Genomic DNA, 54,558 nt, shown 5'->3' with positions numbered 1-54,558 from the left:
CCGGTCGCCGGGACGCAGCTCGCCGGTCGCGGCCGACCACGAGGCGCCCGGCACGACGCCGAGCGGCAGGTCGAGCGCCGGCAGCATCTCGTGCGTGCCGTCCACGCGGATCAGCGCCGTGAGGCCGTGGCCGCCGTCCGCGTAGGCGAAGCGGCCGGTGGATCCGTCGACGCGGCAGTGCAGGAACGTCGCGAAGGTCTCGGTCGCGTCGAGGTCGGCTTGGAGCTGCGCCTGCACCGCGGTCACGGTGCGCGCGGCGTCCGGACCCCGGTGCGCCTGGAAGCCCGAGCGCACGGCCGACGCGAGGATCGCCGCGCCCGCCCCCTTGCCCATCACATCCGCGACGGTCACGTGCAGCCCGTCGGGGTCCTCGCCCCAGGAGTAGAAGTCGCCGCCCACGCCGCGGGCGGGGAGGCTGATGCCGGCGAGGTCGAAGTCGGGCCAGAGCGGCCGGTCGACGGGCAGGAGCCGCCGCTGGATGTCGCCCGCCAGCTCCTCGTCCCTGCTGTCGCGGAGCTCGCGCTCGACCCACGCGCCCATCTCGTCGAGCAGCTTCTCCTGCGCGGGCGCGAGGTCGCGCGGCTCGGTGTCGACGAGGCAGAGCGTGCCGACGGTCTGGCCGCCGGACAGCAGGGGTCGGCCGGCGTAGAAGCGGATGTGGCGGGGTCCGGTGACCGTGGTGCGCTCGGCGAAGCGCGCGTCCGCGGTGGCATCCGGCACCACGAGGATCTCCGGGCTCCGGATGGCGACGTCGCAGAACGACTGCGTCCGGTCCGAGAGCAGCGAGACGCCCGCGGGCTGCGGCGACTTCGTGAACTGCTCGGTGTCGCCCACCAGGTTGATCTCGGCCACGGGCACGTCGAAGAGCTCGCGCGCGATGCGGGTCACGCGGTCGAAGCGCTCCTCCGCGGTGGATCCGACGAGCCGCAGGTCGTGCACGGCCCGGAGGCGCACGGCCTCGGCGTCGCCGTGCAGCGGGATCGCGTCGCGGTTGGCGCGACCGGCGGGATCCGAGCCGCCCTGGCGCGCGACGGGTTCCTGCATGGCCATGTGCTCCCCCTGGTGGATCCGGCGACGCTCGCGCCGGGCGGGATGCCGCCCGCCGCACGATCCCCCCGGATCGCGGCGCCTCTGTCGAGTGTATGCGGTGGTCTTCGGAGCGGTCCGCGGATCGGGAGGGCCCCGCCCCCGGACGCGCTCACGCCTCGCGGCGCAGCACCACCACGGTCACGTCGTCGGGGTTCGCCTGCGCGGCGGCGAGCGCGGTGATCCGCCGGACCAGGTCGTCGGCCGACGCCGACCCCCGCGCGAGCTCCGCGACCCGGTCGACCGCGCGGAGCGTCCCGTCGAAGAGGTCGAGCACGCCGTCGCTGAAGGTGACGATGAGGTCGCCGGGGCCGAGCCGGACCTCGTGCGTCCGCCAGCCGGCGGCGCCGGGCACGCCGACGGGGAGGTCCGTGGACTCCAGCCGCTCGTGGGTGCCGTCCGCGCGCACCAGCGCCGAGAGCCCGTGGCCCGCGTCGGCGTAGAGGACGGTGTGGTCCTCGGCGCGCACGCGCGCGTGGAACACGGTGGCGAAGGAGGCGGCCGCGCTCATCTCCGCGGTGAAGCAGTCGGCGGTGCGCTCGATGGCGGCGACCGGATCCGGCACGTTCTTGGCGCTGCGCACGACCGCGCGGGCCGTGGCCGCGATGATCCCCGCGCCGACGCCCTTGCCCATCACGTCCCCGAGGGTGAACGCCAGCCCCTCGTTCACCGGGTACCAGTCGAAGAAGTCGCCGCCCACGGCCTTCGACGGCAGGCAGGCGCCCGCGACCTGGTACCCGGGGAGCGGCACGGTCGTCTTCGGCAGGAGCGCCTGCTGCACGACGGACGCGCGGGTCAGCTCCTCCTCGCTCAGCCGCTCCCGGTGGCGCGACTCCTCGAGGCTGAGGCGCGTGCGCCGGGACAGCTCGTTGACGACGAACGCCGCGACCGCGAAGGCCAGCGCGCTGAAGAACCCGCGCCACAGCTCGTTGGCGTTCTGCTGCCCGAGCCGCAGGAGGAGCGGCAGGCCGAGCGACACGTAGACGCCGACGAAGGCGACGAGCACGTTCCAGCGGCCCGGGTTGAGGCTGAACCAGACGACCGGGAGGATCACGAGCGACCCGTAGATGGAGGCGTTCTCGCCCGTCGCGATGCGCAGCATGCCGACGGCCAGGAAGTCGAGCGCGGGCACGAGGTCGGCGAAGCGGGCGAGCCGGGGGCGCGCGGTCACCAGGACGGCGAGGAGGGTGGCGACCGCGAGGATCCCGCAGGCGATGAGGAGCGACCGCGGCGCCGTCACGCCGAGCGTCGGCACCACGGAGCTGGTGACCACCGCGAGGATGAACAGCACCAGCATCGGCAGCTGCTTGAGCACCGGGGTGGGGCCCGACGTGCCGGCGGATCCGGTCCGGGCGGCGGACTCGGGGATCCAGGCCAGGCGGTCCGCCCATCCGGGCAGCGAGAGCGCGGCCAGACGTGGCGCGCGCGCGGGCGAGGCCATCAGGACGCCTCGGGCTCGATCCGGGTCCGGCGCACGCTCCACACGTTCTCGCCGCCGACCCGCTCGTAGGTCAGCTCGTCGCAGAGCATCTGCACCATCGCGAGGCCGCGGCCGGACTCCGCGTCGACGCCGGGCATCTCGCGGGGGGCGAGGCGGAAGTCGCCGGGCTCGGATCCGTCGCTCAGCCGCGCGCTCATCACGCCCTCGTCGACCGTGACGCTCACGACGCACGTGACGCCCTGGCCGTGGTCGGCGTGCTCGATCACGTTGGACGCGAGCTCGACGAGCGCGGTCTCGAAGGCCATGCGGTCGAGGTCGCCCACGTCGGGGCGGTCGTCCCAGAGGCCGGCGACGAGCTCGTGGACCGCGTCGACGTCGTCGGGCGGGGACTGGAGGGTGAGGCTGCGGGTGGTCTCAGTCACGGTAGGCCGCCTCGGCCGTGGGGGTGGAGATCAGCACCCGGTCGAGGTTGGAGAGCTGCAGCACCATGGCGACCTGCGGGCCGGGTGCCGAGATGCGGAGGTCGCCGCCGCCGTCGCGCGCCGCGCGGAGGCCGGCGATGAGGGCGCCGAGGCCGGAGGAGTCGATGAACTCGACGGCGGCGAGGTCGACGAGGATCCGCCGGGGCGCGGGATCCAGCGCGTCGTGGATCGCCTGCCGGAGCTCGGGCGCCGCCGCCATGTTGAGCAGTCCCGTGGCCGTGACGACGGTGACGTCGTCCTCGCGTCGTGCGGTGGCGGTCGTGAGCGCCATGCGTCCCCCTCGTGTGATCCCGGCGCCGGCGTCGTCATCCCCCGATGCGACAGGCGGGCGGTGCCGGTCCCGCGCGGATCCCCGCCCGGATCCCCTGCCTCCGCCGCGCTCATCCTCTCATCCATCGGTCGAGGAAATACGATCGTCCCGGCGTCCCGTCGCATGTCCGCGCGGCGCACCCGACTGGCGGGGCAGCCTCGGCCCCGTTACGGTGCGGCTGACCCCACGCACGACCACGGCCGCACCGGCCGCACGAGGAGACACCGTGTCGACCGCACCCGAGCACCTCCCGACCGAGCGCCGCATCACGCGGCTCGCGATCGAGACCTCCATCGGCCTGGCCTGGAACGCCGAGGGCGCGATCCGCGGGCTGCCGCCGCTCGCGTGGCAGCTCGGCGGACCGTGGGAGGGCGTGCACTTCTCGGGCGACGCCGACGCGTACGCGCCCGAGGTGCGGCGCGAGGTGATCGAGTCGTGGATCGCCGGGCTCGGCCTCGCCGACGCCATCGACCTCACCGACGGCCCGCTCACGCGCCGCGGCGACGACATGGTCTGGACGGGCGTGATCGACGAGGTCGTGTTCGAGCTCCGCTACCCGGCGGACTGCGCGGATCCCGCGGGCCCGGACGCCTAGCCGGCCGCTGCCGCGCCGCTCTCGCGCCACCCGGATCCGTCGCGCTCCAGCTCGATGAGCTGTCCGTTCGCCCACACCAGCGAGCGCGTGAGCGCGGGCGACCGGCCGAGAGCCGTGAGGTAGAGCACGCGCAGCAGGTAGCCGTGCGCGACCACGAGCGTGGTGCGCGGATCCGCCGCCACGTCGTCGAGGACCGCGCGCGCCCGCACGGCCGCCGCCGCCCACGTCTCGCCGCCGCCGGGCGCCGCCGGCTCGCCGTCCTCGCCCGTGAGCCAGGCCGCGAACGCCGCGCCGTGCACGGGTCCGCGCAGCTCGTCGCGCGTGATCCCCTCGAAGCCGCCGAAGTCGAGCTCCACCAGCTCGGGCCGCGGCTCGGGCGCGACGCCCGGCGCGACGCCCTGCTCCTGCAGGATCCGCACCGTGCTGCGAGCGCGCGCGAGCGTGCTCACGAGGATCCGCTCCACGCCCTCCCCGCGGAGCCGCGCCGCGAGGGGAGCGAGCTGCTCCGCGGCGTCGTCGCCGACGTCGACGTCGGTGCGCGAGTTGTAGCGGTACTCCCGGTTCCAGGGCGTCTGCGCGTGCCGGGTGAGGAGCAGGCGCGCGGGCGTCGCCGAGGGTGTCTGCATGGGTCCATCCAACCGGAGCGGGGGCGGGCCGGCGCGGGGCGGGCGGGGCGGGCGCGCTTGCGCTGTGCGGCGGGCCGGCATCCGCGGTGCGCGCCTCGTTCTGGGGGCGAGGACGGGCGTGGGCCGGGCCGTCGCGGCGGATCCGCGCCCGTAGGGTCGGAGCATGGCCAGCGGCGCGTGGGTGCGCATCCCGTCCCCGAGCACGCGGCAGCGCTGGCTCCTCACCGCGGCGTCGCTCGCCCTCGCCGGGATCCTGCTCTGGTCGCCCGTCGGCGCCGTGACCCGCCTCGTCGAGCGGGCCGTCGGCACGTCGCCGGTCATCGCGATGGGCCTGCCGATCCTCCTCGTCGTCGCCGTCGTCGGCATCGCGTACCTGATCGTCGCCGAGCGCACGCAGCCTCCCGCGATCGACGTCGCGCGCCAGGTCCTCCGCATCGGCCGCAAGGAGCGGGGCTTCGCCGAGGTGACCGGCGCGCGCATCGAGCTGACCGGCGGCCCGGGCGACGACACCCTGATCCTCCGCCTCACGACGACCGGCGGCGAGAGCTGCAGCGTCGTCGTCTCCACGCGCGAGGGGGTGCGGGTCGACGCCGCGCAGCGCGACGCGCTCCTGGCCCTCGTCGCCGGATCCCGCATCGCGCCGCCCCGCTCGAAGGACGACCCGCACGGCCGGTTCGCGCACGTCGAGTTCCCCGGGCACCTGACGCGCGAGGACGCCGCGGCGCTCGTCGACGGCAGCGGGACCGCCGAGCCGACCGCCGCCCGGGGCCAGCGCGGGCAGGGCTCGGGCGCGCGCAACGTGCGTCCCGCGGGCGCGCCGAGCCGGGATCCCGTCTCGATGCGCGGACAGTACGTCCTCGCCGGCATCGCGACGGCCGCAGGCGCCTTCTTCGCGGTGGTCGCGGCGCGGAACCCGGCGGCCGTGTTCGGGCGCACGGAGATCCCCGTGGTCGCGCTCGCCGTCGTCTTCCTCGCCGTCGGCATCGGCACGATCGTCGTCACCCGCCGCGACGCCGGCCGCGCGGCCGAGCAGCGCGCCGCCGCCGACGCGGCCCGCGCGGAGGCCGAGCGCGACGGATCCGCCGAGGCAGCCGAGCCCGCCCGCCCCGCCGACGGGAGCTGACGGGTGTCCGACGACGGATGGGTGCGGATCCCGGCGCCCACGTACCGGCAGCGGCTGCTGATCGGCGGCGTCTGGTTCTTCTTCGTCGTCTACGTGGGGTCGAATCCCCTCGGCACCCTCGGCGAGCGCATCGAGGAGCGCATCGGCGGCGGGTGGATCACGGTCGTCACCACGCTCCTGGTCGGCATCGCCGCCGCCGCGGCGCTCGTCCTCCTCGTCGTCACGCTGCTCACGCCCGCTCTCGACGTCGACGCGTCGCGCGGCCTGATCCGCGTGCGCGGGAAGGAGCGCCCGTCCACCGACCTGGTCGGAGCGCTCGCGGAGCTGGCGGTCGACACGCCTCCGTCACGCTACGACAAGCCGCGCAAGCGGCCCCGCCGCGACCCCGTGACCCTCCGCCTCGACCTCGCGGGCGGCGGGCGCTTCCGCGTCGTGCTCGCGATCGGCTCCACCACGACCATCACGCCCGAGCGCGCCGAGGCGCTGATCGCCGCCGTCCGCGGCTCGCGGATCACGACCCCCACCGCCTCCTACGACCCGGACGGCCGCTTCACGCACCTCAACTTCCCGGGGCGACTCGACATCCCGGACACGATCCGGCTCATCGAGGACCCGCAGCGCGCCCGCGCCCAGCTCCGCTGAGCGCGGGGATCCCGTCCCTCACACCCGCAGCGAGAACGCCGCCAGCCCCTCCTCGCCGTGCGGAGCGAAGCCGAGCGATCGGTAGAAGGGGTGCGAGCGGTCGCCGTCCTCGGTGCCGCCCGCGTCGGTCGTGAGCACGAGGAGGACGCCCGCGGGCTGGCTCGCGCGCACGTGCTCGAGGAGGGCGCGGCCGATCCCGGCGCGCTGCCGGTCGGGGCGCACGAGGAGGTCCTGGACGTAGCAGATGGAGGTCCCGTCGCCCACGGTGCGCACCAGGCCGACGAGCAGGCCTCCGGCGTCGCGCGCGGTGGCGACGAGGGCGGATCCGGCGAGCGCCCGCTCCAGCCGCTCGGGGTCGCGCGTGTAGACGGTCCAGCCGACGGATCCGTAGAGGTCGAGCAGCTCGTCGCGGCCGGGGATCTCGTCGGCGAGGAGGGTCACCCCCACACCGTAACCGCCTGTGCACTCGGCGCACGCGGCGTGACGGCCCGTCGATACGGTCGCGGTTCCACCCGCCATCCCCTCCGACGAGAGCTGCCCATGCACCAGTCGCGCCATGCCCGCACGTCCTCATCCCGTCGGACCCGGACAGGGGCCGTCGCCGTCGCCTCGCTGGCCGTCGCGGCCGTCGCCGCCTCCGGTCTCGGCGCCGCCCTCCTCGCCCCGGCGAGCGCCTTCGCGGCAACCGCCACCGTGGGCCTCGGCACCGCCGCGTCGTACTCGGTGCTCGCCGGCCAGGGCGTCACCAACACCGGTCCCACCACCCTCTCGGCGGATCTCGGCACCAGCCCCGCCGCGTCCGTCACGGGCTTCCCGCCCGGCGTCGTGGGCGGCGCGACGCACGCGGCCGACGCCGCGGCCGGCCAGGCGCAGTCCGACCTCACCACCGCGTACGACGACGCCGCCGGCCGCCCCAGCTCGGCCGCCGTGCCCGCGGACCTCGTCGGATCCACCCTCACCCCCGGCGTGTACACGGCCGCCGGCCCGCTCGGCCTCACCGGCACCGTCACGCTCGACGCGCAGGGCGACCCGTCGGCCGTCTTCGTCATCCAGGCCCCGTCGTCGCTCACCACCGGCTCGGGCAGCCGAGTGTCGCTCGTCGACGGCGCCCAGGCGTGCAACGTGTTCTGGCAGGTCTCGAGCTCGGCGTCGCTCGGCACGGGATCCGGCTTCGCGGGCACGGTGCTCGCGCTCACGAGCGTCTCGGTCGGCACCGGCGCCACGGTCGACGGCCACGTGCTCGCCCGCGACGGATCCGTCACCCTCGACGACGACGCGTTCATCTCCTCCACCTGCGGCACCACGACCTCGCCCGTCGGCTCCGGCACCACGCCCGTCGTCACCCCGACGCCGGCGCCCACGTCCACGCCGCAGCCGTCGCCCACCTCGCCCGCGGGATCCACGCCCGCCCCGTCGCCCACGCCGCCCGCCGGATCCACGCCCACGCCCACGCCCACCGGCGACGTCCCCGGGGGCAGCACCCCGCCCGCCGACGTGCCGCCCGCGCACCCCGGCCTCCCGCGCACGGGCGGCGACGGCGCGCGCCTCGTCATCGAGCTCGCCCTCGGCGCCGCGGCCCTCGCGGCCGGCGTCGTCGCGGTCATCGCCGTGCGCACCCGCCGCCGACGTCGCTGACGCCACCGCACGACCGCGCCACCGGACGCCCGCGCTCCCGAGCGCGGGCGTCCGCACGTCCGGGACCGGCGCGGGCGCCGGCCGACGCGGTCCCGGCGCCTCCCGGACAGCCGCCGGGACCCGCCCCGGACGCCGAGGAGGAGCGGGTCTAGGGTCGGCAGCAGGAGCGACGACGCTCCGATCCACCAGTCGACGAGGACCACCATGACGACGACGAGCCGCCCCGCGCGAAGATCCCCCGCCGACCGGCCGCCCCGTCCCCGCCGCTCCCGCATGGCCCGCCGCGAGGCGATCGCCGGCTACCTCTTCATCAGCCCGTGGATCGTCGGGTTCCTCGTCTTCACGCTCGGCGCGATGGTCTACAGCCTCGTGGTGTCGTTCAGCGACTACAACCTCGCGACCGACGTGGCCACCCCGGTCGGCACCGAGAACTACGAGCGCCTCTTCTCGGATCCGCGCGTGGCCCTGAGCCTCGGCAACACGCTCTTCTTTTGCGTCCTCGCCGTGCCGTTCGAGGTCTGCCTGGCGCTCCTGCTCGCGATCCTCCTCGCCCGCCTCGGCCGCGGGGCCGGCATCTTCCGCACCCTCTACTACCTGCCGAAGATGACCCCGACGGTCGCCACCGCGAGCGTCTTCCTGCTGCTGCTCAACGGCAACACGGGCGCCGTCAACGAGGGGCTCGAGGCCATCGGCATCGACGGCCCGCAGTGGCTCATCGACCCCGCGTGGGTGAAGCCGTCGATCGTGCTCATGACGCTGTGGGGCGTGAGCGGCACCATGGTGATCTTCCTGGCCGCCCTGAAGGACGTGCCGCGCGAGCTCTACGAGGTCTCGGCCCTCGACGGCGCCGGCCCCGTGCGGCAGTTCTTCGCGATCACCGTGCCGATGATCTCCGGCGCCATCTTCTTCAACGTCGTCGTCCTCACGATCGCCGCGCTGCAGGTCTTCGACCAGGCCTACCTGCTGTTCTGGCGGGACCAGACGAACGCGTCGCCGGACTCGTCGCTGTTCTACGGCGTCTACCTGTTCCAGCAGGCGTTCCGCTCGTTCGACTTCGGGTTCGCGGCCGCGATGGCGTGGCTGCTGTTCGTGATCGTGCTCGTCATCACGCTGATCCAGGTGAAGCTGAGCAACCGGTTCGTCTACTACGAGGGGGACCGCTGATGGCCGTCACCGACCGCACCCCGGGCGCCGCCGCGACGCCGGCCGCGGCGACCGGGGATCCGCGCCTCGCCGCCGCCCTCACGCCGCTGCCGTCACGGGATCCGTCGCCCGAGCGGCGCGACCCCGACCGCGTCCGCCGGGTCCGCTCCCGCATCGGCCGCGCCCTCGTCACAGCGCTGCTCGTCGCGTTCGCGCTCCTGTTCCTCTACCCCTTCGCGTGGCTGCTCGCCGCGAGCCTCAAGCCGCGCGGCGAGGTCTTCGACAACTCCCTCTGGCCGCGCACGTTCACGCCGCAGAACTACGTCGAGGTGTGGGAGCAGCTGCCGCTCCTCGGCTGGATGGGCAACAGCCTCGCGATCGCGCTGCTCTCCGCGGCGCTCGTGTCGATCTCGAGCGCGCTCGTGGCGTTCGGCTTCGCGTACTTCCGGTTCCCCGGGCGGCGGATCCTGTTCGGCCTGGTGCTCGCGACGATGATGCTGCCGGGCGCCGTGACGATGGTGCCGCAGTTCCTCATCTGGAAGAACCTCGGGCTCATCGGCACGTGGATCCCGCTGTTCGGCATGAACCTGTTCGGCTCGGCCTTCTACATCTTCCTGCAGCGCCAGTTCTTCCTCGGGCTGCCGCGGGAGCTCTTCGAGGCCGCGCGGCTCGACGGCGCCAGCTACTTCGGGATGTTCCGGCGCATCGCGCTGCCGCTGTCGATCCCGTCGTTCGTCATCATCTTCATCTTCGAGTTCCAGGCCAGCTGGAACAACCTGCAGGCGTCGCTCATCTACCTCAACGCCGGCAGCGTCGAGGGCTTCACCGTGCCGCTCGGGCTCTCCTACGCGATGACCGCGTTCAGCCCCACGAACGGCGGGCAGGGCGACTACCAGCTCGTGATGGTCGCGGCGCTCCTCGTCACCCTGCCGATGCTCGTGCTCTTCGCGTTCGGGCAGCGCTACTTCGTGGAGGGCATCGCGACGCAGGGCCGGAAGGGCTGACCCGCCCGGCCCGCGCCGCGCCAGCTCAGTGCCCGGTGTCGACGAGCTTGAGGCCGATGACGCAGCCGACGAGGCCGAGCAGCAGCAGGACCTTCACGACGCTCGCGGGCTCGGATCCCGTGACGATGGCGTAGGTCACGGTGAGCGAGGCGCCGATGCCGACCCACACGGCGTACGCGGTGCCGGTGCTGATCTCGCGCATCGCGTAGGCGAGGCCCAGCATGCTCGCGACGACCGCGACGCCGAAGACGATCGACGGCCCGAGCTTGGTGAACCCGGCGGACTTCCCGAGGGCGGTGGCCCAGACGGCCTCGAGCACCCCGGACACGATGAGGACGATCCACGACATGGCTTCTCCACCTGGCCAGTCTTGTCGCGTTCCGGGTACTGATCCGTCGTCCGGGAGCGCGGGAGGGCGCTCGGGTCCGACGGTACCCGGGCGCCCTGATCACGCCATGTGCAGGTCAGCCGCGGATCAGCGGGCCGCCTGCTCGTACGCCCGCATGGCCGCCGTCTGCGCGTCGGTCAGCGCCTGCTCGGGCGTCTTGTCGCCGAGGAGCGTCGAGGCGACCGCGTTCTGCAGCTCGCCCTGGATCTGCTGCCCCGCCGGCGACCCGCCGATCGAGCGGCCCTCCGCCACCACGTCGTAGAACGTCGCGATGGCCTGGTCGATCCCGTCGTCGCCGCTCGGGACGACGTGGGCGTCGCGGATCGCCTGGTCGGCGGCCGGGGATCCCGTGAACAGGCCCGTGTTGATGCCGCCGTTCTCCGTCACGGTCGCGGCGCGCACGTCGCCCGCGGCCTCCCACGACTCCTGGCTCGTGAGGTCGAGCATCCACGCGCACGCGGCGTCCTTGTTCGCGGCGCCCGCGGGGATCACGAACGCGGATCCGCCCGCCACGGCGAACGGCTGGCCCTCTGCGTCCCGGAAGGGCACCGCCGAGATGTCGATGTCGTCGCGGTAGGGCGCGACCACGTTGAGGTACCACTGGGCGTCGATCTGCGCGCCGACCTGGTCCTTCACGAACTGGTTGCCGTCGCCGAAGGTGTCGAAGGCGTCGCTGAAGCCCTTGCCCTTCGCGTAGCCGCCCTGGGCGTCGGACAGCCGCTTCAGGAACTCGAGGCCGGGCAGGTTGGACGCGTCGTCGAGCGTGGGCTTCCCGTCGGCGTCGACGAGCTGGCCGCCGAAGCCGAGCATCCAGAGCGCGGCCTGCGCGGTGGGCACGGCGTCGAGGCCCAGCACCGCGGGGTCGCCGCCCGACTCCCGGTAGACCTTCCCGACGGCGTCGAGCAGCTGGTCGGGCTTCGAGGTGTCGAACTGGTCGGCCGTGACGCCGGCCGCGGAGAGCACGCGCTCGTTGAGCATGATCGCCGGCGGCTGGAAGAACTGCGGCACGGCCCAGATCTCGTCGTCGTAGCGGATGTCGTTCGTGACCGACTCGTAGAAGCGCTCCGCCGGGTCGACGTCGTTCACGGAGTAGCACTCGTCGAGCGGGAGGATCAGGTCCTGCGCCGCGTAGGTCGCCACGAACTGGCGGTCCATCTGCACCACGTCGGGCGTCTGTCCGCTCGCGACGCGGGTCGTGAACTTCTGCGCGTCGAACGCCGTGGAGTCGAGGTCGATCGTCACGCCGGTGAGCGCGTCGGCCGCGTGCGCGAGGCGGGCCTCGCCGACGTCGTCGGCGCCGTCGAAGGCCCAGGCCTTCAGGGTGCCGGCGGCCTCCGTCGTGAACGAGGCGTCGGCCGCGCCGGTGCCGCCGGATCCGCATCCCGCGAGGAGGGTGGCGGTGGCGGCCGCCGCGACGACCGCGAGCGTCCTGCGAGTCCTGGTCATGTGGATACCTCCGAGAGCACGGCGGGCCCCGTCGCCCGCTCCTCGAACGTACGCCGCTTCCCCCGCCGCGATCCGGGCGGCGGCGGCAGGTGGCGGCGCCGGGCGCGCGCGGCGGCCTCAGGCGAGCAGCAGCTCCACCATCGCGTCACGCGCGCGGGCGCCCTCGGGGATCGGCATCAGCGCGTACACGTGCAGGAGGTTCGGCTCCACGTGGATCCGCACCGGGTGCCCGACCGCGGCCGCCTTCCGCTCGAGGGCGCGCGCGTCGGCGAAGAGGATGTCGTGCGTGCCGGAGAACACCGTCACGCGGCCGAGCCCCGCGAGCGATCCGTGCAGCGGGCTGACCCGCGGATCCTCCACCGGCAGGTCGCCGCGCCACGACTCCACGGCGGCGCGCATGCCGTCGACCGCGAGCCACGGGTCGGTCGGCTGGATGCGCGCGATGAGCGGATCCGTGAACGACAGGTCGAGCGCGGGCGAGAGGAGCACGACGTCGCGCGGCGCGGGCACGCCCCGGTCGCGGAGGGCCATGGCGGTAGACAGCGCGATCTGCCCGCCGGCCGAGTCGCCCATGAGCGTCACGTTCCCGGGGCCGACCTCGGCGACGAGCTGCTCCGCGAGGTCCGCCGTGCGCGCGATCACGTCGGCGGCCGTGCCCGACGGGACGAGCGGGTAGATGGGCACGGTGAACGTCGTGCCGGTCCGCCGCGCGAGGCCCGCGACCAGCCACCAGTGGAACGGGCTGATCTCGTGGGTCCAGCCGCCGCCGTGCGCGTAGAGCGCGCGCCGCCGCGAGCCGGGACCCGTGGGCGTGACCCGGTAGACGTGCCAGCCGCCCTCGATCCGGGCGGTCACCCGCACGCCGCGGAGCAGCGGCGGCGGCGCGAACGCCCCGGGCCGGACCACCCGCCGCCGCGCGCCGCCCATCGTGCGCGCGGGCGACGCGAACTCGCCCTGCCCGCCGACGACCGCGATCACGGGCGGGACGAGCCGGGACAGCAGGCTGCGGCGGGTGCGGGTCATGACGGGGTCGGCTCGGGTCGGCTCAGCTGGCGGGGCTGTACCACTTGGAGACCAGGTGGTCGGCCTCGACGCGGCGGATGGTGCCGGAGTGCGAGCGGAGCACGATGCTCGAGGTGCGGATCATGCCGCGGTGCCGGGTGACGCCCGCGACGAGCGCGCCGTCGGTGACGCCCGTGGCGACGAAGTAGGCGTTGTCGCCCGTGACGAGGTCGTCCTGGTCGAGGATGCGGTCGAGGTCGTGGCCCGCGTCGATCGCGCGCTGCCTCTCGGCCTCGTCCTTGGGCGCGAGGCGGGACAGGAGCACGCCGCCGAGCGCCTTGATCGCGCACGCCGTGATGATGCCCTCGGGGGTGCCGCCGATGCCGACGCACATGTCGATGCGCGAGTCGGGGCGGGCCGCGTTGATGCCGCCGGCGACGTCGCCGTCGAGCAGGAGGCGGGTGGAGGCGCCGGCCGCGCGGATCTGCGCGATGAGGTCGGCGTGACGGGGCCGGTCCAGCACGGCGACCTGCATGTCCTCGACGGCGAGGCCCTTCGCGTCGGCCAGCGCGCGGATGTTGTCGCCGATGGGGCGGTCGAGGTCGACGACGCCGCGGCCCTCGGGCCCCGTGACGAGCTTGTCCATGTAGAAGACGGCCGACGGGTCGAACATGCTGCCGCGGTCGCTCACCGCGATGACCGAGAGGGCGTTCATGCGGCCGGCGGCGGTGAGGCTCGTGCCGTCGATGGGATCCACCGCGATGTCGCACGCGGGGCCGAAGCCGTTGCCGACGTGCTCGCCGTTGAAGAGCATCGGCGCCTCGTCCTTCTCGCCCTCGCCGATGACGACGAGTCCGTCGAAGGCGACGGTGCCGAGGAACTTGCGCATCGCGTCGACCGCGGCGCCGTCGGCGGCGTTCTTGTCGCCCTTGCCGATGAAGGGGGCGGAGCGGATGGCCGCGGCCTCGGTGGCTCGGACGAGCTCCATCCCGAGGTTGCGATCCGGATTCGAGTAGTTCTCCTCGGTCATGTGGGGTCCTCCCGTAGAGACGTGCGCGGGCGGCTCCGTCGACTCCGCAGGTGCGTCCCTACGATCCTACGGCGGGGGTGCGGGCCTTCCAGCTGCCGCCCGCGATGTACCGGACCATCACGTTGAGGGTGGCGACGAAGGGCACCGCGAACAGGGCGCCCGCGACGCCGCCGACGTAGGATCCCGCGGCCACGGCCAGCACCACCGCGAGCGGGTGCACGTGCACGGCCCCGCCCATGACGAGCGGCTGCAGCACGTGCGACTCGAGCAGGTGCACGCCGATGACGGCGGCCAGCATGATCACGGCCTGCAGCGGCCCCACGAACACGAGCGCGATGACCACCGCGAACGCGCCCGACACGATGGCGCCCACGACCGGGATGAACGAGGCCAGGAAGACGAGGACCGCGATGGGGATCGCGAGCGGCAGCCCGAGCAGCCACGCGGCGATGCCGATGCCGACCGCGTTGCCGGCCGCCACGAAGATCTGCACGCGCGTGAAGGCGGAGAGCGTGCCCCAGCCCGCGCGGCCGGCGCCGTCGATGGCGGGGCGCGCGCGACGGGGGAAGACGGAGACGACGAAGCGCCAGATGCCCCGGCCGTCGATGAGCACGATGACGATGGTGAAGAACGCGAGGAGCGCGCCCGTGACGAGGTGGCCGACGCCGAGCCCCGCGTCGAGCGCGCCGGTGAGCAGGGCCTCGCGGCTGTTCTCGAGGGCCTTGCCGGCGGAGGCGAGCAGCGCGTCGTAGTCGGACGGCACCACGTTGAACGGCGGCTGCGCGAGGAGGTCGCGGACGGACTCGAACCGGTCCACCGCCTCCCGCTGCAGGGTGGGGATGCCCGTGCGGATCTGCGTGACGAGCAGGAGCACGAGCCCGGAGATGACGACCGCGGTGCCGAGCAGCGTCGACGTGATGGCGAGCCAGGCCGGCCAGCGGCGCTTCCGCAGCGCGCCCACGAGCGGCTCCAGCAGCGCGCAGATGAGGAGGCCGATGAGGAACGGGATGACCACCTCCTTGACCGCGATGAGGAGCCACACGAAGGCGGCGACCGCGATGCCGATGACGAGCAGGCGCCACGACCACTCCGCCGCGAGCAGGACGCCCGGGGTGACGCCGCGCTGGGCGGCGCGGTCGGCGGGCGTGCCCGGTTCGGGCGTGCCCGGCGAGGGCTCGACGTCGTGGGACATGGCGGTGCTCCGATCTCGATGCGCGAGGAGGCCGCCTCGCTCGGAGGAGTGCCCGGCGCCCATCATGGCGGTGCGCGCGGGCCGGCGACCCGCGATGTCCCGCATGCGTGCGCATGAGGATGCTCCGCGTCGCTGTGCGGGATCCGTGCGCCGCCCGGGATCCGCCCACGGCGGTCGCCGCGCGGGTCAGCGTGCCGCGGCGACCGCCCCGGCCGCCCGCGCCGCGTCGACCTCCTCGACATCGGCGATCCGCCCGTCCACCACCGTGACGAGCCGGTCGAGCGCGGCGCGGTGCACGAGGTCGTGGGTGACGAGCATCGTCGCGGTGCCCTGGCCGTGGGTCAGCTGCGCGATGAGGTCCATGATCTCCGCGCCGCGCTCCTGGTCGAGCGCGCTCGTGGGCTCGTCGACGAGGAGCACGGACGGGGAGTTCACGAGCGCGCGGGCGATGGCGACGCGCTGCCGCTGCCCGCCGGAGAGCTGCGCGGGTCGCTTGCCGGCGTGCGCGAGGAGGCCCACCGCGTCGAGCAGGGCGTCGGCGCGGCGACGGACGGCGGTCCTGTCGCGACGCCCGCCGCCGAGCTCCGCCATCACGAGCAGCTGCTCGCGCGCCGTGAGCGAGGGCACCAGGTTCGACTGCTGGAACACGATCCCGATGCTGTCGCGCCGCAACGCCGTCGCCTCCTTCCGGCCGAGGGTCGCCGCGTCGACGTCGCCGATCATCACGCGGCCGGAGTCAGGCCGGATCAGCGTGGCGGCGACCGCGAGGATCGACGACTTGCCGGATCCGGACGGCCCGGTGATCCCGGTCACGACGCCCGCCGGCGCGGTGAGCGTGACGTGGTCGACCGCCGTGATGCGGGAGTCCCCGTCGGGGAAGGTGAGGGTGACGTCGTCGAGGAAGATCATCGGTTGCTCCCGAGTGCGGTGAGGGGGTCGGCGTGGGTGACGGTGCGGAGCGCGACGGCGGCGCCGGCGAGCCCGAGGACGGCCATGGCGGCCGCCGGGAGGACGGTGGTGAGCGGGCTCAGCAGGAACGGGAGGGCGCCGCCGGCGAGCGCCCCGAGGCCGACGACCGCGGCCATGCCGACGCCGATCCCGAGCACCAGGACGACGAGCGCCTGCCCGAGCGCGTCGCGGACGAGGGACGCGTCGGAGGCGCCGAGCGCCTTGAGCACGGCGATGTCGCCCGCCCGCTGCATGGTCCACACGGTGAAGAAGGCGCCGACCACGAGCGCGGAGACGCCGAACAGCATCGCGATCATGAGCGCGAGGGATCCGATCTCCGACTTGAAGGTCTCGAGCGCGCCGAGGCTCGCGAGGGCGGGCGACGCGGAGGTGCGGGTGGCGCTCGCGGCGGCGGCCCAGTCCGGGGATCCCGAGACGGCGAGCACGGTCGCGCGGCCGTCGCCGCCGAGCCGCCGGTCGGCGTCCGCCCAGGCGGCCGGCGTGAGGGCGACGACGGGGGTGTGGCTGTAGGAGGCGTCGCCGCCGACCGAGGCGACGTCGTAGGCGGCGCCCGCGATCGTGATCCGGTCGCCGACGGACGCGTGCAGAGCGCTCGCCGCCTCGGACGACAGCCCGACCTCGTCGTCCGCGCGGGGCGCCAGGTCGGCGACGGTCGAGGCCGGCGCGCCGTGCGGGATCCCGAACAGGGCGACGGCGACCGCATCCGCTCCCGCGCCGGTGGCCCGGCCCTGCGCGATGCCGACGGGCGTGACCGCCGTGACGCCCGCGGTGCCGCGCCACGCCGCGACCGTGGCATCGTCGAGCGAGGACTGCGCGAACGACGGCTGACCGGAGTCCGGCTGCGCGAGGACGAGGCGGTCCCCGGGGAGGCCGAGCACGGCCGACACGTCCTGCGCGGCGAGCCCGCCGGTCAGGCCCGCGAGGAACCCCACGAGCAGGGTGATGAGGGCGACGACCGCGCCGATGAGCACGAACCTGCCCCGGGCGAAACGGAGATCACGCCACGCGACGAACACGATGGACCCTTCCGGCGCCGGGGACCCTCCCCACCGCCGTGATCAGCCTCGCCGTCGGGCCCCGCGCGGTCATCGGGGAGAGGTTCGCTCCCTGCTTCCCACTTTCGATGGATCCGCTCCCGCGCGCGCCGCCGTACGCTCCAGGGGACATGGCCCACCGCACCCTCTCCCCCGTGTTCGTGGGGCTCCGCACCGGACTGCACGTGCTCGTCGCGGCGCTGCTCGCGCTCGTGGTCGTCCGCGTGCTCGTCGCGGACGGCCCGCGCACCGGGCTCGCGCTCGCGCTGGCCGCCGCGTTCGCGGTGCTCTACCTGCTCGGCGCCCGCGTGCGGGTCGTGCGCGAGGCGCGGCGGGCGGCCGTCGGGGCCGCGTGGATCACCGCGCTCACCGCCGCGTGGGTCGCGCTCCTCGTGCTCGTGCCGGACGCGGCCTACCTCGTCTTCCCGCTCTTCTTCCTCTACCTGCACGCGCTGCCGCGGGCCGCCGGGCCGATCGCCGTGGTGGTCGCGACGCTCGTCGCGGTCGTCGCGCTCGGGCTGCACGGCGGGTTCACGATCGGCGGCGTGATCGGTCCGCTCGTCGGCGCGGGCGTCGCCCTCCTCATCGGGTTCGGCTACCGGGCGCTCGCCCGCGAGTCGGCCGAGCGGGAGGAGCTCGTCGCGGAGCTCATCGCCACGCGCGACCTGCTCGCCGCGACCGAGCGCGAGCAGGGGGTGCTGACGGAGCGCGCGCGGCTGGCCCGGGAGATCCACGACACCGTCGCGCAGGGCCTCAGCAGCATCCAGATGCTGCTGCACGCGGCCGAGGCGGCCGACGGCGACCGGCCGGGCCTCGACCACATCCGCCTGGCCCGGGCGACCGCGGCCGACGGGCTCGCCGACACGCGCCGGTTCATCCGCGAGCTCGCGCCGCCCTCGCTCGACGCGGGGCTCGGCGCGGCGCTCGGCCGGCTGAGCGCGCAGTGGCGCCGAGAGGGGCTGCGCATCGACGTCGCCGTCCCGCCGATGGAGCCGGCGCTGCCGATGGACGTGCAGACGGCCCTGCTGCGCATCGCGCAGGGTGCGATGGCGAACGTCGCGCAGCACGCCGACGCGAGCGTCGTGGAGATCGGCCTCGCGGTCACGGCGACGCACGCGACCCTCACCGTGCGCGACGACGGCGCGGGCTTCGACCCGGCCCGGGTCGGCGCGGATGCCGGCGCGTCCGACTCGTTCGGCCTCCGCGCCATGGCGCAGCGCGTGGACCAGCTCGGCGGGACCCTCGACGTCGACAGCGCGCCCGGCCGGGGCACCGCCATCACCGCGATCCTGGGGGTCGAGCCGTCATGATCCGCATCGTCATCGCCGACGACCACCCCGTGGTCCGCGCCGGCCTCCACGCCGTCCTCGACGCCGCGGCGGACATCGACGTCATCGGGGAGGCGGCGACGCCCGCCGAGGCCGTCGCGCTCGCGGCGTCCGAGGATCCCGACCTCGTGCTGATGGACCTCCAGTTCGGCCAGGAGCGCACGGGCGCCGACGCGACCCGGCAGATCCGGGCGGCGGAGGCGGCCCCGTACGTGCTGATCCTCACCAACTACGACAGCGACGGCGACATCCTCAGCGCGGTCGAGGCGGGCGCCAGCGGCTACCTCCTCAAGGACGCGCCGCCGGCCGAGCTGCTCGCGGCGGTACGGGCGGCCGCGGCCGGCGAGAGCGCGCTCGCTCCCGCGGTCGCGAGCCGCCTCCTCGCCCGGATGCGCGCCCCGCGCGTGAGCCTGTCGTCGCGCGAGATCGAGGTGCTGCGGCTCGTCGCCGACGGGGCGTCGAACACCGACGTGGCCGCGCGCCTGCACATCACCGACGCGACCGTGAAGTCGCACCTCGTGCACGTCTTCTCGAAGCTCGGCGTGAGCTCCCGCACGGCCGCGGTCGCGGCGGCGCGGGAGCTGGGGGTGCTGCGCTGAGGAGGGATCCCGCCCGACGACGACCCAGCGCACGACGAAGGGCCCCGGTCTCCCGGGGCCCTTCGCGCGGATGCCCGGCTGCGCGCGAGGCGCGGTGCCGGATCCTGCTGGCGGTGGCGGTGGGATTTGAACCCACGGTGGAGTCTCCCCCACACACGCTTTCGAGGCGTGCTCCTTAGGCCGCTCGGACACGCCACCGGGATCGAGTGTAGTACAGGGCGGAGCCGCGGCCGCACGGGGCGGGCGGCGGCGGATCAGCGCGCGGGGGCCAGCGCGCGCACGGGGACGGGCGCCTCGACGCGCACCGGGTCGGACGCGATCCGGGCCGCGCGCGGGAGCGTCACGGGCATCGCCGCGTCGACCACGCGGATGCCCCGCACCTCGACCGCGGCCGGCACGGGCACGGCGATGAGGTCGCCGGCCGCGAGGTCGGCGGGCAGGCGCACGGCCTCGCCGCCGACCTCCGCGGGTCGCGCCGCGGCGGTCGACGCCCGGCCGAGGAGCCGCGCCTCCGCCCACGCGCAGGCGAGGCCGGCGACGTCGGCGTCCACGAGGAGGGCGCGCGGGGCGTCGGCGGTCGCGGGGGCGACGGCGAGGATCCGCAGCACGACCGCCGAGGCGCGTGCCGTGCGCGACGCGCGTCCGCTGCTGCCCCGCTCGACCGCGGCCGCGGTCGTCGTGCAGGGCGTGCCGCGCTCCGCGGCGAGCGCGACGAGGGAGACGTCGCCGACCCGCAGGTCGGTGGTGGTGGCGACGGTGCCCGCGGGCCAGAGGGCGGCGGCGAGCGGATCCGGGATGCTGCGGCGGAGCGACGGGAGGATCGCGGTGAGGGTCATGGCAGCAGGTCTACCGCCGCGGCCGGCCGCGGGAGCCGGCCCTGACGGAAGCCATGCGCCGGGCCGGGCGACCCTCACGGGATCCGCACGGCCGTGGACGCCGTGGACGCCGCGGGCGCTCCGGGCCCGCAGCGGGCATGCTCGAGGGATCCCGTCCGCTCGTCCCGAAGGAGACCCGTGCCCGAGAACCGCGACCCCGCCCTCCCGTGGCTCCTCTTCGACATCGGCGGGGTCCTCATCACCCGGCCGGACGACATCGGCGCGATCAGCCGCGCGCTCGACCCCGACGCCCCCGGTGGCGAGGACGCGGAGGCCCGCGTCCGCGACGCGTTCGACGCGCACCGCGAGCCGTACGACCGCGGCGGCAGCGCGCGGGAGTTCTGGGAGGCCGTCGCCCGCGACCTCGGCCTGCCCGCGCCCGGCGAGGACGACCTCGCGGAGCTGATCGCGATCGAGCAGCGCCGCTGGGGAGCGCCGGACGACCAGACCCTCGCCGCCCTGGATCGCGCCGTCGCCGCGGGATACCCGCTCGCCATCCTCTCCAACGCCCCGCACGAGCTCGCCGACGTGCTCGAGGATCCCGCGGGCTGGGGCGCGCGCTTCCAGGTCGTGCTGGTGAGCGCGCGGATGGGGAAGGCCAAGCCCGACGCCGACGTGTGGCCGCACGCGGTGGAGCGCCTCGGCAGCCCGGCCGACCGGATCGTGTTCGTCGACGACAAGCCCGCGAACGTCGACGCCGCCCGCGCGGCCGGCATCCACGCGCACGTCTGGGAGGGCCTCGGCACGCTCGACCGGATCCTCGACGGCACGCTCGCCTGACGCCGCCGGGGCGGCGACGACCCCTAGGGCTGCGCGGCCGCCCGGATCGTCACGCGCCCCTCCACGATGCCCGCCGCGATCGTCGGCATGGCCGTGCTGGTGTTGCGGGCCTCGCGGCGGATCAGGCGGAACGCCTCGTCCATGTCGACGCCGTGGGTGTGCGCGATGACGCCCTTGGCCTGCTCGATGAGCACGCGGCTGTCGAGCGCGTGGCGGAGCTGATCGTGCACGACGGTGCTGTCGCGGATGGTGCGCTCCTGCAGCACGCTGATGGTCGCCACGTCGGCGAGCGCCTGCGCGGCCGTCGCGTCGGCCTCGTTGAGCACGCCCTCGTGCTCCCGGAAGAGGTTGAGCGAGCCGATGACCTGCCCGCGCAGCCGGAGCGGGATCGCGTGCACCGACACGTACCCGGCGCCCGCCGCCTCCGCCGCGAAGGCCGGCCAGCGGTGGGCGATCTCGCGCACGTTGGCGACGGACACGACCCGGCCGGTGGTCACGGCCTCGACGCACGGGCCCTCGCCGACCTCGAGCTGCATCAGCCCGACGAGCCGGCTCTTCTCGCTCGTGGACGCGACGACCTCGAGGTGCGCGGGATCCGGCCCGATGATGATGCCCGCCGCGCTCGCGTCGAACAGGAGCGTCACCTGGTCGACGAGCGTCTGGAGCAGGTCGACGACGTCGAAGTCGCCCACGAGCGAGTCGGCGAGGCTCACGAAGGTGTGGACGAGCTGCGCTTCCCGGGTATCCGGCATCGTCGTGGTTCCTCTGGGTCGATCGGGCATTCGGTGGTGGTGCGGGTCAGCGGTCGGGGCTGAAGTCGAGGGCGCGGCCCACGACGTCCTCGGCGACGTCGCGCAGCGAGCGGCCGGTGGCGAACGCGTGCCCGCGGAGGACGAGGAGCGCGTCGGCCGGAGGGATCCCCATCTGCGCCACCACCATCCCGGTGGCCTGGTGCACCTCGCGGCGCGAGAACCGGCCTCCCCAGGATCCAGTGTCCTCCTGCGGGCCCTCGGCGGCCAGGAGCGCGCGGCGGAGGACCTGCCGAGCGACGATTCGGGACAGGGTGGTGGCGTCGGCGACCTCCTGCTCGGAGATGTCGCGCGCGGTGCGGGAGTAGAGGTCCACCGCGCCGAGGCGGAGGCCCGCGACCACGAGCGGGAAGGCGAAGACGGCGCCGAGCCCGGTCGCGTGCATGGCCTCGCGGGCGAGCGGCCAGGACGTGCCGTCGGATCCCTGCACGTCGGGCTCCAGCACGGGCCGGCGCGTGGTCAGCGCCTCCCAGCACGGGCCCTCGCCGAGGTCGATCTGGATCTCGTCGAGCCGGGCCGCCCGGTCGTCCGACGCGCAGACGGTCTCGCTGCCGAGCGGATCCCCGAGCGTGGAGACCGCGGCGCCGCTCATGCCGATGGCGGCGACGAGGGGGCCGCAGAGGTCGGCGTCGGTCGACGTCGCGTGCTCGAGCGCCTCCGCGGCGTCGGCGACGAGGCCGCGCCTAGGCACGCGTCCCCGGGTGCGGGGCGATGGCTGTGATCACGAGATCCTCCGTGGCCCGTCGAGTCCGCGAAGGGCGACGCGGAACGCAGGGACCGGGTACCGACCGCACGTCAGCCTAGCGTCGCGGCGGCGCCGCCGGCAGGGCGGGCCGGGACCGGCGGGTCCGCCGGAGCGGACCCGGCATCAGCGGGGTCTGGGCTGACTGCATGAGGCCTCGTCGCCCGGTCGGTGACGCATGGCCGCGGCTGGGCGCCCGAGCGGGTACCGGAGCCAGGATCGCCGTCGGATCGAGGTTCGGATGGATCCCGCCCGTCCGTGCGTCGTGATGCCGCAGGGCCGAGGATCACGCTAGGACAGCTCCGGTGCCGTGGTCGAGCGACGGGCGGCGGTCCGCGGTCCGCGGAGAATGGATGCATGACGCTGCGCGACGACCCCTCCGCCCGACCCGACGCCGACCGGTCGGAGGAGGACCGGTCCGTCACCGTCGGGATCCTCGGCGCCGGCAAGGTCGGCACGGTGCTCGCCCGCCGCGCGATCGCCGCGGGGCACCCGGTGCTCATCTCCGGGTCCGGTGATCCGTCGCGCATCGCGCTCATCGTCGACGTGCTCGCGCCCGGCGCCGTCGCCACCACCTCGGCGGACGCCGCGGCTCGCGCCGACGTCGTGATCCTCGCGCTCCCCCTCGGCAAGCTGCCTTCCGTGCCCGTCGCGGAGCTCGCGGGGAAGCTCGTGGTCGACTCCATGAACTACTGGTGGGAGGTGGACGGCCACCGCGACGACCTCGCGAACCCCGCCTCCTCCACGAGCGAGCTCGTGCAGGACTTCCTCCCCGGATCCACCGTCGTCAAGGCCTTCAACCACATGGGCTACCACGACCTCGACGAGGGGCCCCGGCCCGCCGGCGAGCCCGGCCGCAAGGGCATCGCGGTCGCGGGCGACGACGACCGAGCGCGCGCCACGGTCGCAGCGCTCGTGGACGCCTTCGGCTTCGACCCCGTCGACATCGGCCCGCTCGCGGCCGGCCGCGTGCTCGAGCCCGGCCGCTCGCTCTTCGGCGTGAACGTCGACGCGGACGAGATCCGCCGCCTGGTGGCGCTCGAGACGGCGGACGTCACGGCCGCCGACGCCGGCTCCGCCGAGTAGCCGGCGTCCCGGTGGACATCGGCGGCTCGCTCGGCGAGATCACCGTCACGGTCGCGCTGCTCATGATCCTGGCGGCGCTCGCGGCCGGCTGGATCGACGCGGTCGTGGGCGGCGGCGGCCTGCTGCAGCTGCCGGCGCTGCTGCTCGTGCCGGGGATCACGCCGGTGGAGGCGCTCGCGACCAACAAGCTCGCGTCGCTGTTCGGCACGTCGACGAGCGCGGTCACCTGGTACCGCCGCACGCACCCGGACCTCCGCACCGCCCTGCCCATGGCGGCCGTCGCGCTGGCCGGCTCCTACGGCGGCGCGAGCCTCGCGGCGCTCCTGCCGGCGTCGGTGTTCAAGCCGCTCGTGGTGGTCGCGCTGATCGTCGTGGCCGTCGTCACGATCGCCCGCCCGAAGCTCGGCGACGTCGCCGCCCTCCGCCACACCGGCCGGAAGCACCACGGGATCGCGGCGCTGCTCGGCGTGGTGATCGGCTTCTACGACGGCCTCATCGGACCCGGCACGGGCACGTTCCTGATCATCGCCCTCATCACCGCCCTCGGCTACGACTTCGTGCTCGCGAGCGCCAAGGCGAAGATCGTCAACGTCGCGACGAACCTCGGCGCGCTCGCCTTCTTCATCCCGCAGGGCCACGTGCTCTGGGCGCTGGCGCTCGGCATGGGCGTCGCGAACATGGTCGGCGGCTACGCGGGATCCCGCATGGCGGTCGCCCGCGGCAGCCGCTTCATCCGCGTCGCGTTCATCGTGGTGGTCGCGGTGCTGATCGTGAAGGTCGGGTCGGACGTGGTGGCGGAGTGGGCGGGGTGATCTCCCCTTCGCTGGCCTGGTGCCGCTCGCCGACCCCGTGAGAAGGTCGGGCATGCCCCGCACCGCACGCGCGCCCCGCGCCCTCGGTCTGCTCGCCGCGACGCTGCTCGCGTCGGTCTCACTGAGCGCATGCACGACGTTCGGCTATGCGTGCAACGAGCCCGGCTACGCGAACACCCTCGACGTGCAGGTCGTCGGATCCGAGGAGGCTGTCGCGCGGGTGGTGCTCGTGCGCATGTGCGACGAGGAGGGATGCTCGCAGACGCTCGAGCAGTCCCGTCTGCCGGCCATCCCGGAGTCCGAACGGCCGGAGCACATGGCCACCGCCACCGGCCCCGGCCACTGGACGATCGCGCGGGGCATGACGACCCCGGCGCAGGCGACGATCACCGCGCTGGCAGCGGATGGGGCCACCGTGACCGAGGTGACGCCCGAGCTCTCCTGGAGGCCGGTCGATCCCTTCGACCGGTGCGAGGGCCCGAAGACCGCCGGCACCGTCGACCTCTCCGTCGCCGACTGACGGCCGCGACGCGCAGGATCCCCGCATGCCCATCCTCCCGAAGGACCGCGACCCAGCCCTCATCACCGTGCGCCGCGGCGGCACGCTGACCGACGACGACCACCGGCTGCTCGCGACGTGGGCGATCGCCTGCGCGGAGCACGTGCTGCCGCTGTTCGCGGCCGAGCGGCCCGACGACCCGATCCTCCGTGCGACGCTCGAGGTCGCCCGCGGCTGGGTGCGCGGCGAGGTGCCGATGAGGGAGGCGCACCAGCGGTCGTTCCGCGCGAACGCCGCCGGGAAGGGCCTGCCGGATCCCGCGCGCTTCGCGGCGCTCGCGACCGGGCAGGCGGTCGCGGTCGCGCACGTCGCGGCGCACGACCTGGGTGCGGCCGCCTACGCGATCCGCGCGGCCACCGCCGCCGCCCCGCCCGCCGAGCAGGACGCCTCCCGCGACGCCGAGCGCGCCTGGCAGCGCGAGCGGATCCCCGCCCACCTCCGCGCCGCCGTCCTCGCCGACCAGCGCGCCCGCAGCGCGATCTGCTGGGGCGCCTTCGACGACCTCGCCTGACCCCGGTCACGATCGGGCGACGGTCCGGCACCGCGGCTCCGGGACGTGCGACCGTCGAGCATGCCCGTCGCACGAGCAAGCCGCCGCGTCCTGTCCGCGCTCCTCCTCCTGGGCACGACCGCGGCGCTCGCGACCGGGTGCGCGTCGTCCGGCGTCGCGTGCCCGGCCATCGCGTGGGCGAACCAGGCCGAGGTCCGCCTGACGGGCAGCGCGCAGGCGGTGGAGCGCGTCGCATGGGTGGAGCTGTGCGACGACAGCGCGTGCTCGCGCTCGGCGGAGGATCCGCGGGACACCGACGCCGACGACCGCCTGCCGATGGACCTGACCTACGAGGCCGTCCGGTCGAGCCCGGACGTGTGGACCATGCAGCTCGTGATGGCGGCCCCGGACGCCGTCGTCCTCACGGCCTACGCCGCGGACGCGTCCGTGCTCGCGACGGCGGAGGCCGACCTCGCCTGGACCCGCGTCGGCGGCTCCGCGCAGTGCGGCGGCCCGGGCGTCGCCGATCCCGTCGACCTCCCCATCCCGGGCTGACGCGCGCCCCGCCGATCCCCCGCGTAGGAGTGTCGTGAGGTTCCCCCCGCGCCCGTGAGGGAACCGTATGGATGCGTGAGGACGCCCGCGCGCGAGGTGTCTAGTGGTGCCTCGTGCCCCGCCGGGCACCCGCGTCCGACCGGCCGCGGCATCCCTCAACGGAGGATCCCCCAGTGCTCGACCTCGTGTACATCGCAGGCGCCATCGTCCTGTTCGCCCTCGTCGGCCTCGTCGGCCGGGGGGTGGAGAAGCTGTGATCACCTCGTTCGCCGACGCCGCCGGCCTCGCCGCCGCCGTGCTCGGCATCGCCTCCGTGGTGTACCTCGTGTACGCCCTGATCCGCCCCGAGCGGTTCTGATGGACACGCTCGCCGGGATCCTCCAGGTCGCGTCCGTCGTCCTGGTCCTCGTCCTCGTCCACCGCCCGCTCGGCGACCTCATGGCGCGCATGTACGAGTCGCGCCACGACTCGCGCGTGGAGCGCTTCCTCTACCGCCTCATCGGCGTGGATCCCCGCTCCGAGCAGACCTGGCCCGCCTACCTCCGCGCGGTGCTCGCGTTCTCGCTCACGGGCGTCCTCGTCGTCTACGCGATGCAGCGCCTCCAGGGCTTCCTCCCCTACGCGCTCGGCCTCCCCGCCGTGCCCGAGGGCCTCTCCTTCAACACGGCCGTCTCGTTCGTCACCAACACGAACTGGCAGTCGTACTCGCCCGAGGCGACCATGGGCTACACGGTCCAGCTCGCCGGGCTCGCCGTGCAGAACTTCGTCTCCGCGGCGGTCGGCATGGCGGTGGCCATCGCGCTCGTCCGCGGCTTCGCCCGCACGCGCAGCGGCACGATCGGCAACATGTGGGTCGACCTGCTCCGCGGATCGCTCCGCCTGCTCCTCCCGCTCTCGCTCGTCACCGCGGTGGTCCTCATCGCCGGCGGCGTGATCCAGAACTTCGCGGGCTTCCAGGACGTGCAGACGCTCGCCGGCGGCACGCAGACGATCCCGGGCGGGCCGGTGGCCTCGCAGGAGGCGATCAAGATGCTCGGCACGAACGGCGGCGGGTTCTTCAACGCGAACTCCGCGCACCCGTTCGAGGACCCGACCGCGTGGACCAGCGCGTTCCAGGTGCTGCTGATGCTCGTGATCCCGTTCTCGCTCCCCCGCACCTTCGGCAGGATGGTCGGCGACACCCGCCAGGGCACCGCGATCGCGGCCGTGATGGCGACGATCTTCCTGGTCTCCTTCACCGCGCTCACGATCTTCGAGTTGAACGGCGCCGGCACCGCCCCGATGGCCGCCGGCGGCGCGATGGAGGGCAAGGAGCAGCGCTTCGGCATCATCGCCTCGACGCTGTTCGGATCCACCTCCACGCTCACCTCGACGGGCGCCGTCAACTCGATGCACGACTCGTACACGGCGCTCGGCGGCATGATGCCGATGATCAACATGATGCTCGGCGAGGTCGCCCCCGGCGGCGTCGGATCCGGCCTCTACGGCATGCTCGTGCTCGCCGTCATCTCGGTGTTCGTCGCGGGCCTGCTCGTCGGTCGCACGCCCGAGTACCTCGGCAAGAAGATCGGGCCGCGCGAGATCAAGCTCGCGAGCCTCTACATCCTCGTCACGCCGATCCTCGTGCTCGTCGGCACCGCGCTCAGCTTCGCGATCCCCGCCGTCCGCGACGACGTGGAGGGCACCTCGATCCTCAACGGCGGGCTGCACGGCCTGTCCGAGGTGGTCTACGCGTTCACCTCGGCGGCCAACAACAACGGATCCGCGTTCGCCGGCCTCACCGCCTCGACGCCGTGGTTCAACACGGCGCTCGGCGTCGCGATGCTGCTCGGGCGCTTCCTGCCGATCGTGTTCGTGCTGGCGCTCGCCGGATCCCTCGCGGCGCAGGACCGCATCCCCACGACATCGGGGACGCTGCCCACCCACCGGCCGCAGTTCGTCGGCCTCCTCATCGGGGTGACGGTCATCGTGACCGCTCTCACCTACTTCCCCGTTCTCGCGCTGGGTCCCCTGGCGGAAGGGCTCGCATCATGACCGTCCTGACCACCCCCGAGACGGAGGCCGCACCGGCTCCCGCCTCCCGCGCCCGGGCCATCGACGCCCGGCAGCTCGCCGAGGCGCTCCCCGGGGCGTTCCGGAAGCTGGATCCGCGCCTCATGTGGCGGAACCCGGTGATGCTGATCGTCGAGGTCGGCGCCGTGTTCACCACCGTCCTCGCGATCGCCGAGCCCTTCACGGGCGGCGCCGGATCCTCCGGCGGCAGCTCCGTGCCCGTGACCTTCACGGCCGGCATCGCCCTGTGGCTCTGGCTCACGGTCGTCTTCGCGAACCTCGCGGAGTCGGTGGCCGAGGGCCGCGGCAAGGCGCAGGCCGACAGCCTCCGCAAGACCCGCACCAGCACGATGGCGCACGTCGTCGCGACCTACGACGCCTCCGGGGATCCCGGCGCCGAGCGCGCCGAGCTCCGCGAGGTGTCGAGCGCCGACCTCACGCTGGGCGACACGGTCGTCGTGGTCGCCGGGGAGTCGATCCCGGGCGACGGCGACGTGGTGTGGGGCATCGCCTCCATCGACGAGTCGGCCATCACGGGCGAGTCCGCCCCGGTGGTCCGCGAGTCCGGCGGCGACCGCAGCGCCGTCACGGGCGGCACCCGGGTGCTGAGCGACCGGATCGTCGTGCGCATCACCTCGAAGCCCGGCGAGACCTTCGTCGACCGCATGATCGGCCTCGTCGAGGGCGCGTCGCGCCAGCGCACGCCGAACGAGATCGCGCTGAACATCCTGCTGGCGAGCCTCACGATCGTCTTCGTGATCGTGGCGCTCACGCTCAACCCGATCGCGTCCTACTCGGCGGCGACCGTGAGCGTGCCGGTGCTCATCGCGCTGCTCGTCTGCCTCATCCCCACCACGATCGGCGCCCTGCTGTCGGCCATCGGCATCGCCGGCATGGACCGGCTCGTGCAGCGCAACGTGCTCGCCATGTCGGGCCGCGCGGTGGAGGCCGCCGGCGACGTCACTACGCTGCTCCTCGACAAGACCGGCACCATCACCTACGGCAACCGCCGCGCCAGCGAGCTCGTGGCCGTGGACGGCGTCGGGGCCGAGGAGCTCGCCCGGGCCGCGGCCATGTCGTCGCTCGCGGACCCGACGCCGGAGGGATCCAGCGTCGTCGACCTCGCGGTCGCCCAGGGCCTCGACACGACCACGCTGCCCCGCGGCGTCGACGTGCCGTTCACCGCCCAGACGCGCATGTCGGGCGTCGACCTGCCCGACGGCACGGTCGTCCGCAAGGGCGCGTCGTCCGCCGTCATCGCGTGGCTCGAGGAGGGCGGCCGCCCGCTGCCCTCGACGCTGCACGCCGAGCTGACCGAGGTCGTCGAGTCCGTCTCGAACGGCGGCGGCACCCCGCTCGTCGTCGCGATGAAGGACGCCGCCGGCGCCGGCCGCGTGCTCGGCGTCGTGCACCTCAAGGACGTCGTCAAGGACGGCCTCAGGGAGCGCTTCGCGGAGCTGCGCGCGATGGGGATCCGCACCGTGATGATCACGGGCGACAACCCGCTCACCGCGCGCGCCATCGCGGCCGAGGCCGGGGTGGACGACCACCTCGCCGAGGCCACGCCCGAGGACAAGCTCGCGCTCATCCGCAAGGAGCAGGAGGGCGGCCGCCTGGTCGCCATGACCGGCGACGGCACCAACGACGCGCCCGCGCTCGCGCAGGCCGACGTCGGCGTCGCGATGAACACGGGCACGTCGGCCGCGAAGGAGGCCGGCAACATGGTCGACCTCGACTCGGACCCGACCAAGCTCATCGACATCGTGCGGATCGGCAAGCAGCTGCTCATCACCCGCGGCGCGCTCACCACGTTCTCCATCGCGAACGACGTGGCGAAGTACTTCGCGATCATCCCCGCCATGTTCACGGGCGTCTTCCCGCAGCTCGCGGTGCTCAACGTGATGCAGCTGCACTCGCCGGCGTCCGCGATCCTCTCCGCGATCGTCTTCAACGCGCTGATCATCGTGGCGCTCATCCCGCTGGCCCTGAAGGGCGTGGCCTACCGGCCGCTCAGCGCCTCCAAGGTGCTCAGCCGGAACCTGCTCGTCTACGGGGTCGGCGGCGTGATCGCGCCGTTCATCGGCATCAAGCTCGTCGACCTCGTCGTCAGCCTGATCCCCGGCTTCTGATCCCCCTCCTCACCGAACAGCCAATAGAAGGAAGCGCATGTCCTCCCCCCGCCAGTCCCTCCGCACCGCCGGCGTCGCCGTCCGCGCGATGGCCGTCCTCACCGTCGTCCTCGGCGTCGGCTACACGGCCGTCGTCACGGGCATCGGCCAGCTCGCGCTCCCCGCGCAGGCGGACGGCTCGCTCGTCTCCGCCGACGGGCAGGTCGTCGGCTCGTCGCTGATCGGCCAGTCCTTCCAGGACTCCGACGGCGCCGCCCTCCCGGAGTGGTTCCAGTCCCGGCCGTCGGCCGCGGGCGACGGCTACGACGCGTCCGCCTCGAGCGGCAGCAACCTCGGCCCCGAGAACGAGGACCTGGTCGCCTCCATCGAGGAGCGGAAGGCCGCGATCGCCGCGTCCGACGGCGTGGACCCGAGCACCATCCCGGCCGACGCGCTCACCGCGTCCGCGTCGGGGCTCGATCCTCACATCAGCCCGGAATACGCTCGGGAGCAGGTGGCGCGCGTGGCCTCGGCCCGGGGCATCCCCGAGCAGCAGGTCGCGAGCCTCGTCGAGCAGCACGTGCAGGCGCGCGACCTCGGCTACCTCGGGGAGCCGACCGTGAACGTGCTCCAGCTGAACATCGCGCTCGCCGGCCTCGGCGGCTGACGCCCGCACCACGCGGGCAAGAGAGAGAAGACATGAAGCGCGGTCGACTGCGGGTGCTGCTGGGAGCGGCGCCGGGCGTGGGCAAGACCTACGCGATGCTCGAGGAGGGCAGGCGGCTGCGCGACGAGGGCGCCGACGTGGTGGTGGCGGTCGTGGAGACCCACGGCCGCGCCGCCACGGCGGCGATGCTCGAGGGGCTGGAGATCCTGCCGCGGCGCGAGGTGTCGCACCGCGGGGTGGAGATCACGGACCTCGACGTGGACGCGGTCATCGCCCGCCGGCCGACCATCGCGCTGGTCGACGAGCTCGCCCACACCAACGCGCCGGGCGGGCGGAGCGACAAGCGCTGGCAGGACGTGGACCTCATCCGCGACGCCGGCATCGACGTGATCTCCACCGTCAACATCCAGCACATCGCGTCGCTCAACGACGTGGTCGAGAAGATCACCGGGGTGCCGCAGCGCGAGACGATCCCCGACCGCGTGCTCCGCGAGGCCCACCAGATCGAGGTCATCGACCTGGCGCCCGAGGCCCTGCGCGACCGGCTCGCCGGCGGGCGCGTGTACCCGGCCGAGCGGATCGACGCGGCCCTCTCCCACTACTTCCGTCTCGGCAACCTCACCGCGCTCCGCGAGCTCGCGCTCCTCTGGCTCGCCGACGAGGTCGACACCGCGCTCGCCGCGTACCGCGACGAGAAGGGGATCGACGCCCGATGGGAGGCCCGCGAGCGCGTGGTCGTCGCGCTCACCGGCGGACCCGAGGGCGAGACGCTCCTCCGCCGCGGCGCCCGGATCGCGGCCCGCTCGGCCGGCGGGGAGCTCCTCGCCGTGCACGTGTCCAGCCAGGACGGCCTCCGCTCCGGCAGCCCGGAGGCGCTCGCGAGCCAGCGCGCGCTCGTCGACTCGCTCGGCGGCAGCTACCACCAGGTCGTCGGCGACGACATCCCGCGCGCGCTCGTGGAGTTCGCACGCGCCTCCAACGCGACGCAGCTCGTGCTCGGCGTGAGCCGCCGGAGCCGCCTCGCCGCCGCGGCGACCGGGCCCGGCATCGGCGCCACGGTGATCCGCGAGTCCGGCGACATCGACGTGCACATCGTCACGCACGCGGCCGCGGGCGGGCGCTTCCGGCTGCCCAGGATCCGGGGCGGCGCGCTCAGCATGCGGCGCCGGATCATGGGCGCGCTGCTCGCGCTCGGCGGCGGGCCGCTGCTCACGTGGCTGCTCTCCGCCACGCGCTCCGAGGACTCGATCACGAGCGACGTGCTCTCCTACCAGCTGCTCGTGGTGCTCGTCGCGCTCGTCGGCGGGATCTGGCCGGCCCTGTTCGCGGCCGTGCTCTCCGGGTTCACGCTCGACTACTTCTTCATCGACCCGCTCTACACGATCACCGTCGACGAGCCGCTGCACATGCTCGCCCTCATCCTCTACGTGGTCATCGCGCTGCTCGTCAGCTGGATCGTCGACCAGGCCGCCCGCCGCACCCGCCTCGCCCGCCGCGCCGCCGCGGAGGCCGAGCTGCTGGCGACGGTGTCCGGATCCGTGCTCCGCGGCGAGGGCGCCGTGCACGCGCTCGTGAGCCGCACGCGCGAGGCGTTCGGCCTGCAGGGCGTGAAGCTAGTCGACCGTGGGGAGACGATCGCGTGGGACGGCGTCGTGACCGGCGCCGCCGCGACCGACGTGGCCGTGGGATCCCGCGGCGTGCTCACCCTCTACGGCGACGACCTCGAGGCGTCCGGCCGCCGGCTCCTCCGGGTCATCGCCGCGCAGCTCGACGCCGCGCTCGAGCACCGCGACCTCTCCGACACCGCCCGCGAGGTCGGCCCGCTCGCGCAGACCGACCGCGTGCGCACGGCCCTCCTCTCGGCCGTCAGCCACGACCTCCGCCGGCCGCTGAGCGCCGCGACCGCCGCGGTCACCGCGCTCCGCTCCCCCGACATGCGCTGGGCCGACGGCGACCGCGAGGAGCTGCTCGCCACCGCCGAGGAGAGCCTCGGCACGCTCGCCGACCTCGTCACCGACCTCCTCGACGTCAGCCGCGTGCAGGCCGGCGTGCTCGGCGTGCGGCTCATGGACGTCGACCTCGACGACGTCGTGCTCGCCGCGCTCGACGAGCTCGACCTCGGCCCCGCCGACGCCGTGCTCGACCTGGCGCCCGACCTGCCCGGCGCGGTCGCGGATCCTGGCCTCCTCCAGCGCGTGGTCGTCAACCTGCTGAGCAACGCCGTGCGGCACGCGCCCGACGGCGTGCCCGTGCGGCTCAGCACGAGCGCGTTCGCCGAGTCCGTGGAGATCCGCGTCGTGGACCACGGCCCCGGCGTCGCGCCCGAGCGCCGCGACGACATGTTCGTGCCGTTCCAGCGCCTCGGCGACACCGACAACGCGTCCGGCCTCGGCCTCGGCCTCGCCCTCTCGAAGGGCTTCACCGAGGGGATGGGCGGCACGCTCACCGCCGAGGACACCCCGGGCGGCGGCCTCACGATGGTGGTCGCGCTGCCCGTGTGCCGGGCCGGCGCCGAGCCCGTCGCCGACGCCCCCGCGACCACATCGGAGGTATCCGCGTGAAGATCCTCATCGCCGACGACGACCAGCAGATCCTGCGGGCGCTGCGCATCACGCTCACGAGCCTCGGCTACGACATCGTCACCGCGGAGGACGGCGCCGCCGCCGTCCGCGCGGCCGTCGCGGAGAAGCCCGACCTCTACATGATCGACCTCGGCATGCCGCGGCTCGACGGCGTCGAGGTGATCCAGGCCCTCCGACTGTGGTCGACCGCGCCGATCCTCGTGGTCTCCGGCCGCTCGGGCGCCGCCGACAAGGTCGAGGCGCTCGACGCGGGCGCCGACGACTACGTGACCAAGCCGTTCTCCATCGACGAGCTGCTCGCCCGGATCCGCGCCCTCGGCCGCCGTGCCGCCGCCGACGAGGACCGCTCCGCGACGGTCTCGTTCGCCGACGTCACGGTCGACCTCGCCGCCCGCGTCGTCACCCGCGCCGACCAGCGCGTGCGCCTCACCCCCACCGAGTGGCAGGTGCTCGAGCTGCTCGTGCGGAACCCGGACCGGCTCGTCTCCCGCCAGACGCTCCTCACCGAGATCTGGGGCCCGACCCACGTGAACGACAGCGGCTACCTCCGCCTCTACGTGGCGCAGCTGCGCAAGAAGCTCGAGCCGGATCCGGCCCACCCGCGGCACCTGCTCACCGACCCCGGCATGGGTTACCGCTTCGTGCCGGCGGGGGCGGGGCGGGCGCCGGAGGACGCATAGCGCGCGGCCAGCCGGCACCCGGATCCACGAGCGTAGGCTCCCGTGGTGCCCCAGAGATCCACCCGCTCCGCCCGTCCCGCCGCCCTCCTCGCCTCCGCCGCCGCCGCGCTCGGCGGCCTCGCCGCCGCCGCCCTCGTGGTGCCGCGCCGGTTCGAGGCCGGCCGCCGCGAGCGCGCCGCGATCCTCAACGAGACGCTCCCCGTGAACTCCGCCTGGTGGCGCGAGCACGCGAAGCTCGACGGCGACCTCCTCTACGTGGCGCTCGGCGACTCGACCGCGCAGGGCATCGGCGCGAGCCGCCCCGGCAACGGGTACGTCGGGATCCTCGCCGACCGGATCCGCGCGCTCAGCGGCCGCTCGGTCCGCACCGTCAACCTCAGCGTCTCGGGCGCCCGCGTCCAGGACCTCGTCGAGTACCAGCTCCCCCGCCTCGCGAAGCTGCAGCCCGACGTCGTGACCCTCGCGATCGGCGCCAACGACATCGCCGCGTTCGAGCCGGTCGCGTTCGAGGACGCCCTCGGCCGGATCCTCGACGCCGTCCCGCCGACCACCGTCGTCGCCGACCTGCCGTGCTTCCACTTCCCGGCGAGCGAGCGCAAGGTGCGGGTCGCGAACGAGATCGTGCGCCGCCTCGCCACCGACCGCGGCCTCCGCCTCGCGCCGCTGCACCGCATCACCCGCCGCCAGACCGCGGTGCTCGCGATCACGCAGGCCGCCGGCGACCTCTTCCACCCGAACGACCGCGGCTACCGCGTCTGGGCGAGCGCCTTCCTGCCCTTCCTCCCGGCGACGGTGCGGGCGCTGGAGGTGTCGGGGCGCTGACGCGCTCGGGCCGCCGGGTCGCGGCGCGTGCTCGGGCCCACCCCGCGGCGGCTCCCCCGGCGATCCCCGGACATGCGCCCATGGCATCCCCGCGCACCGGATCCGAGCCGCCGGGCGGCACCCGGGACCCATCCGCCCGGCACCGCCGCCCGACTCGGTCCACCGCTCCGCTCCGTAACGTCAGCCGCATGATCCCCGAGGCCGCTACGACCCACTGTCCGCGCACCGCGCACGCCGCCCCGCGCACACGGGTCACGCTCCGGCGCGCGACCCACGCGGAGCTGCTGAAGCTCGCGACGCTCCGATCCACGCGATGGACCATCGCGCTGGTCGCGTCCGGCGCCGTCGGCATGAGCGCCATGGCAGCCCTCGTGGCGAACCCGCTGCCCGCCGGCGCCTCCCCGTCGATGGCGGAGGCGGGCACGGCCGCCATCCTCACGACTCCCCTGCTGCTGACCCAGATCGTCGTCGGCGTTCTCGGGGTGCTCGCCATGGGCTCCGAGCACTCGAGCGGCACGATCGCCTCCACCCTGGCCGCGGTGCCGGACCGGCTCGAGGCGCTGGCCGCGAAGGCGCTCGCGGTCGCGCTGGTCGCGTTCGGGCTCGGGGTCGTGCCCGGCCTCGCCGCCTACCTGCTGACCATCGGCACGCGCGCCGACCTCGGCTACGACGGCAGCCTCGCGTCGTGGGGTGTGCTCGGGCCGCTGCTCGGATCCGGCGCCTACCTCGCGATGGTCGCCCTCCTCGGCCTGGCGCTCGCGACCCTGATGCGCAGCGGCGTCGCGGCGATCACCGCCGTCGTCGCGATCCAGCTCGTGCTCCCCCAGCTCGTCGCCCTGATCCCCGACCTCGGCGACGTGCCCGCGTACGACCTCCTGCTCACGACCGCCGGCCGGATCCTCACGGGCACGACCGGGAGCATCAGCCCACCGCCCGCGACCGGCCTCGAGTTCGCGGTCACCGCGGCATGGGTCCTGATCCCGGGGCCGCCGCGGCCCTCCTGTTCCACCGCCGCGACGCCTGACGCCGGCTGGTCCGCCCATGTCGGTGCCCGCCGGTAGAGTCCCCCGCATGGCCCGCACCCACTCCACGTACCGCTGCTCGGAGTGCGGGTGGACGACCCCGAAGTGGGTGGGACAGTGCGCCGAGTGCCGGAGCTGGAACACCGTCGCCGAGGTGTCGCAGACGCCCGCGGCTGCCGGTCGGGTCACCACGCTCACGCCCGCGGGATCCAGCCAGGCGCGCTCGATCATGCACGTCGGCACCGCGTCCGCCAGCCACATGCCGAGCGGCGTCGGCGAGCTCGACCGGGTGCTCGGCGGCGGCATCGTGCCCGGCGCCGCCATCCTCATGAGCGGCGAGCCCGGCGTCGGCAAGTCCACGCTGCTGCTCGAGGTCGCGGCCCGCGCCGCCGCGAAGGGCGCGAAGGTCCTCTACGTCACGGCCGAGGAGTCCGTCGCGCAGGTGCGCATGCGCGCCGAGCGCACGGGCGGGCTGCAGGAGTCGCTCCTGATCGCGGCCGAGACCGACCTCGGCACGATCCTCGGCCACATCGAGCAGGTCGCCCCCGACCTCCTCATCGTCGACTCCGTGCAGACCGTCTCCAGCAGCACGTCCGACGGCCTGCCCGGCCACCCCGGCCAGGTGCGCGAGGTCGCCGTCACCCTCATCCGCGTCTGCAAGGAGCGCGACCTGCCGCTCCTGCTCGTCGGCCACGTCACGAAGGACGGATCCATCGCCGGCCCACGGCTCCTCGAGCACCTCGTCGACGTGGTCTGCCAGTTCGAGGGCGACCGGCAGACGTCGCTGCGCTTCATCCGCGCGCTCAAGAACCGCTTCGGGCCCACCGACGAGGTCGGCTGCTTCGAGATGGCGGGCGACGGCATCGTCGAGGTGCCGGATCCCAGCGGCATGTTCCTCTCGCGCGGCATCCACTCGGTCTCCGGCACGTGCGTCACCGTCGCGATGGAGGGCCGCCGCGCCCTGCCCGTGGAGGTGCAGGCGCTCGTCGTCGACACCAAGGCACCGCAGCCGCGCCGGGTGGTCAACGGGGTCGATGCCTCCCGCGTCGCGATGCTCCTCGCCGTGCTCGAGAAGCGCGCCAACGTGCGGCTCTCGGATCGCGACGTCTACGTCTCCACCGTCGGCGGCGTGCGGCTCACCGAGCCCGCGGCGGATCTCGCCATCGCCGTCGCGCTCGTCTCCGCCGTCAACGGCAAGGCCATGCCGCACGACCTCGCGGCGTTCGGCGAGATCAGCCTCGCGGGCGAGATCCGCGGCGTCACGTCCGCCCCGCAGCGCGCGGCGGAGGCCCGACGTCTCGGCTTCACGCAGATCGTCGACGCCGAGTGGGGGCCGCTGTTCTCCGCGCTCGGCCGCGCGTTCTCCCTCGCGAAGAGCGAGCGGGAGAAGGAGCTCGACGAGGCGTTCTGACGAGCGGGCCGCGACCCGGGCTGCCCGGCAGCGCGCACCCCGGGGACGAGGTCAGCGCGCGTCGACGGGGCCGGCCGCGTGCTCCCGCACGTGCGCCACGGCGTCGTCCACCACGTGGGTCACGTGCGTGTCCGCCACCTCGTAGTGGGCGACGCGCCCGTCGCGCTCCACGGTCACGAGCCCGGACGACCGCAGCACGCGCAGGTGCTGCGAGACGAGCGGCTGCGAGAGCCCCGACTCCTCGACGAGCTCGGAGACGGTCATCCGCCGCGCCGCGAGGAGACCCAGCAGGCCGAGGCGCGCGGAGGACGACAGCACCTTGAAGAGGTCGGCTGCCTGCTCGAAGCCGGCGGGTGGGTAGGTCATCTCGTCGATCCTATGGGGACGGCACGCACGCTCCGGCGGGAGACGACGACGGGGACCGGCCCTCGCGGATCGGTCCCCGTGTCGATCCTCGCGCGACGTCGCGCGGAGGGATCAGTGCTCGTCGTAGTGGTCGCCGTGCTCGGCGTGCTTGTGGCCGTCGTGGACGTAGTCCACGTGGTCCTCGTGCGTGACGGTCTCGTGACCGCAGTCGGCGCCGTGCTGGTGGTCGGCGACGGTGTGCTCGGCGTGGGTCTCGGTGGTGTCGGTCATGGTGCGTCCTCTCGTGGGTGGAGCATCAGGATGACAGACACATGCATGGATGGCAATGCATGCATCCAATCAGGAACCGTCCTCATGTACGCACATGGGCGGGCGGCACCGCGCGCGTCAGTAGAGCAGGAACGACTTCGGCTCGGCGCTCTTCACGCCCGCGACCTCGACCGACAGCGTGTACGTCGCGCCGCCGGCAGGCACGGCCGGGCGCTCCGCCTCCTGGCACGTGGTGGTCGACGACCGCTGGCGCGACCACTCGAACGGCGACGACGTCTGCGGCGTGCGGGCGGCGAGCTCGACCTCGGCGTCCTCCGCGCCCGTCTGGCAGTCGGTCGACTTCCAGTAGACGTCGGATCCGCTCGAGATCGTGAACACCTGCGTGGTCGTCCCGAGGTTCGCGGTGCAGGGCTCCATTCCCGTGTTCGTCACGGTGAAGGAGAGCTTCGGCAGCACGCCGGCCTTGTAGGAGGCGGCGTCGGTGACGGGGGTGACGGTCAGCTGGCCCGCGGCGCAGGATCCGTCGGCGTTCGTCTCCGTGCCGGCGCTCGCGCTCGCGCTCGGAGTAGGAGAGGGGGTCGTCTCGGCGGCATCGGCGCCCGAGTCGCCGTCGGGGGCGGCGTCCGCGGTGGGCGTCGCGCCGGGAGCCGCGGTGTCGGCCGAGCCGCGGCCGAGGTTGGAGACGATGATCACGACGACCGCGATCACGGCCACCACGACGAGCAGCGCGAGCAGACGGCGACGGCGGTACACGGCCGCGGACGGGCGGCCTCCGGGCGAGGTCGAGGACATGACCTCAGGCTACGGTCGGGCACCCGCCCGGCCGGGTCGGCGCGCCCGCCGGCCGCGTCCCTCCAGGTCGAACGGCAGGCGCGCGAGGGCGCCCGACGGCGGATCCGGTCAGAGCGCCTTGAGCATGCGCGTGTTGCCGAGGGTGTTCGGCTTCACGCGCGAGAGGTCGAGGAACTCGGCGATGCCCTCGTCGTGCGAGCGGAGCATCTCGTAGTAGATCTCCTGCGCGATGATCGACTCCGCGACCTCGTGGTAGCCGTGGCGCGAGAAGAAGCCGACCTCGAAGGTCAGGCAGAACAGGCGGCTGAGGCCGAGCTCGCGGGCGTCGTCCTCGAGGCGCGCGAGCAGCGCGTGGCCGACGCCGGTGCCGCGCGTGTGCGGGGCGGCCGCGAGGGTGCGGATCTCGCCGAGGTCCTCCCACATCACGTGCAGCGCGCCGCAGCCGACGACCTCGCCGGACGCGTCGACCGCGACCCGGAACTCCTGCACGTTCTCGTAGAGCACCACGAGGTCCTTGCCGAGGAGGATCCCCTCCATCACGAGCGGCTCGACGAGCTGCTGGATGCGGGGCACGTCGCCGGTGCGCGCGCGTCGCACGGTGACGCCGCCTGCGGGCTCCGCGGACTCGACGACGACTGGCTCTGCGCTCACGATGACGACCCTCTCGATCCGCGGCACGGGCGCCCGGATCAGGGGTCCAGCCTAGCGACGGGGCGGGCCGGGCGACCGGGCGGGGTCGGGCTCGGTGCCGGTGCCGGTCGCGCCGGAAGCGCCCGTCGCGTCGTCCGGGGAGAGCCGCGCGATCATCCGCGGCGCGATCCACACGATGGCCACCACGCCGACCACCGCCCGCAGCCCCGCGAACACGAGCACCCACCAGCCGACCCCGTCGCCGCCCACGAGCAGCGCGATCCCGATGACGACCAGCGCCGCGTCCGCGACGAACGGCACGCGCAGCCAGAACATGAGGCGGCGGACGGGATCCATGCCCCGATCATGCGCCGCCGACCTGCGTGGGCGTCCGTCGCGCGGGCCACGCGGCGTCATCACGCCGGGCGACCCGGGTGGTCCGCACAGGGCTCGGCCGCGGCGAGCGCCGTCCGTACGGTCGAAGGGAGGCGCGCAACGGCGGGTCACGGAGGAGCGCGAACCGCATGATCACCGTCCACGACGACCCCGAGCCGGCCTTCCTGCCGAGGGAGCGAGGGTGGCTCGCAGCAGGCGCGATCTGCCTCGCCGCGTTCCTGCTGTTCCTCGGCGCGATCGCGAACCTCGACGTCATCGGCTTCCTCCGGGAGCCCAGCGCGGCTGTCGCAGCCGAGGCGCTCGGCGCCTCCGCGGGGCTGCACTGGTTCGCGATCCTCGTCATCTGGCTGGGGCTCGCGACGGCCGAGGGTCGCGGTCAGCGACGGACGCTGCACACGATGATGGGCGTCGCGCTCCTCGCCCTCGCGCTCGCGCTCGGGGCCGGGCTGGCGAGCGTCGCGCTGGGCGCGGGAGCGGTGGCCGATGCACCGCGGTGACCCGGCACCGGATCCCTGGGCGCGATGCTGGCGGGAACCGCATCCGCTCCCGCCATGGACTCCGCGATCCATCCGGCTCGCCGTGACCGCCACCGCCATGTCGGTGCTGCTCCTCCACGTGTCCGCATGGTCCAACGTGACGCTCCTCGTCGCCTCGCAGGCGGGAACGGGCTATCCGGGGCCTGATGCGATCCCCTCCCTCAGCCTGGACGCGGAGACCGTGCGCGCGTTCGTCGGCGCGATGCTCGCGCACGGTGCGACGCTCCTCGTGCTCACCGTCCTGTGCGCGGTCGGCCGCTGGCAGCTCCAGCTGCTCGCGGTGTTCATGTTCACGGCGACATTCCTCGGAGTCCTGGTCGCCCTCGCCTTCGCGACCCCGGCCCTCGAGCGCGCCGGCTGATGACGGGCGCTGCCTGCTCGCGTCAGCCGGCCGCGCGCGGTCCCGGCCGGCTCGCGACGGGCGCACCCGACGGCGGCGCCCAGCGGTCGGATGCGGAGCCGGCCGGCGCACCGGCCGCGGCCCGCGCCTCCGCGGCGCGCCGCTCGACCGGCAGCCGCACGCCGAAGACCGTGCGGCCCGGCTCCGACTCCACCCACAGCGCGCCCTGGTGCGCCGCGACGATCGCCTGCGCGATCGCGAGGCCGAGGCCCGTGCCGCCGGTGGAGCGGGCGCGGGATCCGTCGCCGCGCACGAAGCGCTCGAACAGCGTGGCCTGCAGCTCGGGCGGGATGCCGGGCCCGTCGTCGCTCACGCGGATGACGGCGTGCGCGTCCGGCCCGGCGCCCTCGACCGCGAGCGACGCGACGACGCGCGTGCCGGCCGGAGTGTGCGTGCGGGCGTTGGCGAGCAGGTTGACGACCACCTGGCGGAGCCGCGCGTCGTCGCCGGGGACCGTGACGGAGCGGTCGGGCAGGTCGACGTCCCAGTCGTGGTCCGGACCGGCGGCGCTAGCGTCGCCCGCCGTGTCGAGGAGGATGCGCGTGAGGTCGACCGGATCCGACTCCAGCTCGCGCCCCTCGTCGAGGCGCGCGAGGAGCAGGAGGTCCTCGACGATCGTGGTCATGCGCACGGACTCCGACTCGATGCGCGACAGCGAGTGCGTCACGTCCTCGGGCAGCTGGTGCGGCCCGCGACGCGTGAGCTCGGCGTAGCCGCGGATGGAGGCGAGCGGCGTGCGCAGCTCGTGGCTCGCGTCCGACACGAACCGCCGCACCTTGGCCTCGCTCGCCTGCCGCGACGACAGCGCCGCGGCGACGTGGCCGAGCAGGCCATTGAGCGCGGCGCCCACGCGGCCGACCTCGGTGCGCTCGTCGGTGTCGGATGCGGGCACGCGCGCCTCGAGCGCCACGTCGCCGCGGTCGAGCTCGAGCGCGGCGACGTGGGTCGCCGTGTCGACGACCCGGTCGAGCGGACGCAGCGCACGGCGCACGATGACGGCGCCGAGCACCGCGGCCAGGGCGAGCGTGAGGGCGGCGACCACCACGATCACCAGGATGAGCTGGGCGACCACGTCGTCGGCGGGCTTGGTCGGCAGGCCGGTGACGATGGTCGCGCCCGACGAGGAGGTCTGGCCGACGAGACGGTAGCTGCCGAGCGCGCCGCCGAGGTCGACTGTGCGCGGGACCCCGTCGGTCGGGACGCTCTGCAGCTGCTCGCTCTGGCGCGCGGTCAGCTCGACCGCACCCGCGCCGCCGGGCTCGCCCTGGGCGGCGGAGCGGTCGGCGATGTACCCGCCCGAGACGACGCCGTCGACGATGGTCGCGCTGATCGTGCCGACCTGCTGGCCGAACGCGCCGAGCCCGCCGGGAGGCGCCCCGGGGAAGCTGCCGTAGTCGTCCGGATCCCGGTCGACGAAGCTCTGCGAGCGCCCCGCGGTGGCCTCGAGCTGCTGGTCGACCTGCTGCATGAGCTCTGCCCGGAGCGCGAGGATGCTCACCGCCCCGATGAGGATGCTCGCCAGCGCCAGCAGCCCCACGACGCTGAGGACGAGCCGCCGGCGGAGGGTCATGCCACCCGCGGCGGCCGCCACGCGATCCCGCAGCGGGACGCTCACTCCGCGGCCTTGAGCATGTAGCCGCTGCCGCGCACGGTGTGGATCATGGGGTTCCGGCCGGCGTCGATCTTCCGGCGCAGGTAGGAGATGTAGATCTCGACGACGCTCGACTTGCCGCCGAAGTCGTAGCTCCAGACCCGGTCGAGGATCTGCAGCTTGCTCAGCACGCGGCGCGGGTTGCGCATCAGGTAGCGCAGCAGCTCGAACTCGGTCGCGGTGAGCTCGATCGGGTCGCCGGCGCGCGCGACCTCGTGGCTGTCCTCGTCGAGGGTGAGGTCGCCGACGCGGATCACCGGGTCGACGCTGTCGCTCACCACGAGCGTCGAACGGCGGATGAGGCCGCGCAGCCGGGCCACGACCTCCTCCAGGCTGAACGGCTTGGTCACGTAGTCGTCGCCGCCCGCGGTGAGGCCGGCGAGGCGGTCGTCGAGGGAGTCCTTCGCGGTGAGGAAGAGCACGGGGATGTCCTCGGCGTCGGCGCGCAGCCGCGACAGCACCTGGAGGCCGTCGAGGTCCGGCAGCATGATGTCGAGCACGACGGCGTCGGGCTTGAACTCGCGCGCGGCGGCGAGCGCCTGGTGCCCGTTCTCGGCCGTGCGGATCTGCCAGCCCTCGTAGCGGAGCGCCATCTGGAGCAGGTCGGTGAGGGACGCCTCGTCGTCGACGACGAGCACCCGGATGGGCGACCCGTCGGCGCGGGTGAGGCGGGGCTGCGGGGCGGCGGCGGGCTGGAAGCCGGAAGGCGTTGCGGTGGTCACGGGATCCATCATGCGGATCTTCCTATGAACAGGCCATGAGGCGGCCATGGGTGGACCTCGGATGCTCGCGCGCGCGAGGCCGGCCGCTCCTCATGGCGTCCTCATGGCGAGCGCGGGTGGCCTCGCAGATCCAGCTGGGCATGCGCTTGGAGCGCGTCCCTACGGTCCGAGGACACCCACCAGGAGGATCCATGTTCGGAACGTATCTCCGGCGCGAGCTGACGCAGCGCCGCAAGCAGACGGTCATCATCGCGATCGGGATGGCGCTCGCCATCGCGCTCGTCATCGTCGTCGACAGCGTGTCGGGCGGCGTCAAGGCCGCGCAGTCGCAGGTGCTCGCGTCGGTCTACGGCGTCGGCACCGACATCACCGTGACGCAGGCGGCCGAGGCGCCCGCCGCGGGCACCGGGCCCGGGCAGGACTTCCAGTTCGGCGCGAACGACGGCACCACGTCCGACGGCACGACCGACGTCAGCACCGCGCGCCTCATCGCCGGACGCGGCACCGCGACCTTCGACCAGGCCGCGGTCGACACGGTCTCCGGCCTCGACGGCGTCTCCGCCGCGGCGGGCACGCTCACCCTCACGAACACGTCGTTCAGCGGGCGGATCCCCGGCCAGGACAGCACCGGCGGCACGGGCACCGACGCCGGGACCGGCACCGGCACCGCGCCCGGCGCCGGCATGGCCCCGCCCACCGGCGGCGCCGACGGCGCGGGCGGCAGCGCGTTCTCCGTCGACTCGTTCGGCGTGACGGGCCTCGATCCCGCCGCGGACGCCGTGGGCCCGCTCACCGCGACGACCCTCGTGGACGGGCGCACCTTCACGGCGGACGACGCCGGATCCGACGTGGTCGTGCTCGACCGGACCTACGCGACCGCGACCGACCTCGCCGTCGGCGGCACGCTCGCGATCGCGGGCACGGACTTCCAGATCATCGGGATCGTCGCGCCCACCGGATCCGACGCCGAGACCGCCTCCAACACCTACATCCCGCTCGACGTCGCGCAGTCGCTCGCCGGCCTCGACGGGCAGATCTCCACCGTCTCGGTGACGGCCGCCTCCTCCACCGACATCCCCGCCGTGAAGTCCGCGATCGAGGGCGCGCTGCCCGACGCGACCGTCAGCACGCAGGAGGACCTCGCGTCCAGCGTCTCCGGATCCCTCTCCACCGCGTCCTCGCTCGTCGCGAGCCTCGGCACCTGGCTCTCGCTCCTCGTGCTGGCGGCGGCGTTCGTGATCGCGATCCTGCTCACCGTCTCCGGCGTCTCGCGCCGCACCCGCGAGTTCGGCACGCTCAAGGCCATCGGCTGGAGCGACCGGCGCATCGTGCGGCAGGTCGCGGGCGAGTCGCTCGTGCAGGGCCTCATCGGCGGCGCGCTCGGCGTGGTCGTCGGGCTCGGGGCGGTGCTCGTCGTGAACGTCATCGCGCCGACGCTCTCCGCGGGATCCTCGGCCGCCACCGCGGGACCCGGCGGCATGCCCGGCGGTGCGGGCGGCGGCACGGGCGGCGGGTTCGGCGGCCCCCAGGTCGCCGCGGCCACGACCGACGTCGTGCTGCAGGCGCCCGTCACGGTGTCGGTGATCCTCGTCGCCGTCGGCCTGTCCGTGCTCGGCGGCCTCCTCGCCGGCGGCGTCGGCGGATGGCGCGCCTCCCGGCTCCGCCCCGCCGAGGCGCTCCGCTCCATCGCCTGACCGCGAACCGCATCCCGCATCCCGCACCCCAGAACCGGAAGGACCACCATGTACACGCTCCAGGACGTCCGCAAGACCTACCGCCAGGGCACGACCGACGTCACCGCCCTCGAGGGCGTCACCCTCGAGATCCCCGACGGCCAGCTCGTCGCCATCCAGGGCCCGACGGGCGGCGGCAAGTCGACGCTGCTCCAGATGCTCGGCGCGCTCGACCGCCCCACCTCCGGCACCGTGACCCTCGGCGGCGACGACCTGTCGACCGCGGGCGACCGCCGGCTGGCGGAGGTGCGGGCCACGCAGATCGGGTTCGTGTTCCAGGGCTTCAACCTGATCCCCACCCTCAGCGCCCGCGAGAACGTCGAGACCGCGCTCGAGCCGCTCCGCGTCGCGACCCCCGAGCGGCGAGCGCGCGCGACCGCCGCGCTCGAGCTCGTGGGGCTCGGCGACCGGGCCGACCACCTCCCGTCGCAGCTCTCGGGCGGCCAGCAGCAGCGCGTCGCGATCGCCCGCGCGCTCGTGAAGGAGCCGACCGTGCTCCTCGCCGACGAGCCCACGGGCAACCTCGACGAGGAGACGCGCGACGAGATCATGGACCTGCTCGAGGGGCTCTGGCGGGATCGCGGGCTCACGCTCGTGCTCGTCACGCACGACTCCGCGGTGGCCCGGCGCGCGGAGCGGCGGCTGCACATCGCGCGCGGCCGCGTCACCGAGGTGCAGGCGGCGACGCTCCTGTCGCGCTGATCCCCGCATCCGCCGCATGGACGACGGGCCCGGCGCGTGATGCGCCGGGCCCGTCGTGTCGTGTCGTGCGTTCCGTGCCGGAGGGCTAGTGCTTCTCCTCCGTGGCGCGCGTGACCGTCTCGCCCTCGACCGTCTTCCGGTCGCCCTTCTGCTTGTCGCCGCGGGTCTTCGCGAGGCTCGCGACGGTGGCGACCGTGATGGTGGCGCCGATGAAGAGGAGCGAGAACCAGATCGGGATCTCGGGCGCCCACAGCATCGGCTCGCCGCCGTTGATGAAGGGCAGCTCATTGACGTGCATCGCGTGCAGCACGAGCTTCGCGCCGATGAACGCGAGGATCACCGCGAGGCCCTGCGACAGGTACACGAGGCGCTCGAGCAGGCCGCCGATGAGGAAGTACAGCTGGCGCAGGCCCATGAGCGCGAACGCGTTCGCGGTGAAGACGATGTACGCCTCGTTCGTGAGCCCGTAGATCGCGGGGATCGAGTCGAGCGCGAACACCAGGTCGACGAAGCCGATCGCGATGACGCAGAGGAGCAGCGGGGTGACGAAGCGCTTGCCGTCGATCTTCGTGGTGAAGCGGTCGCCGACGAAGTCGTCGTGGACGGGGAGGATCCGGCGGGCGATGCGCACGAACATGTTGTCCGCCGCGTTGCCGCCGTGGTCGCCCTTGAGCTGCTGGTAGGCGAGCACGAAGAGGAGCGCGCCGAAGATGTAGAAGACCCACGAGAAGTTCTCGATGAGCGCGGCGCCGAGCGCGATGAAGCCGGCGCGCATGATCAGCGCGATGACGATGCCGATCATCAGCACCTTCTGCTGGTACTTCCGGGGCACGGCGAACCCGGTCATGATCAGCAGGAACACGAACAGGTTGTCGATCGACAGGGCCTTCTCGGTGAGGTAGCCGGCGAAGTACTCGCCGCCGTAGCCCCAGCCGCTGGTGAAGCCGATGCCGACGCCGAAGATCAGGGCGAGGCCGATGTAGAAGGCCGACCAGCGGGCGGACTCGCCGATGGTGGGCTCGTGCGGCTTGCGCACGTGGGTGAAGAACTCGTAGACGAAGAACGCGATGGTGACCGCGATCGTGATGAGCCAGGTGGTCGTGGTGATGTTCACGGGGGTCTCCGGTGATGAGGCCGACGGGAATCGGAACGGCTAGGTGGCGCGCGGACGCGTCCATGGTCCCATGTAGAGGCTCCTCACACTGGGGAAATACCTGGGGCTACGCTCCGCGGATCGTCCTGGCCGCGGGCCGCCCGACCCGGGGCGCGCCCGGGGTCAGGTCAGGCTCGGCGCCTCGAACGGGTAGGCGACGTACGCGAACCGGCGCGAGTCGGGCGCCCAGCTGGTGACGTTGATGGTGCCCTGGCCGCCGGGGAAGGACGCGAGGTCGCGCGTGCGGTGGCTCTGCCGGTCGATGACGCGGAGGATCACGTCGCGGTCGGCCGGGTGGCCGAGCGTCCCGGGCGGGAAGGACAGGTAGACGATGTGCTCGCCGTCGGGCGACGGGTGCGGGAACCAGTTGACGCGCTCGTCGGAGGTGAACTGGTGCGTGTCGGAGCCGTCGGTGCGCATCGTGAACAGCTGCGCGTGGCCCGGCAGGTCGGATCCGCGCTCGGAGTTGAAGTAGAGCCAGCCGCCGTCGGGCGAGAACTCGGCGCCGTCGTCCGGGAAGCCGTCGTCGGTGAGCTGCGTGGTGGGGCCGCCGTCGACGGGCACGAGGTGGATGTTCGTGGTCCACTCGCCGCGCGCGTCGACCTGGCCGCCGATGACGCTGAGCATCGAGCCGTCGGGCGAGACGCCGTGCAGGTAGTTCTTGAAGCCGAGCGCCGGATCCCGGTCGGCCGTGATCCGCCGCCCCTGGCCGCCCGCGCCGTCGTTCCAGAGCACGTCGTAGAGGTGGCCGTCGCGGCCGGAGACGTACACGTGCGCGCCGTCGGGCGACATGACGTGGTCGTTGTTGATGGGCGGGACGCCGCCGAGGTCGACCGCCTGGAAGTCGACGGCGGGCTCGGGGAGGTCGGGATCCGGCTCCTCCGCATCGGGCGCGGGCAGCCGCCACAGCCCGCCCTCCGCGTTCACGACGAGCCAGCGGCCGTCGGGCGTCCAGTTCGGCGCCTCGATGTGCAGCACGGCCGACTCGGCGACCATGCGCTCGGCGCCCGTCTCCACGTCGACGACGAGGAGGCGGGCCAGCTGGCCGTCGCGCAGCGTCACGCGGCCGATCCGGTGGGGCCGTCGCCGGGCCCGTCGTCGCGGTTGTTCGCGAACGCGGAGTCGAAGAGGCTGTCGGGCGTCGGCCAGAGGAGGGAGCGCACCTGCGCGAGGGCGTCGGGGGCTCCGTGCATGCGATCCATCCCCGCATCCTCCCACTCCACCGACACCGGACCGTCGTAGCCGATGCTGCGGAGCGCCCGGAAGGCGCGCTCGAAGGGCACGTCGCCGTGGCCGACCGAGACGAAGTCCCAGCCGCGGCGCGGGTCGCCCCAGCCGAGGTGGGAGCCGAGGCGGCCGCCGCGGCCGTTCGACGTGCTCACCTTCGTGTCCTTCGCGTGCACGTGGTAGATCCGGTCGGCGAAGTCGAGGAGGAAGCCGACGGGATCGATGTCCTGCCACATCATGTGGCTCGGGTCCCAGTTGAGGCCGAAGCCCGGGCGGTGCCCGATGGCCTCGAGCGTGCGGCGGGTGGTCCAGTAGTCGTAGGCGATCTCGCTCGGGTGCACCTCGAGCGCGTACCGCACGCCCTCGTCGTCGAACACGTCGATGATCGGGTTCCAGCGGTCGGCGAAGTCCTGGTAGCCGGCGTCGATGACCGACGCGGGCACGGGCGGGAACATCGCGACGTACGGCCAGATGCGGGATCCGGTGAAGCCCGTCACGCGCGTGACCCCGAGCCCCGCGGCCGCCTTCGCCGTGAGCTTCAGCTCCTCCGCCGCGCGCTGCCGCACGCCCTCGGCCTGGCCGTCGCCCCACACCTTGGAGCGCAGGATCGCCTGGTGCCGGAAGTCGATGGGGTCGTCGCACACGGCCTGGCCGGTGAGGTGCTGCGAGAGCGCGGAGACCTGGAGGCCGTGGCGCTCGAGGATCTCGAGGCGGCCGCGGAGGTAGGCCGGGTCCTCGGCCGCGCGCCACACGTCGAGGTGCTCGGCGGAGCAGGCGATCTCGAGGGCGTCGAAGCCCCAGCCGCTCGCGAGCCGCGCGACCTCCTCCAGCGGCAGGTCGGCCCACTGGCCGGTGAAGAGCGCTACGGGCGTGGTGATCTGGGGCATGGTTCCCTCTCGTCGACGGTGACGGATGACGTGCGGTGCGGCCCGGTGACGGCGCGCGGGATCCACGCTACACACCGGGCCGTGCCCGCTCACGGGTCGGCGTCAGCGAAAGTTCGCCGACTGCGTGCGCTGGTAGCCCGCGAGCGTGATGCCGCCGAGCAGCACCGCCCACGCCGCGAGGATCACGAGCGGGAGGCCCATGACCGCGGTGTCCTGGCGGGCGGCGGCGCTCGTCAGCGTGCTCCATGCTCCGGTCGGCAGCAGCACCGTGAGCGACGCCCAGGGCGTGCCGCTCGTGTCGCCGCCCGTGAACAGGCCGCCCGCGAACGACAGCGGCAGGTACACGAGGTTGGCCAGGCCGAGCGCGCCGCGGGCCGGGAACCAGTAGCCCATCGCGAGGCCGAGCAGCGCCATCGGCACGGCGCCGGCCAGGACGGCGAGCGCCACGGATCCGAGCGTCACCGCGTCCACCCGGACGCCGCCCGCGAGGATCCCGACCGCGACCACCGGGATCACAAACACGACGCCGAAGACGCACGCGACCGTGAGCTTCGCCGCCAGCCGGATCCACGCGGGCACCGGCGCCGTGAAGAGCCACCGCTCCCACGGCGACTCCCGGGCCGACGCGACGCCGACGCCGAACTGGAACGTCACCGTGCCGAGCACCGAGAACAGCACGTACCCGAGGAGCACGCTGAGCCGCGCGCTCGGCGAGCCGCCCTGCGGCAGGCCGACGACCGCGTAGATGAGCACGGGGTAGGCGAGGAGCGGCAGCACGAACGCCGGCATGCGCGCGTTCTGCGCGAGCTCGCTGACGACGTGGGCGCGGTAGATCGCCCACCGGCGCGCGGCGGCGGGGCGGGTCGCCGTCGCGGTCATCGGGTGCCTCCCGCGTGGTCCGCGGCGCGCGACGGATCCGGGGGGATCGCCTCGGCGCCGCCCGCCAGCACGCGCTCCACGATCTCGCCGAGGCCCGGCTCGACGACCGTCAGGCGCGGCTGCGGCACGGCCGCGAGCACGAGCCCGGCGACGACGTCGGAGCGGTCGGTGTCGATGACCCACCGGATCCGCTCGACGCCGCGGGGCTCCTCCCCCGCCTCGGGCACCGCGCCGGACGACCGCAGGCGCCGCGCCTCGGCGGCGGTCGCGTCGAAGCCGACCCGCCGCACGCCCGCGAGACCGCGGAAGTCGGCGGCGGTCCAGTGGCCGACGACCCGCCCGTGGTCGAGGCAGACCACGGTGTCGGCGAGCGCCGCGACCTCCTCCATGTCGTGCGACGCGAGGAGCACGGTGCGCCCGGAGTCGCGGACCGCGGCGATGGCGTCGCGCACGGCGGCACGGCCCGGGATGTCGAGCGCCGCGGAGGGCTCGTCGAGCACCACGACGGGCGTTCCCGCGCCGACCACGCACGCGAGCGCGACCCGCCGGCGCTCGCCGCCGCTCAGCCCGCCGGTCTGGCGCGACGCGAGGCGGTCGAGGCCGAAGCGGTCGACGGCCGCCGCGGGCGTGAGGGCCGCGGCGTGCGGCACGAGGGCGAGCGCCAGCACCTCGCGCACCGTGAGGTACTCGGGGAACGCGAGCGCCTGCGGCATCACGGCGACGAGCGCGGCCGTGGGGCCGCCGCGCCGCACGTCGTGGCCGAGCACGCGCGCCCGGCCCGCGTCGGGGCGGCGGGTCGCGGTGAGCACGTCGATGGCGGTGGTCTTGCCGGATCCGTTCGGCCCGAGCAGCGCGTGCACGAGCCCCGGCGCGAGGGAGAACGTCGCGGCGTCGAGCGCGCGCGTGCGGCCGAAGGCGCGGGTGATCCCCTCGAGCTCGATCGCGTCAGCCACGGGACGCCTCCTCTCGGGCGGAGCGGCGGGCGCCCGGCTCCGGCCCGCCGAGCGAGATCGCGTAGAGCGAGGACTGGGTCACGCCGTCCAGGCCCAGAACCGCGTCGAGCTCGTGGTCGACGAAGCCGACCCAGCCGATCGCCGGCAGACCCAGGGCGGTCGCGACGAGCAGCGCGTTCTGCGCCACGTGCCCCGCCTCGAGCAGCGTGAGCCGGTATCCGCGCAGCCCGTACTTGCAGCGGGCGCGCTCGAAGCTGCCCGTGATGACGATCGTGACCGCCGCCTGCTCCGCGATGGGCGCCATGGCCATCGGCGCGGCCCGGCGGAAGCGCGCGACCCGGCCGTCGCGATCGAGCCCCGACACGTCGACCAGCGTCTCCTCGAGCGGGTCGAGCTGGTGGATCCCCGGCGCGAGCCCTTCCGCCGCCCGCACCACCACGTGCAGGTCGAGCGGGTAGAGCGCGCCGGCGGACGGCACGTGCCGGCGCGTCGACCCGTCCCCGCGCGGACCGTACGCGAGGCGCAGCACGGTCGCGAGCTCCTCCAGCGCGACGGGGCGGACGAGCTCGCCCGGATCCGCCGACCGCCGGGCCGCGATGGTCGTCCCGAGCGCGTGCGGCAGCGGCAGCGCCGGCGGCAGGGGTCGCGCGGGCAGCAGGCGGGGCGCGCTCGTGGCGCCGCCCGGGCCGGCGTCGGCGACGCCCTGCGCCTCCTGCGCCAGCTGCTGCGCGTACCGCACGTCGGTCCAGCCGGGGTGGGTGATGCGCGTGATCTTGGAGGCCTCGTGGAAGTCCTCCGCCAGGTCGCCCGCGGCGCGCTCGACCGCGCCGCCGACGCTGAAGATCGGGCCGACGGTGCCCCGGGGCGCGTCGCGGTCGCTCCCGCGCTCGGCCCGGTGCACCGCGTGGCCGGCGTGCCCCGGCGTCGGGTCGGCGTCCGGGCCGTCGGCCGCGGGCGGCGCGGTGCCGGTCTCGATGGTGCTCATGCGGTCCTCCTCAGGGTGCGGGCGCGGGGCGACGCGCGCGTCGCTCGGGGTGCGGGGCGGCGGGCCGCCCTCACGGGAACGGGTGCGGGACGTCGACGAGGTCATCGGGACCCTCGCGCGCGGGTCCGTCGCGCCACCGCCGGTACAGGCGCGGATTCCCGAGGAAGCGGGCGTCGTGCCGCACGTCGAGCGCCACGAGGTCGGGGCTCAGGGCGCGCACCACGTGGAAGCCGGTGGCGCGCACCTCGGGCGCGGTGATGTCGGCGAGCAGCACCTCGATCCCCTCGCGGTGCAGCCCCGCCACGACCTCGGCCCAGCTCGACGGCCCGCCGACGGACGCGGCGCGCTCGCCCGACGCGTCGAGCGCGGCGGACAGCGACCGGGCGTCCGGCCGGCAGTGCAACCGCACGTGGTCCTCGAACTCGACGACCTCCGCCGGCGCGATCGGCGGATCCGGCAGGAGCCGCAGGCACCAGTTGTGGGTGTGCAGCGCCTCGCGCACGGCGTTGAGCACCGCCCGGTCGAGCCGGAAGTCGGCCGCGCAGCCCACGGCCACGCCGATCCGATCGCTGCGCATGACCGCCAGGAGCACGGGCACGTCGGCCGCCGCGTCCAGCACCCGCAGGGTGAAGGCGGCGCCGAACCGGCCGCACAGCTCCTCCAGCCGCGCGAGCTCGCGGAGGGTGGCGTCGGCGAGGCGCGGGCTGCTGCGCCAGTCGAAGGCGGCGGGCGTGGATCCGCGCAGCCAGGTCCGCTGGAACGCGTCGCGCTCGATGAGCTCGAGGATCGCCCGCCCCGCCGCGAACGCGAAGGTCGGCCCGGCGGCCACGCCCGAGGACGTGGCCGGCTCGAGGTGCGCCTCGCGATGGCCGTCTGGCCCGTGCGGCGCGTCGAAGACCACCATCTGCGCCGGCACGTGCGCCTCGCGCGCGCCCTGCAGCGAGCGCGCCGTGAACCAGGTGAGGAGGTCGCCGCGCTCGGCGCGCTCGAACGGGAACGCCGGGTCCTCGCGCTGCGTCGGGTGGAACCGCTGGAACGCGTCGGGCTCGACCTGCCGCGCGTCCGCGCCGAGCGGCGCCCGGAAGCCGCCGGGCGCGCCGGCGAGCGAGAGCCGCTCGACCGCCTCGCCCACGCACGACATGCGCGCCTGCGCCGCGCCGCCGCCCGGCCCCATGCTGAAGCCCTCCGAGGCGATGCCCGTGAGGAACCCCGTGTCGGCGGTGCGGGCGGAGTGCAGCGCGTCCGGGATCGCGTCGGGCGTGAACGCCATGGGATGGGAGTACGCGACGAGCCCGGTGTACGGGCTGACGACGTCCGCGCCCGCCGACCTCATGCGCGCCACGGCGAGACCACCCCCGAGTACGGTCGCGGCCCGCACGTGCCGCAGCGGGCCACGCGGAACACCGGATGCGCCTCCGCCGAGAGCACCTTCGGCTCCAGCACCAGCACGGTGCTCGCCACCAGCCAGTCGCGCGCGAAGACCCACCGGGAGGCGTAGCGCGCCGCGAAGCCGGCCGCGATGGCGTCGAGGCTCGGATCCCGCGGGATCGTCGCGACGGCGTCGGCGGCCTCCGCGTGGTCCGCCGCGAACGGGGTGGTCGACGCCCAGCGGAGCGCGACGCACTCGAGGCACGGGCCCTCGCCCGGCACGACGACCGGGCCGACGAGCTGGAAGCGGCCGTCGAAGGGGTGGACGGGGAGCCAGGCGCGGCCGGCCGCGTGCATGCGCGCGCCCACGTCGCGGAGGACGCGGCGGCTGCCCGCGGCGATGACGAGGTCGGCGTCGTCCTCGTCGCCGAGCTCCGCCGACGGGAGGGCCTCCGCGAGCGACGCGAGGAGGGAGGGGATGGCGTCGCCGACGAGGGCGACCCTGGCGGGGGTGCGCGGATCCCGCGGGCGGCCGAGCCCCGAGCGGTCGCCGCCGTTGCGCCGCGCCTCGTCGAGCGCGTGCGCGAGCTCGGCCTGCGCGGGGTCGTCGAGCCGGCCGACCGGCTCGGGGACCGCGTCGTCCTCCGGGTCGGCGCGGGAGGGCGCGCCCACCACGACGTCGCGGAGGACCAGCTCGTCGATGAGGTCGGCCACCACGGCCGCGTGGCCGGCGAAGGCGCGGTCGACGTCCGCGCGCGTGAAGGGGCGGGAGAGGAGTCGCGACACCGCGGACACGGCGTCGCCGGAGGGCAGCTGCAGGGAGACCAGCTCGCGACCGCCGAGGAGGTGGAGGGTGTCCTCCACCTCCCCGACGGCGTAGCGGGGACTCACCGAGTAGGTCGTCGACGGGTCCACGGCGCGGGCGTCAGCGGGGCTTCTGCTGGCTGCTGCAGGAGCAGCACGTGCTGCAGCACAGGGTGACGTCGGCCATCACGACCTCCGCCTCCCGCCCGCGGTGCGTGATGGTGAAGCCGAACGCCTCGGCGAGCAGGGCGTCGGCGCGCGCGGCGTCGACCTCCCCGTCGCGCGCGGCGGACGCGTCCGCGAGCGCCGTTCCTCCCACGAGCTCGGTTCCTTCCGTGAGCTCGGTTCCTTCCATGAGCAGGGTCATGCCGTTTCCTCTCTCTCCATGCGGGTGGTGGTGGGACGACGCTTTTCTAGCACGATCTTCCGTGCCCTGGGCGGATGCGCATCGGCTGTTGACAACGCATCCCGGAGGCGGCACGATCCGCCCGCGTCGAGGCGGCCCGCGTCGGATCCGGCGCGTACCCTGGAGCCCGTGACGGACGAGATGCTGGCCTTCCCCTGGGAGGACGACCTCGCCCCCGCGGCTCCCGCGCCGCCGCCTCCCCCGCCGCACCTGACGCGCATCGTCGCCCACTCGTCGGATCGCGTCGCCTGGCTCCGCGCCCGCAGCTTCGGCATCACCGCGACCGACGTGGCGCGCCTCGCCACCGACGCCTCGCTGCAGGCCGTCGCGCTCGAGAAGCTCTACGGATCGGGCTTCGGCGGCAACCGCTACACGGACCACGGCCGGGAGCGCGAGCCGGAGATCGCCCGCTGGGTCGAGGCGGAGCACGGCATCGTCCCGAGCGCGCACCTGTTCCACGCGGAGGGGCAGCGCCGCCACCTCGCGACCCCCGACGGCGTGGGCCTGCGGGCCGACGGACGGCTCGAGCTCGCGGAGATCAAGACGACCGCGAAGCCGTGGCGCAGCGTCC

At 74.4% G+C, this 54,558-nt stretch carries 60 protein-coding genes, 1 tRNA gene and 1 riboswitch (2 of these 62 only partly in view); of the genes, 28 read left to right on the top strand and 33 right to left on the bottom strand.

The window, feature by feature from the left end:
* The 4 genes from FGI33_RS14540 to FGI33_RS14525 all read right to left on the bottom strand — a co-directional run.
* A protein-coding gene (locus FGI33_RS14540; RefSeq protein ID WP_237582067.1) for a PP2C family protein-serine/threonine phosphatase crosses the window boundary here: on the bottom strand, window positions 1-1,050 show its 5' portion. It extends 204 nt beyond the left edge of the window; the window shows 1,050 of its 1,254 coding nt (coding positions 1-1,050); its start codon is at window positions 1,048-1,050; its stop codon lies beyond the left edge, outside the window.
* A gap of 148 nt (window positions 1,051-1,198) precedes the next feature.
* Window positions 1,199-2,527, bottom strand: a complete 1,329-nt coding sequence (locus FGI33_RS14535) for a PP2C family protein-serine/threonine phosphatase (protein WP_119434973.1) — start codon at window positions 2,525-2,527, stop codon at window positions 1,199-1,201.
* Window positions 2,527-2,949 carry an ATP-binding protein gene (locus tag FGI33_RS14530; RefSeq protein ID WP_119434974.1) on the bottom strand — a complete coding sequence of 141 codons (423 nt, stop codon included), beginning with the start codon at window positions 2,947-2,949 and terminating at the stop codon, window positions 2,527-2,529. The genes FGI33_RS14535 and FGI33_RS14530 overlap by 1 nt, the downstream gene beginning before the upstream one ends.
* Window positions 2,942-3,280, bottom strand: coding sequence for an STAS domain-containing protein (locus tag FGI33_RS14525; RefSeq protein WP_119434975.1), 339 nt, complete (start codon window positions 3,278-3,280; stop codon window positions 2,942-2,944). Before FGI33_RS14525 ends, FGI33_RS14530 begins: the two co-directional genes overlap by 8 nt.
* Before the next feature lie 265 nt (window positions 3,281-3,545).
* Between FGI33_RS14525 and FGI33_RS14520 the strand changes: the two genes are divergently transcribed.
* Window positions 3,546-3,914, top strand: a complete 369-nt coding sequence (locus FGI33_RS14520) for a hypothetical protein (RefSeq protein ID WP_119402667.1) — start codon at window positions 3,546-3,548, stop codon at window positions 3,912-3,914.
* On the opposite strand, the gene FGI33_RS14515 is transcribed toward FGI33_RS14520, so the two are convergent.
* A complete protein-coding gene (locus tag FGI33_RS14515; RefSeq protein WP_119434976.1) occupies window positions 3,911-4,540 on the bottom strand; it encodes a histidine phosphatase family protein in 630 nt (209 codons plus the stop codon). The genes FGI33_RS14520 and FGI33_RS14515 overlap by 4 nt on opposite strands.
* A 163-nt stretch (window positions 4,541-4,703) precedes the next feature.
* On the opposite strand from FGI33_RS14515, the gene FGI33_RS14510 reads away from it, so the two are divergent.
* Together FGI33_RS14510 and FGI33_RS14505 are read left to right on the top strand one after the other, a co-directional pair.
* Entirely contained in the window at window positions 4,704-5,663 is a 960-nt protein-coding gene (locus FGI33_RS14510) for a hypothetical protein (protein ID WP_237582066.1), read from the top strand.
* A gap of 3 nt (window positions 5,664-5,666) precedes the next feature.
* Window positions 5,667-6,305: a hypothetical protein gene (locus tag FGI33_RS14505; RefSeq protein WP_119435684.1), complete on the top strand. Its 639-nt coding sequence runs from the start codon at window positions 5,667-5,669 to the stop codon at window positions 6,303-6,305.
* An 18-nt stretch (window positions 6,306-6,323) separates the two neighbouring features.
* Here FGI33_RS14505 and FGI33_RS14500 read toward each other — a convergent pair whose 3' ends face one another.
* On the bottom strand, window positions 6,324-6,746 hold the full coding sequence (locus FGI33_RS14500; protein ID WP_119435683.1) for a GNAT family N-acetyltransferase: 423 nt from the start codon (window positions 6,744-6,746) through the stop codon (window positions 6,324-6,326).
* Between the two features lie 99 nt (window positions 6,747-6,845).
* On the opposite strand from FGI33_RS14500, the gene FGI33_RS14495 reads away from it, so the two are divergent.
* From FGI33_RS14495 to FGI33_RS14485, 3 genes are all read left to right on the top strand, one after another.
* Complete coding sequence (locus FGI33_RS14495; protein WP_237582065.1) at window positions 6,846-7,940, top strand: ice-binding family protein; 1,095 nt, start codon at window positions 6,846-6,848, stop codon at window positions 7,938-7,940.
* A gap of 204 nt (window positions 7,941-8,144) precedes the next feature.
* Window positions 8,145-9,104, top strand: a complete 960-nt coding sequence (locus FGI33_RS14490) for a carbohydrate ABC transporter permease (RefSeq protein ID WP_204585533.1) — start codon at window positions 8,145-8,147, stop codon at window positions 9,102-9,104.
* Window positions 9,104-10,087 (top strand): carbohydrate ABC transporter permease, encoded by a 984-nt coding sequence (locus FGI33_RS14485; RefSeq protein ID WP_119456830.1) that lies wholly within the window; start codon window positions 9,104-9,106, stop codon window positions 10,085-10,087. Before FGI33_RS14490 ends, FGI33_RS14485 begins: the two co-directional genes overlap by 1 nt.
* Window positions 10,088-10,112: 25 nt before the next feature.
* On the opposite strand, the gene FGI33_RS14480 is transcribed toward FGI33_RS14485, so the two are convergent.
* From FGI33_RS14480 to FGI33_RS14450, 7 genes are all read right to left on the bottom strand, one after another.
* Complete coding sequence (locus tag FGI33_RS14480) at window positions 10,113-10,436, bottom strand: DMT family transporter (RefSeq protein ID WP_119434374.1); 324 nt, start codon at window positions 10,434-10,436, stop codon at window positions 10,113-10,115.
* A gap of 10 nt (window positions 10,437-10,446) precedes the next feature.
* Window positions 10,447-10,511, bottom strand: a riboswitch (guanidine-III (ykkC-III) riboswitch).
* A 51-nt stretch (window positions 10,512-10,562) separates the two neighbouring features.
* Window positions 10,563-11,921 (bottom strand): ABC transporter substrate-binding protein, encoded by a 1,359-nt coding sequence (locus tag FGI33_RS14475; protein ID WP_119434373.1) that lies wholly within the window; start codon window positions 11,919-11,921, stop codon window positions 10,563-10,565.
* A gap of 117 nt (window positions 11,922-12,038) precedes the next feature.
* Window positions 12,039-12,944 (bottom strand): alpha/beta hydrolase fold domain-containing protein, encoded by a 906-nt coding sequence (locus FGI33_RS14470; RefSeq protein ID WP_119434372.1) that lies wholly within the window; start codon window positions 12,942-12,944, stop codon window positions 12,039-12,041.
* Window positions 12,945-12,966: 22 nt separating this feature from the next.
* Complete coding sequence (glpX, locus tag FGI33_RS14465) at window positions 12,967-13,953, bottom strand: class II fructose-bisphosphatase (RefSeq protein ID WP_043584005.1); 987 nt, start codon at window positions 13,951-13,953, stop codon at window positions 12,967-12,969.
* A gap of 58 nt (window positions 13,954-14,011) precedes the next feature.
* Window positions 14,012-15,145 (bottom strand): AI-2E family transporter, encoded by a 1,134-nt coding sequence (locus FGI33_RS14460; protein ID WP_119434371.1) that lies wholly within the window; start codon window positions 15,143-15,145, stop codon window positions 14,012-14,014.
* Between the two features lie 186 nt (window positions 15,146-15,331).
* On the bottom strand, window positions 15,332-16,054 hold the full coding sequence (locus tag FGI33_RS14455; RefSeq protein ID WP_119434370.1) for an ABC transporter ATP-binding protein: 723 nt from the start codon (window positions 16,052-16,054) through the stop codon (window positions 15,332-15,334).
* Entirely contained in the window at window positions 16,051-17,130 is a 1,080-nt protein-coding gene (locus FGI33_RS14450) for an ABC transporter permease (protein ID WP_119434369.1), read from the bottom strand. Before FGI33_RS14450 ends, FGI33_RS14455 begins: the two co-directional genes overlap by 4 nt.
* A gap of 149 nt (window positions 17,131-17,279) precedes the next feature.
* Between FGI33_RS14450 and FGI33_RS14445 the strand changes: the two genes are divergently transcribed.
* Both FGI33_RS14445 and FGI33_RS14440 read left to right on the top strand, forming a co-directional pair.
* Window positions 17,280-18,458 (top strand): sensor histidine kinase, encoded by a 1,179-nt coding sequence (locus FGI33_RS14445; RefSeq protein WP_237582064.1) that lies wholly within the window; start codon window positions 17,280-17,282, stop codon window positions 18,456-18,458.
* The gene (locus tag FGI33_RS14440; RefSeq protein WP_086521820.1) at window positions 18,455-19,075 is read left to right on the top strand and encodes a response regulator; all 621 of its coding nucleotides are present in this window, start codon (window positions 18,455-18,457) and stop codon (window positions 19,073-19,075) included. Before FGI33_RS14445 ends, FGI33_RS14440 begins: the two co-directional genes overlap by 4 nt.
* Window positions 19,076-19,183: 108 nt before the next feature.
* On the opposite strand, the gene FGI33_RS14435 is transcribed toward FGI33_RS14440, so the two are convergent.
* Together FGI33_RS14435 and FGI33_RS14430 are read right to left on the bottom strand one after the other, a co-directional pair.
* Window positions 19,184-19,273: transfer RNA gene (locus FGI33_RS14435), tRNA-Ser, on the bottom strand.
* Window positions 19,274-19,329: 56 nt separating this feature from the next.
* Window positions 19,330-19,911, bottom strand: a complete 582-nt coding sequence (locus FGI33_RS14430) for a hypothetical protein (protein WP_237582063.1) — start codon at window positions 19,909-19,911, stop codon at window positions 19,330-19,332.
* Window positions 19,912-20,088: 177 nt separating this feature from the next.
* Here FGI33_RS14430 and FGI33_RS14425 point away from each other — a divergent pair, with 177 nt between their 5' ends.
* Window positions 20,089-20,730, top strand: a complete 642-nt coding sequence (locus FGI33_RS14425; protein ID WP_119434810.1) for an HAD family hydrolase — start codon at window positions 20,089-20,091, stop codon at window positions 20,728-20,730.
* Between the two features lie 23 nt (window positions 20,731-20,753).
* Here the strand turns inward: FGI33_RS14425 and FGI33_RS14420 are convergent, their stop codons facing one another.
* Window positions 20,754-21,482: a GAF and ANTAR domain-containing protein gene (locus tag FGI33_RS14420; RefSeq protein WP_119434811.1), complete on the bottom strand. Its 729-nt coding sequence runs from the start codon at window positions 21,480-21,482 to the stop codon at window positions 20,754-20,756.
* A gap of 46 nt (window positions 21,483-21,528) precedes the next feature.
* Window positions 21,529-22,230, bottom strand: a complete 702-nt coding sequence (locus FGI33_RS14415) for a GAF and ANTAR domain-containing protein (RefSeq protein WP_119434812.1) — start codon at window positions 22,228-22,230, stop codon at window positions 21,529-21,531.
* A 408-nt stretch (window positions 22,231-22,638) separates the two neighbouring features.
* Here FGI33_RS14415 and FGI33_RS14410 point away from each other — a divergent pair, with 408 nt between their 5' ends.
* From FGI33_RS14410 to radA, 14 genes are all read left to right on the top strand, one after another.
* A complete protein-coding gene (locus FGI33_RS14410) occupies window positions 22,639-23,367 on the top strand; it encodes an NADPH-dependent F420 reductase (protein ID WP_119434813.1) in 729 nt (242 codons plus the stop codon).
* Window positions 23,368-23,378: 11 nt separating this feature from the next.
* The gene (locus FGI33_RS14405) at window positions 23,379-24,179 is read left to right on the top strand and encodes a sulfite exporter TauE/SafE family protein (protein ID WP_119434814.1); all 801 of its coding nucleotides are present in this window, start codon (window positions 23,379-23,381) and stop codon (window positions 24,177-24,179) included.
* A 52-nt stretch (window positions 24,180-24,231) separates the two neighbouring features.
* The gene (locus tag FGI33_RS14400) at window positions 24,232-24,699 is read left to right on the top strand and encodes a hypothetical protein (protein WP_119434815.1); all 468 of its coding nucleotides are present in this window, start codon (window positions 24,232-24,234) and stop codon (window positions 24,697-24,699) included.
* Between the two features lie 25 nt (window positions 24,700-24,724).
* Window positions 24,725-25,249 (top strand): putative immunity protein, encoded by a 525-nt coding sequence (locus FGI33_RS14395; RefSeq protein WP_237582062.1) that lies wholly within the window; start codon window positions 24,725-24,727, stop codon window positions 25,247-25,249.
* A gap of 60 nt (window positions 25,250-25,309) precedes the next feature.
* On the top strand, window positions 25,310-25,783 hold the full coding sequence (locus FGI33_RS14390) for a hypothetical protein (RefSeq protein WP_119434351.1): 474 nt from the start codon (window positions 25,310-25,312) through the stop codon (window positions 25,781-25,783).
* Window positions 25,784-26,036: 253 nt separating this feature from the next.
* On the top strand, window positions 26,037-26,141 hold the full coding sequence (gene kdpF / locus FGI33_RS14385; protein ID WP_043668301.1) for a K(+)-transporting ATPase subunit F: 105 nt from the start codon (window positions 26,037-26,039) through the stop codon (window positions 26,139-26,141).
* Complete coding sequence (gene kdpA / locus FGI33_RS14380) at window positions 26,141-27,817, top strand: potassium-transporting ATPase subunit KdpA (RefSeq protein ID WP_119434350.1); 1,677 nt, start codon at window positions 26,141-26,143, stop codon at window positions 27,815-27,817. The genes kdpF and kdpA overlap by 1 nt, the downstream gene beginning before the upstream one ends.
* Complete coding sequence (gene kdpB / locus FGI33_RS14375) at window positions 27,814-29,964, top strand: potassium-transporting ATPase subunit KdpB (RefSeq protein WP_119434349.1); 2,151 nt, start codon at window positions 27,814-27,816, stop codon at window positions 29,962-29,964. Before kdpA ends, kdpB begins: the two co-directional genes overlap by 4 nt.
* A gap of 37 nt (window positions 29,965-30,001) precedes the next feature.
* Complete coding sequence (gene kdpC / locus FGI33_RS14370; protein WP_119434348.1) at window positions 30,002-30,610, top strand: potassium-transporting ATPase subunit KdpC; 609 nt, start codon at window positions 30,002-30,004, stop codon at window positions 30,608-30,610.
* Between the two features lie 32 nt (window positions 30,611-30,642).
* Entirely contained in the window at window positions 30,643-33,171 is a 2,529-nt protein-coding gene (locus FGI33_RS14365) for a DUF4118 domain-containing protein (protein ID WP_119434347.1), read from the top strand.
* Window positions 33,168-33,872, top strand: coding sequence for a response regulator (locus tag FGI33_RS14360; protein ID WP_119402073.1), 705 nt, complete (start codon window positions 33,168-33,170; stop codon window positions 33,870-33,872). The genes FGI33_RS14365 and FGI33_RS14360 overlap by 4 nt, the downstream gene beginning before the upstream one ends.
* A gap of 45 nt (window positions 33,873-33,917) precedes the next feature.
* Complete coding sequence (locus FGI33_RS14355) at window positions 33,918-34,694, top strand: SGNH/GDSL hydrolase family protein (RefSeq protein WP_237582061.1); 777 nt, start codon at window positions 33,918-33,920, stop codon at window positions 34,692-34,694.
* 188 nt (window positions 34,695-34,882) lie between these two features.
* A complete protein-coding gene (locus tag FGI33_RS14350; protein ID WP_182623309.1) occupies window positions 34,883-35,755 on the top strand; it encodes an ABC transporter permease subunit in 873 nt (290 codons plus the stop codon).
* Window positions 35,756-35,765: 10 nt separating this feature from the next.
* Window positions 35,766-37,127 (top strand): DNA repair protein RadA, encoded by a 1,362-nt coding sequence (gene radA / locus FGI33_RS14345; protein ID WP_237582060.1) that lies wholly within the window; start codon window positions 35,766-35,768, stop codon window positions 37,125-37,127.
* Between the two features lie 51 nt (window positions 37,128-37,178).
* On the opposite strand, the gene FGI33_RS14340 is transcribed toward radA, so the two are convergent.
* From FGI33_RS14340 to FGI33_RS14320, 5 genes are all read right to left on the bottom strand, one after another.
* Window positions 37,179-37,493 carry an ArsR/SmtB family transcription factor gene (locus tag FGI33_RS14340; RefSeq protein WP_119402067.1) on the bottom strand — a complete coding sequence of 105 codons (315 nt, stop codon included), beginning with the start codon at window positions 37,491-37,493 and terminating at the stop codon, window positions 37,179-37,181.
* Between the two features lie 111 nt (window positions 37,494-37,604).
* A complete protein-coding gene (locus tag FGI33_RS14335; protein WP_119434721.1) occupies window positions 37,605-37,763 on the bottom strand; it encodes a zinc transporter permease in 159 nt (52 codons plus the stop codon).
* A 117-nt stretch (window positions 37,764-37,880) separates the two neighbouring features.
* Entirely contained in the window at window positions 37,881-38,555 is a 675-nt protein-coding gene (locus tag FGI33_RS14330) for a hypothetical protein (RefSeq protein WP_119434720.1), read from the bottom strand.
* A gap of 108 nt (window positions 38,556-38,663) precedes the next feature.
* Window positions 38,664-39,206 (bottom strand): amino-acid N-acetyltransferase, encoded by a 543-nt coding sequence (locus FGI33_RS14325; RefSeq protein ID WP_119403178.1) that lies wholly within the window; start codon window positions 39,204-39,206, stop codon window positions 38,664-38,666.
* Window positions 39,207-39,257: 51 nt separating this feature from the next.
* Complete coding sequence (locus FGI33_RS14320; RefSeq protein ID WP_237582059.1) at window positions 39,258-39,542, bottom strand: hypothetical protein; 285 nt, start codon at window positions 39,540-39,542, stop codon at window positions 39,258-39,260.
* Between the two features lie 167 nt (window positions 39,543-39,709).
* On the opposite strand from FGI33_RS14320, the gene FGI33_RS14315 reads away from it, so the two are divergent.
* Window positions 39,710-40,078: a hypothetical protein gene (locus FGI33_RS14315; RefSeq protein ID WP_119434719.1), complete on the top strand. Its 369-nt coding sequence runs from the start codon at window positions 39,710-39,712 to the stop codon at window positions 40,076-40,078.
* Between the two features lie 82 nt (window positions 40,079-40,160).
* Window positions 40,161-40,478 carry a hypothetical protein gene (locus FGI33_RS14310; RefSeq protein WP_237582058.1) on the top strand — a complete coding sequence of 106 codons (318 nt, stop codon included), beginning with the start codon at window positions 40,161-40,163 and terminating at the stop codon, window positions 40,476-40,478.
* 22 nt (window positions 40,479-40,500) lie between these two features.
* Here the strand turns inward: FGI33_RS14310 and FGI33_RS14305 are convergent, their stop codons facing one another.
* Both FGI33_RS14305 and FGI33_RS14300 read right to left on the bottom strand, forming a co-directional pair.
* On the bottom strand, window positions 40,501-42,087 hold the full coding sequence (locus FGI33_RS14305; RefSeq protein WP_474198191.1) for a sensor histidine kinase: 1,587 nt from the start codon (window positions 42,085-42,087) through the stop codon (window positions 40,501-40,503).
* 41 nt (window positions 42,088-42,128) lie between these two features.
* Complete coding sequence (locus FGI33_RS14300) at window positions 42,129-42,902, bottom strand: response regulator transcription factor (RefSeq protein ID WP_086521790.1); 774 nt, start codon at window positions 42,900-42,902, stop codon at window positions 42,129-42,131.
* A gap of 179 nt (window positions 42,903-43,081) precedes the next feature.
* On the opposite strand from FGI33_RS14300, the gene FGI33_RS14295 reads away from it, so the two are divergent.
* Window positions 43,082-44,584, top strand: coding sequence for an ABC transporter permease (locus FGI33_RS14295; protein WP_237582056.1), 1,503 nt, complete (start codon window positions 43,082-43,084; stop codon window positions 44,582-44,584).
* A 48-nt stretch (window positions 44,585-44,632) separates the two neighbouring features.
* Window positions 44,633-45,325, top strand: coding sequence for an ABC transporter ATP-binding protein (locus FGI33_RS14290; protein WP_119434841.1), 693 nt, complete (start codon window positions 44,633-44,635; stop codon window positions 45,323-45,325).
* An 85-nt stretch (window positions 45,326-45,410) separates the two neighbouring features.
* On the opposite strand, the gene FGI33_RS14285 is transcribed toward FGI33_RS14290, so the two are convergent.
* The 9 genes from FGI33_RS14285 to FGI33_RS14245 form a co-directional block, all read right to left on the bottom strand.
* Window positions 45,411-46,439: a TerC family protein gene (locus FGI33_RS14285; RefSeq protein ID WP_119434840.1), complete on the bottom strand. Its 1,029-nt coding sequence runs from the start codon at window positions 46,437-46,439 to the stop codon at window positions 45,411-45,413.
* Between the two features lie 162 nt (window positions 46,440-46,601).
* The gene (locus FGI33_RS14280) at window positions 46,602-47,540 is read right to left on the bottom strand and encodes a TolB family protein (protein WP_119434839.1); all 939 of its coding nucleotides are present in this window, start codon (window positions 47,538-47,540) and stop codon (window positions 46,602-46,604) included.
* Complete coding sequence (locus FGI33_RS14275) at window positions 47,537-48,592, bottom strand: sugar phosphate isomerase/epimerase family protein (RefSeq protein ID WP_119434838.1); 1,056 nt, start codon at window positions 48,590-48,592, stop codon at window positions 47,537-47,539. The genes FGI33_RS14280 and FGI33_RS14275 overlap by 4 nt, the downstream gene beginning before the upstream one ends.
* 102 nt (window positions 48,593-48,694) lie before the next feature.
* On the bottom strand, window positions 48,695-49,471 hold the full coding sequence (locus tag FGI33_RS14270) for an ABC transporter permease (protein WP_119434837.1): 777 nt from the start codon (window positions 49,469-49,471) through the stop codon (window positions 48,695-48,697).
* On the bottom strand, window positions 49,468-50,424 hold the full coding sequence (locus tag FGI33_RS14265) for an ABC transporter ATP-binding protein (RefSeq protein WP_237582055.1): 957 nt from the start codon (window positions 50,422-50,424) through the stop codon (window positions 49,468-49,470). The genes FGI33_RS14270 and FGI33_RS14265 overlap by 4 nt, the downstream gene beginning before the upstream one ends.
* The gene (locus FGI33_RS14260; RefSeq protein ID WP_237582054.1) at window positions 50,417-51,409 is read right to left on the bottom strand and encodes a SagB/ThcOx family dehydrogenase; all 993 of its coding nucleotides are present in this window, start codon (window positions 51,407-51,409) and stop codon (window positions 50,417-50,419) included. The genes FGI33_RS14265 and FGI33_RS14260 overlap by 8 nt, the downstream gene beginning before the upstream one ends.
* Window positions 51,410-51,479: 70 nt before the next feature.
* Entirely contained in the window at window positions 51,480-52,742 is a 1,263-nt protein-coding gene (locus FGI33_RS14255) for a YcaO-like family protein (protein WP_237582478.1), read from the bottom strand.
* Window positions 52,739-53,668 (bottom strand): TOMM precursor leader peptide-binding protein, encoded by a 930-nt coding sequence (locus FGI33_RS14250; protein ID WP_237582053.1) that lies wholly within the window; start codon window positions 53,666-53,668, stop codon window positions 52,739-52,741. The genes FGI33_RS14255 and FGI33_RS14250 overlap by 4 nt, the downstream gene beginning before the upstream one ends.
* Before the next feature lie 34 nt (window positions 53,669-53,702).
* Entirely contained in the window at window positions 53,703-53,948 is a 246-nt protein-coding gene (locus FGI33_RS14245) for a hypothetical protein (protein WP_119435323.1), read from the bottom strand.
* 180 nt (window positions 53,949-54,128) lie between these two features.
* On the opposite strand from FGI33_RS14245, the gene FGI33_RS14240 reads away from it, so the two are divergent.
* On the top strand, window positions 54,129-54,558 hold the 5' portion of the coding sequence (locus FGI33_RS14240; protein ID WP_043584215.1) for a YqaJ viral recombinase family protein. It continues 233 nt past the right edge of the window; 430 of the gene's 663 nt are visible here — the first part of the coding sequence; its start codon is at window positions 54,129-54,131; its stop codon lies off the right edge, out of view.

Source organism: Clavibacter phaseoli, from assembly GCF_021922925.1.
In the GTDB taxonomy this organism is placed as follows: Bacteria; Actinomycetota; Actinomycetes; order Actinomycetales; family Microbacteriaceae; genus Clavibacter; species Clavibacter phaseoli.
The sequence above is the reverse complement of the archived record's forward strand: the minus strand, read 5'-3'. Positions and strand labels throughout refer to the sequence as shown.

Coding starts and splice junctions, on each gene's coding strand:
- FGI33_RS14245 (WP_119435323.1), bottom strand. CDS start 53,948: ATGACCCTGCTCATGGAAGGAACCGAGCTCACGGAAGGAACCGAGCTC.
- FGI33_RS14455 (WP_119434370.1), bottom strand. CDS start 16,054: ATGATCTTCCTCGACGACGTCACCCTCACCTTCCCCGACGGGGACTCC.
- FGI33_RS14340 (WP_119402067.1), bottom strand. CDS start 37,493: ATGACCTACCCACCCGCCGGCTTCGAGCAGGCAGCCGACCTCTTCAAG.
- FGI33_RS14255 (WP_237582478.1), bottom strand. CDS start 52,742: ATGAGGTCGGCGGGCGCGGACGTCGTCAGCCCGTACACCGGGCTCGTC.
- FGI33_RS14480 (WP_119434374.1), bottom strand. CDS start 10,436: ATGTCGTGGATCGTCCTCATCGTGTCCGGGGTGCTCGAGGCCGTCTGG.
- FGI33_RS14490 (WP_204585533.1), top strand. CDS start 8,145: ATGACGACGACGAGCCGCCCCGCGCGAAGATCCCCCGCCGACCGGCCG.
- kdpA (WP_119434350.1), top strand. CDS start 26,141: ATGGACACGCTCGCCGGGATCCTCCAGGTCGCGTCCGTCGTCCTGGTC.
- FGI33_RS14440 (WP_086521820.1), top strand. CDS start 18,455: ATGATCCGCATCGTCATCGCCGACGACCACCCCGTGGTCCGCGCCGGC.
- FGI33_RS14485 (WP_119456830.1), top strand. CDS start 9,104: ATGGCCGTCACCGACCGCACCCCGGGCGCCGCCGCGACGCCGGCCGCG.
- FGI33_RS14470 (WP_119434372.1), bottom strand. CDS start 12,944: ATGACCCGCACCCGCCGCAGCCTGCTGTCCCGGCTCGTCCCGCCCGTG.
- FGI33_RS14400 (WP_119434815.1), top strand. CDS start 24,232: ATGCCCCGCACCGCACGCGCGCCCCGCGCCCTCGGTCTGCTCGCCGCG.
- FGI33_RS14300 (WP_086521790.1), bottom strand. CDS start 42,902: ATGATGGATCCCGTGACCACCGCAACGCCTTCCGGCTTCCAGCCCGCC.
- kdpC (WP_119434348.1), top strand. CDS start 30,002: ATGTCCTCCCCCCGCCAGTCCCTCCGCACCGCCGGCGTCGCCGTCCGC.
- FGI33_RS14275 (WP_119434838.1), bottom strand. CDS start 48,592: ATGCCCCAGATCACCACGCCCGTAGCGCTCTTCACCGGCCAGTGGGCC.
- FGI33_RS14420 (WP_119434811.1), bottom strand. CDS start 21,482: ATGCCGGATACCCGGGAAGCGCAGCTCGTCCACACCTTCGTGAGCCTC.
- FGI33_RS14330 (WP_119434720.1), bottom strand. CDS start 38,555: ATGTCCTCGACCTCGCCCGGAGGCCGCCCGTCCGCGGCCGTGTACCGC.
- FGI33_RS14295 (WP_237582056.1), top strand. CDS start 43,082: ATGTTCGGAACGTATCTCCGGCGCGAGCTGACGCAGCGCCGCAAGCAG.
- FGI33_RS14445 (WP_237582064.1), top strand. CDS start 17,280: ATGGCCCACCGCACCCTCTCCCCCGTGTTCGTGGGGCTCCGCACCGGA.
- FGI33_RS14315 (WP_119434719.1), top strand. CDS start 39,710: ATGATCACCGTCCACGACGACCCCGAGCCGGCCTTCCTGCCGAGGGAG.
- FGI33_RS14365 (WP_119434347.1), top strand. CDS start 30,643: ATGAAGCGCGGTCGACTGCGGGTGCTGCTGGGAGCGGCGCCGGGCGTG.
- FGI33_RS14430 (WP_237582063.1), bottom strand. CDS start 19,911: ATGACCCTCACCGCGATCCTCCCGTCGCTCCGCCGCAGCATCCCGGAT.
- FGI33_RS14475 (WP_119434373.1), bottom strand. CDS start 11,921: ATGACCAGGACTCGCAGGACGCTCGCGGTCGTCGCGGCGGCCGCCACC.
- FGI33_RS14305 (WP_474198191.1), bottom strand. CDS start 42,087: ATGACCCTCCGCCGGCGGCTCGTCCTCAGCGTCGTGGGGCTGCTGGCG.
- FGI33_RS14495 (WP_237582065.1), top strand. CDS start 6,846: ATGCACCAGTCGCGCCATGCCCGCACGTCCTCATCCCGTCGGACCCGG.
- FGI33_RS14320 (WP_237582059.1), bottom strand. CDS start 39,542: ATGGATCCCGTCCGCCGCCTCATGTTCTGGCTGCGCGTGCCGTTCGTC.
- FGI33_RS14335 (WP_119434721.1), bottom strand. CDS start 37,763: ATGACCGACACCACCGAGACCCACGCCGAGCACACCGTCGCCGACCAC.
- FGI33_RS14350 (WP_182623309.1), top strand. CDS start 34,883: ATGATCCCCGAGGCCGCTACGACCCACTGTCCGCGCACCGCGCACGCC.
- FGI33_RS14270 (WP_119434837.1), bottom strand. CDS start 49,471: ATGACCGCGACGGCGACCCGCCCCGCCGCCGCGCGCCGGTGGGCGATC.
- FGI33_RS14525 (WP_119434975.1), bottom strand. CDS start 3,280: ATGGCGCTCACGACCGCCACCGCACGACGCGAGGACGACGTCACCGTC.
- FGI33_RS14395 (WP_237582062.1), top strand. CDS start 24,725: ATGCCCATCCTCCCGAAGGACCGCGACCCAGCCCTCATCACCGTGCGC.
- FGI33_RS14410 (WP_119434813.1), top strand. CDS start 22,639: ATGACGCTGCGCGACGACCCCTCCGCCCGACCCGACGCCGACCGGTCG.
- FGI33_RS14515 (WP_119434976.1), bottom strand. CDS start 4,540: ATGCAGACACCCTCGGCGACGCCCGCGCGCCTGCTCCTCACCCGGCAC.
- FGI33_RS14460 (WP_119434371.1), bottom strand. CDS start 15,145: ATGTCCCACGACGTCGAGCCCTCGCCGGGCACGCCCGAACCGGGCACG.
- FGI33_RS14290 (WP_119434841.1), top strand. CDS start 44,633: ATGTACACGCTCCAGGACGTCCGCAAGACCTACCGCCAGGGCACGACC.
- kdpB (WP_119434349.1), top strand. CDS start 27,814: ATGACCGTCCTGACCACCCCCGAGACGGAGGCCGCACCGGCTCCCGCC.
- FGI33_RS14535 (WP_119434973.1), bottom strand. CDS start 2,527: ATGGCCTCGCCCGCGCGCGCGCCACGTCTGGCCGCGCTCTCGCTGCCC.
- glpX (WP_043584005.1), bottom strand. CDS start 13,953: ATGACCGAGGAGAACTACTCGAATCCGGATCGCAACCTCGGGATGGAG.
- FGI33_RS14260 (WP_237582054.1), bottom strand. CDS start 51,409: ATGAGCACCATCGAGACCGGCACCGCGCCGCCCGCGGCCGACGGCCCG.
- FGI33_RS14510 (WP_237582066.1), top strand. CDS start 4,704: ATGGCCAGCGGCGCGTGGGTGCGCATCCCGTCCCCGAGCACGCGGCAG.
- radA (WP_237582060.1), top strand. CDS start 35,766: ATGGCCCGCACCCACTCCACGTACCGCTGCTCGGAGTGCGGGTGGACG.
- FGI33_RS14390 (WP_119434351.1), top strand. CDS start 25,310: ATGCCCGTCGCACGAGCAAGCCGCCGCGTCCTGTCCGCGCTCCTCCTC.